Here is a 57,671-nt window from a genome sequence, read left to right on the forward strand (position 1 = left end):
AACAACTTCTTAGGAGAAGTATTCTATCCAAAACTTACAACAGTTAGTCAACCAAGCTATGATATGGGTTCTGTAGCTATGAGAATATTAATAAAACTTCTTAATAAACAAGAATTAGAGCAAGCACACTATGTTTTACCACATGGAATAGTAGAGAGAAATAGTGTAAAATAATTTAGAAATTTTAAGCTACCCTTAATTTATAAGGGTAGCTTAATTTTTTATTTATGATATTATTATATTTATAAAAATTTAAAGGAGGTTAGATAGTGAAAAAAAAATATATAGTTATTTTAATTATGATTATTGTTATTATAGCTGTAACATCAAGTACTCTTATTTTAATTAATAAAAATAAAAAAGATAAATACGATGCTATAAAATATGGTAAAGCTGAATTTGTAACTAGCATGAAGGATATAAATAAAGATTTACCAACAATAATATTATTTAAAAGTGCTATGGTTAAAAAGAGTTTTTATGCAGAAAGAAATTTAAAATTTTTGCATGATGATTATGGTAATCAATTTAATATAGTCCATGCTAATTCAGATAGTTTAGATAATCAAGAGGCAATAGATCTTGCTAAAAAATATGATGTAGTTGGGGTTCCTACATTAGTTGCATTAGATAGGAATGGAAAACTAATTGAAAAGAAAGAAGATGTATTTTCAAAAGAGGGAATAGAAAAAATTTTGAAGGATATGGGAGTTAACTTTAATGAAAAACAATAAGAAAGGGGAATGTATATGGATAAACAAAAGAGGCTTGGAGAAGAAAAAATAACAAAGTTATTATTAACTTTTTCAATACCTGCTATTGTAGGTATGATGGTAAATACTCTGTATAACATAATTGATAGAATGTATATAGGACATATACCAGGAAGTGGACAATTAGCCATAACAGGTGTTGGTATAACAATGCCTATAATGACAATAATATTAGCATTTGGTATGCTAGTTGGAATTGGAACAGCAGCTAGAGTTTCTATAAAACTTGGACAACATGACAAAAAATCAGCAGAAAAACATTTAGGTAATGCATTTACATTAATAATTATAATAAGTTTAATTATAACTATATTTGGACTTATATTTTTAGATCCTATATTATCAATTTTTGGAGCTAGTATAAATACAGAAATATATGCAAGGCAATATATGCAAATTATATTTATAGGAACAATTGTTAATATGTTAAGCTTTGGATTAAATCATTCAATAAGAAGTGATGGAAGTCCTAAGATTGCTATGTTATCTATGCTTATTGGAGCAATAACTAATATAGTATTAGATCCAATATTTATATTTGTTTTAGGAATGGGAGTTAGGGGAGCAGCCATTGCAACAGTAATATCTCAAGTATTAACAACTATATGGATACTTCAATACTTTACAAAAGGAAAGAGTATTATTAAACTTAGAAAAGAAAACTTATTTTTAGAGAGAGTTACAGTTCTTAGTATATTTTCAATAGGAATGAGCCCTTGTAGTATGCAAATAGCAGCAAGTATAGTTCAAGTTCTTGCAAATAACTCTTTAAAAGAATATGGAGGCGACCTTGCAATTGGAGCTATGACTATAATCTCAAGTATTTCTATGATATTTTTAATGCCTATTTTTGGATTAAACCAAGGTTCTCAACCTATAATTGGATATAATTATGGAGCTAAGAAATATCATAGAGTAAAAGAAACGGTTAAATATGGATCTATAATAGCTACAATGATAGTTGTTTTAGGCTGGATTGTTGTACAATTTGCACCAGATATATTAATTAAAATATTTAATAAGGATCCAGAGCTTGTAAAGATTGCTACAAATGGTATTAGAATATATTTATTTATGTTACCTGTTATAGGATTCCAAGTAATAAGTTCAAATTACTTTCAATCAATAGGTAAAGCAAAGATATCAATGTTTTTAAGTTTATTAAGACAAGTTATTCTTTTAATACCATGTCTTTTAATATTACCAAATATTTTTGAACTAAATGGAATATGGCTTTCAGGACCAATAAGTGATGGAATATCATCATTAATCACAGGTATTCTCTTCTATAATTCTGTTAAGAAATTAAAAGAAGTTAAAGAAGATGAATTAGAACAAGTGGAAGCATATTAGAAAATTTATTTTAGACTGCCTTAAGTTATTGGGCAGTCTATATTTTTTATTATAAGTTTTCATAGATATAACTTATTTATTATATTTAGTGAAGCTTATAAGTTTTATAGTAGAGTGATTTTAAGTAAGTATAGCAATATTTTTAATATTTGTAACAATGGTTACTACTTAAATTATAAGGGTAATATATAATATAAATATAGAATTAGCATATGTGAGTTAAATTATGGAGGAGAAATTATGAGTGAAATAATGGGTAAAATGCCTGCTATGGTAAGTGGAACTAACTATGGTAATCTTCAAAAAGTAAGAGATGGCAAAAGAACTTTTGGTATAACACCTCATATTCCAGGAGGTTTTATTACAATAGATACACTAGAAAAGATAACTAAAGTAGCTAAAAAATATAATGGAGTAATTAAAATTACATCAGGACAAAGGTTATTAATAACTAATTTACAAGGAGAAGATTTACCTAAGATATGGGAAGAACTTGATATGGAACCTGGAGTTAAGGCACAAAATTCTGTAAAGAATGTTGAAATGTGTCCAGCTGGATATTGCAAAAGGTCAAAGTTTAATACAATTGGTACAGGTATGAAACTTTTAAATAAATATAAATACATGGAAATGCCTTGTAGAACAAAAATTGGAGTTTCAGGTTGTAGAAATGCTTGCGGTGGAGTTTATTCAAAGGATGTTGGAGTTATTGCTGATAAAACAGGATTTTTAGTTACAGCAGGAGGTTCTGCTGGTTATAATCCTAGAATTGCAGATATAATTATTCAAGATGTAGATGAAAAAGAAGCTTTAAATATTGTAGATAAAATATTTGAAGTTTACAAGTCAGAGGGAATGGCAGGAGAAAAACTTGGAGATTATATAGATAGAATAGGAATAAAAGAATTTAAAGATAAAGTATTATAAAAAAGAATTTAAATATACAATATAAAAAGGAGCCATCAATAAGAAATTTTAAAATTTCTTATTGATGGCTCTTTTATTCATATTATCATTAAATTTTATAATATACCTTCATTTTTTAAGATATCTTCTAATTTTTGAAGTTTATCACTTAAAGATATAAATCTTTGTTTTATATCATCTTTTGATAAGTCATCATTATCAATACTTTGTTCTAAATCTTCTACAGTTTTTAATGCGTCTTCAATGTCTTGTTGGGCTAATTTAAGATTTTCTTCTTTCATGTAAGCTTCTCCTTTAATATATTGAGTTTATTAATGTATATATTAATTATCCTATCACTACTAAAACGCTAGTGCAAGGCATATATTTAAATGTTAACAGTACTTATTTTATGGAGGATAAGATGATTAATTATATTTGGTTTTTAATAATATTTTTTGGAATAGTATTTGCATTGTTTACTGGAAATGCAGATAAAATAACAGAAGCTATAGTAAGTGGTAGTTATGGAACAGTTAATTTTATTATTGAACTTACAGGTATATTATGTTTTTGGTGTGGCGTTATGAAAATCGCTGAAAAAAGTGGACTTACATCTCATATTGCAAAATTACTAAGACCATTTCTAAAAAAACTTTTTAAAAGTGCAGCGAAGGATGAGAAGGCACTTGGGGCTATAGTAATGAATTTAACTGCGAATATGATGGGACTTTCAAATGCAGCAACTCCTTTTGGAATAAAGGCAATGGAAGAAATGGATAGGTTAAATAATGGAAGTAGTGTAGCTTCTAATGATATGGCTTTATTTCTTGTTATGAATGCAGCTTGCATACAATTAGTTCCTACAACTGTTATTTCAATAAGAGCAGCAGCTGGTTCTGTAAACCCAGGGGTAATAATAATTCCTGCGATAATTTCAACTGGTGTTGCAGCAGTTGTTGGAATAGTTTGTTGTAAAATATTACAAAGGTATTTTTAGGAGGAATAAATATGTTTAGTTATATTACAAAAAGTATTATTCCTGTTATTGTAGTTGTAATATTAATTTATGGAATGATAAAGGGTAGAAAAGTATATGAGTGGTTTATAGAAGGGGTAAAGGATGGATTAGGAGTTTGTTTTAGAATATTTCCGTGTCTATTAGCTATGCTAGTAGCAGTACAAATATTTAAAAATGCAAATCTTTTAGATTTAGTAAACAAATTAGTTGCACCATTTTCAGGAGCAATAGGACTGCCGGAGGAGATAGTTCCATTAGTTTTAATAAAGCCTATATCAGGAAGTGGTGCTGTTGGAATGTTTACTGAAATAATTAAAACATATGGAGCAGATACATTTATAGGGCTTTTAGCATCAGTTATTATGGGAACAACAGAAACAATATTTTATACTATAACAGTTTATTTTGGAGCAGCAAAAATAAAAAAGATAAGACATACTTTATGGGCAGCTATAATTGCAGATATAACAGCTATAATAGTTGCAATTATTGTAGTCAACTGGATGTTAATATAATATTATTCAATTTAATGTTTCAATTGAAATACATTAGAATTTTTAAGTTTTTGAGGAAATATATATTTTATAGATTTTAGATAAAGAATACTGTTTGGGAAAATTTTATATAAGTAGTATAATTATACTTAAAGTAATATAAAAAAACATGCAAATTATTATAATTGCATGTTTTTAGTATATTTATTTGAATTTAAATCTATCAACAATTAAAGCAATTGCATTATCACCAGATACATTACAAGCAGTTCCAAAGCTATCTTGAGTTATATATAAAGCTATCATTAAAGCAAGTTGAGCTTCACTAAAACCAAGATTTGCTTGTAAAACTCCAAGGGCAGCCATAACTGCTCCACCAGGAACTCCAGGAGCTGCAATCATAGTTACACCAAGCATTGCAATAAAGCCAGCAAATTGAGGGAATGTAAAAGACATTCCATTTAGTAGCATAACTGCAATAGAACAACAAGTAAGAGTTATTGTACTACCTGATAAATGAATTGTTGCACATAATGGGACTACAAATTCACGAACTCCTTTTGAAACTCCATTTTTTTCTGCAACATTAAGATTTACTGGAATAGTTGCAGCGGAAGATTGAGTTCCAAGTGCTGTTAAATATCCAGCTACTTGATTTTTAAGAAGAACAAATAAGTTTTTCTTGCTAGCAGATGCTGCTAAAGTAAATTGTAATAAGATTATACAGAAATGAAGTAATAATATTATTAAGAAAACTTTCCAAAATACAGAAAATATACTTTGAACTTCTCCTGTATAAGTCATATTTGCAAATATACCTAAAATATGTAGTGGAATTAAAGGTATTATAATAACTTTTATAACCTTTTGAACTATTTCTTGAAATTCAAAAGCTATATTATAAAGAGTACGTCCTTTTATTGCAGATATACCAAGGCCTAATAAGAAAGCTAAAATTAAAGCTGTCATTACTGGCATTAAAGGTGGCATCTCAACAATAAATAGTGGAGATAATAATTTTTTTTCAGGATTATCTGCACTAAATGATATTGCTTTTGTAATAAACATAGGAAATATTTTTGATGATACAAAATAAGCAAAAAAACCTGCAATAAGTGTTGATCCATAAGATAGTAATGTTGTAAGACCAAGCATCTTACCAGCAGAACCTCCAAGATCAGCAATACCGCAAATTACAAAACCTAATATTATAAGTGGTATTACAAATCCAAGGAAGTTACCAAATATTGAATTAAATGTTGCAAGGATTCTAATAAATCCTTCTGGCATAAAGTTTCCAATTATTACTCCTAATATAATTGCGATTATTAATTTAGGAATTAAACCTAATTTTTTCATATGTATTCCTCCTGTGGACAAGTGTATTTTATATGATATTATAAGAATGTGACATAAAAGTCAATTATTTATTGTAAAATATAATTATAAAGAGGAAATAAGTATAAAAAGAAGAATAACAATAATTATATGCAGATTAATAGATAATATGCTTGCAAATAAAAATAATAAGGGAAAATTAAATTTTAACGAAAAACAAATTGTGGGATTTGTTTTTAATTTGTGGGAGAGGTTTTAATATGACTGAAGAAAAATTTTATATAGTTAATGAATCGGTATTACCTACAGTGTTTTATAAAGTTATAGAGGTTAAAGAACTATTAAACACAGGAAAAGTAAAAGATATATCAGAAGGAGTAAAAAAAGTTGGAATAAGTAGGAGCACTTATTACAAATATAAAGATTCTGTTTTTTTTATGGCAGAGGGAGTTAATAGTAAGAAGATAACTATTGTACTTTTATTAGCTCATAAATCTGGAGTTTTATCAAAAGTATTAGATTTTATAGCAACAAGACAATTAAATATATTAACAATAAATCAAGATATACCAATAAATATGACAGCTAACGTAACTATAACATTAGATGTTTCTAAAATTAAGGGGGATGTTAAAAACTTCTTATATAAAATAAGTGAAATAGAAGATGTTATAAAGGTTAGAGTTTTAACTGTTGAATAAAATTTTGGAGGGATTAGTATGAAAAACGATGTATTTAAGTTAAACAGAGAAAGATTAGCTGAGAAGTTAGAAGATAACTCTTTGCTTATTCTTTTTGCTGGAAAAGCACCAAAGAAAACAGCAGATGAACAATATCAATTTACACCAAACAGAAATTTTTATTATGTAACAGGTATAGATGAGGAAGATCATATATTTGTTATGGGAAAATTTGATGGAAAAGTAATAGAAAAAATGTTTATAAAAGAAATTGATCTTGAAATGGAAAAATGGTATGGAAAGACAATAAGAAAAGAAGAAGTTTTTGAAGTAAGTAAAATAGAAGATGTTCAATACTTAGGAGATTTAAAGCCATTCTTAAATAAGATATTAAATGAAAAGGTAGAAATGAATATTTATTTAGATTTAGAAAGAGATGCATTTGAAAGCCTTCCTTCTGTAAGTAGTTCATTTTGTAAAAAACTTAGAAATAAATATCCTCAAGTTACAATAAAGAATGTATTTCAATTATTTGCTCCTTTAAGACTTGTAAAGAGTCCTGAGGAAATAAATGAAATGCAAAAGGCTATAGATATAACAATTAAAGGTGTAGAATCACTTATGAAAAACTCTAAAGCTGGAATGAAAGAATATGAATATGAAGCATATTTTGAATTTGAATGTAAGAAAAATGGAGTAAAGGATTATGCATTTAAAACTATTGCAGCAGCAGGAAAAAATGCAACAATACTTCATTATGTTGATAATGATGCAGAAGCTAAAGATGGAGATTTAATTCTTTTTGATTTAGGTGCACAAGTTAACTATTATAATGGGGACATTTCAAGAACATTCCCTGTAAATGGTAAGTTTACTCAAAGACAAAAGGAAGTTTATGAAGCTGTACTTAGAGTAAATGAAAAAGTAATAGATGCATTAAAACCTGGAGTTAAATTCTTAGAAATTAACAAACAATCAAGAGAGTGGATTGCAGAAGAGTGTGTAAATCTTGGATTAATAGATAATTTAGAAGAAGTATCTAAATATTATTGGCATAGTATAGGTCATAGTTTAGGATTAGATACTCATGACATTGAAAATGTAGGAAGAGATACTATATTAGAACCAGGAATGGTATATACAGTAGAACCAGGAATTTATATAGGAGAAGAAGGAATTGGAGTAAGAATTGAAGATGATGTATTAATAACAGAAAATGGTAATGAAGTTCTTACTAAAGAAATGATTAAAAGTGTTAAAGAAATAGAAGATTTTATGGCGAAATGTTAATAAATTATATACAAAACATTAAAATTATATTGATAGCGATATAATTTTAATGTATAATTACATTAATTAACAAGTGAATAATTAGAAGAGGTAGAGGCGCAATATTTAAAAGTACTATTATTGAGGTAAGCACAATGAAGTAATAGGAAAGGAAATATTGCCGAAGGATGTAATCAATGCTTTAAGATTACAATCCTGGGCTTATGTAAAATATGCATAAGACTGTCACAAAAGATATTTGTGGTGAGCTATCATTCAACGGATTTTTGCACATATAGCATAGAACCTTGAGTGTTATCTCAAGGTTCTTTTTTTTACATTAAAGTAAATGATGGGCCTCTAAATATTCACAAAATTATTTAAGGGGGATTCAATCATGAAAAAAAGAAATTATTTGGTATTTTTTTTAACGTTTATCTTAATGATGAGTATGTCAACAGTTGTTTTTGCAGCAGAGGTAGATCCGGGAACTTTAAATGCAGACAAGTTTGGAATATGGACAATCATTCCACCTTTAGTTGCAATTATATTAGCATTTATAACTAAAAATGTTGTTATTTCTTTATTTATTGGAACATTAGCAGGATGTTTTATGCTTCAAATTTTAGATCATAACGCATTTATATCATTAATACAAGCATTCTTAGACTTTATTCAAAGAGTATTAAGTTCTTTAGCAGATCCATGGAATGCTGGTATTATACTTCAAGTTTTAGCAATAGGTGGAGTTATAAATTTAGTTGCAAAAATGGGAGGGGCAAAGGCTATAGCAGAAGCATTAGCTAAGAGAGCAAAAACTCCAAGAAGTGCCCAACTTGTAACTTGGTTTTTAGGAATTTTAGTATTCTTTGATGACTATGCAAATTCATTAATTGTTGGACCTATAATGAAACCTGTTGCAGACAAATTAAAGGTTTCAAGGGAAAGACTTGCTTTTATAATTGATGCAACAGCAGCACCAATTGCAGGACTTGCAATTATTTCAACATGGATTGGACTTGAAGTTGGACTTATAAATGATTCATTTACTCAAATAGGAGTTAAAGTAGATGCCTTTGGAGTATTTTTAGAAACTATTCCTTATAGGTTTTATAATATATTAATACTTGCCTTTGTTGTTATAACAACAATTATGCTTAGAGATTTTGGTCCTATGAGGAAGGCAGAAATTAGAGCGAGAAAAGGAATAAAGGATAAAAAATCAGAACTTGAAAGTATTAGTGTAAATGAAGAAATGGAAGTAAAAGAGGGGGTAAAATTAAGTATATGGAATGCAATTATTCCAATAGGTACACTTATAATTTCGGCACTTATAAGTTTTTATTATAGTGGATATTCAGCAATAATGGCTGGAAAAGATGTAGCCCTTCAAAAAATATTAACTGAAGCACCATTTTCATTTAATGCAGTGCAGCAATCCTTTAGTGCAGCAGATGCATCAACTGCTCTTTTCCAATCAGCAGTATTTGCTTCAATAGTTGCAATAGCAATGGGAGTTCTTAAAAAGATATTTACGGTGTCAGAGGCAGTAGATGCTTGGATTGATGGAATGAAGGGACTTATAATTACAGGAGTAATACTTTTACTTGCTTGGTCATTAAGTTCAGTAATAAAGGATTTAGGTACAGCAAAATATTTAGTAACATTATTATCTGGCTCAATACCACAGTTTTTACTTCCAAGTATAATATTTGTATTAGGTGCAGTAATATCCTTTGCAACAGGAACTGCCTATGGAACAATGGGAATACTTATGCCACTTGCAATACCTTTAGCTCATTCAATATCACCAGATATGGGATATATTATAGTAAGTACAAGTGCAGTACTTACAGGAGCAATATTTGGAGATCACTGTTCACCAATATCAGATACAACAATTCTTTCATCAATGGGGTCTGGTTGTGATCATATAGAACACGTAAGGACTCAAATGTGGTATGCATTATTTGTTGGAGGAATAACAATTATATTTGGATATATTCCAGTAGGATTAAATATACCAATATATATTGTACTTCCAGTAGCAATAATTATAATTGCAATAGCTGTAAGATTTATTGGAAAACCAGTAGATAATGTAGAGTAAAAAAAGTAATTAATTATATTAACTAAATAAATTTTATTAAAAAGCAAAATAGTAAACTTTTATGGATTTATATAAATTTCATAAGTTTATGGTTTTGCTTTTTTTGTTGTAGTAAATTTTAAGAAAAATATTTATATAATAGATTTAGTCTATTTTAAATAAATGTATCATTAAACAAATTAAAATAATATCTTAATAAAGAGATAGAAATAAGTTCAGGAGAAGTTATGAGAAATAGAAATGTTATGAAAAATAGTGATATGTTTTCTAACATATTTGCTCAAACATTTTCAACCATTATAAATGATACAAACCTTATAGATAATTTATTTAATAGTTTTTTTAGTGAAGATACATTTCAAAATATTAATTTAGGTGAAAATTTAATAAAGGTTAATATAAAAAATGAAAAAGATAAGTATTTAATTGAAGGGGTATTTCCAGGAATAGAAAGAAAAGATATAAGAATTGATTATAAAGATGATTATATATATTTAAATGTTAATAGAAAGCAAGTTTATTCAAATGGATATAATATGTCTATGGTAGTTATGCAGTATGGGGATGGGTTTAGTAAGGAATTTTTTGTACCAAACGGAGATATATCTAAGATGAATGCTTCATTTAAAAATCATAGGTTAAGATTAGAACTTCCTAAATTGAATATAGAATCTTTTGATGATAATTGTAATATTATAGATGTAGTAGATTTTAAAGAAGAATAATTATTTATATATAAATGTATTCTATGATTTTATTATGTCTTATAACTTGATATAAGACACTTGTTGTGGGAAAATATAATAAACAATAGAAAAAGGGGCGAGATCTTATGAAGGTAGCAGATAGGATAAAATCATTGAGAAACTTAATGAGAGAGAAAAAAATAGATTATTATATTATATCTAGTGGAGATGCTCATCAAAGTGAGTATGTTTGTGACCATTATAGAGGTAGAGCTTATATGTCAGGATTTACAGGATCAGCAGGCACATTATTAATAGGATTAGATAAGGGGATTCTTTGGACTGATGGCAGATACTTTATTCAAGCAGAAGATCAACTTAAAGGCTCTGGAATAGAATTATTTAAAATGAGAATACCTGGATGGCCTACTTTAGAAGAGTGGCTTATGGATAATATGAAAGCTGGTGAAACATTAGCTTTTGATGGTAAAACTTTCTCTATAAATAGTTATAAAAATTTTAAAAATATAGAAAATAAAAAGAAAATTAATATAAAGATAGATGAAGATTTATTAGATGAAGTATGGATTGATAGACCAGAATTACCTAATGGAGAAGCTTTTATTCATAATATTAAATATTGTGGTAAGAGTGCAGGAGAAAAAATAAACGAAGTAAGAGAAAAGATGAAAGAATTGGGAGCTGAAAATTATATAATAGCTTCCTTAGATGATATAGCATGGCTTTATAATATTAGAGGAAATGATATACATTGTAATCCTGTTGTTATAAGTTATGCATTAATTAAAGAAACAGAAGCATTTTTATATGTAGATAAAAATAAAATATCTAATGAAATGGAAAAAGACTTAAATAGAAATGGAATAACTGTAAAGGGTTATAATGAATTAATAGATGGAATTAAAGTGTTAAAGGGAACAATTTTAATTGATCCTAATAAGATTAGTGCTTCAATATATGAAAATATAAAGAATAAAGAAAATATAATTGAGCATTTAAATATAACAACATCTTTAAAGGCTATAAAAAATAAGGATGAAATCGAAAACCTAAAAAGATGCCAAGTAAGAGATGGTGTTGCAATGGTTAGATTTATGAAGTGGCTTAAGGAGAATTTAGGTAAAGTAGAAATAAGTGAGATTTCAGCTTCAAATAAATTAGAGGAATTTAGGGCTTTAGGGGAATTGTTTAGAGGAATAAGCTTTGATACAATTGCAGCTCATAAGGAACATGGTGCAATGATGCATTACTTTCCAACTAAAGAAACTGATTATAAACTAGACAAAAAAGGTTTCTTATTAGTAGATTCAGGTGGACAATATTTAGATGGAACTACAGATATAACAAGAACCTTTGTTTTAGGAGATCTTACAGATGAAGAAAAGAGAGATTTTACATTAGTTTTAAAGTCTCACATAAATTTAATGACAACAAGATTTTTAAAGGGAACAACAGGATCAAATGTTGATATAAGAGCTAGAGGGCCACTATGGGATAATGGAATAGACTATAAATGTGGAACAGGACATGGAATAGGCTTTTTCTTAAATGTACATGAAGGACCTCAAAGTATAAGTCCAGTACCAAATAAGATTGCTCTAGAACCTGGAATGATTGTAACTAATGAACCAGGAGTTTATAAAGAAGGAAAGCATGGTATAAGAACAGAAAATGTAATGCTTGTTGTAAATGATATTACATCAGAAGAATTTGGACAGTTCTATAAATTTGAAGTTATATCATTATGTCCTATTGATTTAAATGGAATAGACTCAGATTTATTAAGCAAAGAAGAAAAGAAATGGCTTAATGATTATCATAAAAATGTATTTGATACATTATCACCTTATTTAAGTAATGAAGAAAAAGAATTTTTAAGAAATGAAACTAGAGAAATATAAAAATATTTTTGCTTAAAGACCAAAAAGAAGCTCCCTATGGAGCTTCTTTTTGGTGGTTTTTAATTATATTAGAAAATTTTTTATTATAAAAAATTTTACAAAAATAGATTAATTTTCTATATTATTTTTATTTAAGCTGTCTTTTCTTTTGGGGGATTAAAATATTTATTAATTAATATAGCTACAATAATACCTATTGCAGTATCAATACTTCTTCCAACTGCATAAGCATAAGATTGAGGGCCGCTATAATTTATCATTATACCTATAAGAACTATACATGCTATTGTTACAGAACCAGGCTTATTAAAAAGATTGCATGTATATATAACTGCAACAATACCAAGACCTGTAACAAAGGAGTTATAATCATATAACAAAGGAATTTTAATCATAATAAATATTATAACTATTCCAAATACACCACCAAGAATTGTTCCTATAAGTCTATTTTTACCCATTGCAAAGGAACTTGAAACAGTATCTTTCATACAAATAACTGCTGCTATGCAGGCATAAAATGCATTTTCTCTTCCAATAAAATTAAAAATAACCATACATACAGTAACTGCTAAGGCGGTTTTTATGTTACGTAAACCTACTCTATGTATATTTAGTTTCATATTTAATTTCCTCCTATTTTGATATTTTAATATTATACCATAGGAAATAATATTGTGTTAATTTAATATACCCTAAAATAATTGACATATATTAATATATAGAATATTATATACTTAAAATGTAAATGCTATGATAAGAAGAGTAGTAAAAGTATATTTCTAAAGAGAGCTAACAATTTGCTGAGAGTTAGTGTTATAGACTTTTATGAAGATGGCCTTTGAGCATATCTTTTGAGCTTATAAATTTAAGGTTAGGAAGATACGGGAGCAACCGTTATATTGCATGGTGATGATAGTCACCTAGTGAGTTTCTTATTGTGAGGTAAGAAAGAAATAGAGTGGTACGCGTATATACAACGCCTCTATGCAATATGTGTTGCATAGAGGCTTTTTTAATAGATTTAAAATAATAAACTATATATTAGTATTTTAAGTATAAGGAGGATTTTAATATGTGTAAAAAGCCATATTATATAACTACACCAATATATTATCCATCAACAAAACTTCATATAGGTAATACCTATACAACAGTTGCAGCAGATGCAATAGCAAGATTTAAAAGATTAACTGGATATGATGTAATGTTTTTAACAGGAACAGATGAACATGGTCAAAAAATTCAAAGAATTGCTGAAGAAAAGGGAATAACTCCAATAGAGCATGTTAACGAAATTGTTGCTGGAATAAAGGACCTTTGGAACATGATGGACATAAAATATGATAAGTTTATAAGAACAACTGAAGATTATCATATTGAAGCAGTACAAAAGATATTTAAAAAATTATATGATCAAGGAGATATATATAAAAGCTCATATGAGGGTTTATATTGTACTCCATGTGAATCTTTCTGGACTGAAAGTCAATTAGTAGACGGAAAATGCCCAGACTGTGGAAGACCAGTTGAAACTTCAAAGGAAGAAGCATATTTCTTCAAGATGAGCAAGTATGCTGATAGATTAATAAAATATATAGAGGAACATCCAGATTTTATTCAACCAGAATCAAGAAAGAATGAAATGTTAAATAACTTCTTAAAGCCAGGTCTTCAAGATCTTTGTGTTTCAAGAACTAGCTTTAATTGGGGAGTTCCTGTAACTTTTGATGAAAAGCATGTAGTGTATGTTTGGATAGATGCGTTATCAAACTATATAACTGCTTTAGGATATGGAAGCAACAATACAGAATTATTTGATAAATATTGGCCTGCAGATATTCATTTAATAGGTAAAGATATTTTGAGATTCCATACAATATATTGGCCAATAATGTTAATGGCACTTGATTTACCATTACCAAAGAAAGTATTTGGACATGGATGGTTACTTGTTGATGGCGGAAAGATGAGTAAATCAAAGGGTAATGTAGTAGACCCAGTTGCACTTGTTGAAAATTTTGGAGTTGATGCAGTTAGATATTACTTATTAAGAGAAATACCATTTGGAGCAGATGGATTATTTAATAATGAAATATTTATAAAGAAGATAAATTCAGATCTTTGTAATGACCTTGGAAACTTACTTTCAAGAACAGTTGCAATGGTTGAAAAGTATTTTGATGGAACAATTCCAGCACCTTTAGAAAAGGAAGAAGTTGATGATGATTTAATAAATCTTGCATTAGCTACTCCAAAGAAGGTTGAAGATGCAATAAATGGACTTAAGATTCCAGAAGCTTTAGAACATATATTTGAATTAGTTGGAAGAGCTAATAAATATATTGATGAAACAACACCATGGATATTAGCTAAAGATGAAGATAAAAAAGGTAGACTTGGAACAGTTCTTTATAACTTAGCAGAAAGTTTAAGATTTATATCAGTTCTTATATCACCATTTTTACCAACAACAGCTGAAAAAATAAATGAACAATTAGCAGTAACAGCTAAAGATTGGAATTCATTAGAAGGTTTTGATGGAACAGCACCAGGAACAACAGTTAAAAAGGGAGAAAATTTATTCCCAAGAATAGATGTAGATAAAAAATTAGCTGAACTTGAAGAATTAAGAAAAGCTCAAATGGATGCTGTAAAGGCAAAAGCAGAAGCAAAGGTAGAAGAAGCTAAAGAAATGACACCAATAAAAGAAGAAATAACTATAGATGACTTTGAAAAGTTAGATTTAAGAGTAGTTAAAGTATTAGAATGTGAACCAATAAAAAAAGCAAACAAGTTACTTAAACTAAAAGTAGACCTAGGTGGAGAAGTTAGACAGGTTGTTTCAGGAATTGCTAAGCACTTTAAGCCAGAAGATTTAATAGGAAAAAATGTTGTATTAGTTGCAAATCTTAAACCTGTTAAATTAAGAGGAGAATTATCACAAGGAATGATACTTGCAGCATCAAATGATGATGACAGTGTATTAAATTTAGTAAGTCCAGGAGAATTACCAACTGGAAGTATAGTAAGATAAATATTGTATAACATTTAAGGAAGTCAGCTTAAAAATTAAGTTGACTTCCTTCTTATATATAGGTATAAAAAGTATTATTAAAATTAAATATAATATATTAAGGTTTTTAAATAGTAAAAGGTTATATAAAAGAGGTGAATTATGAAGGTTGTAATAGGAAACGCTTGGCCTTATGCAAATGGTAAGCTTCATTTAGGAAGAATAGCAGTATTTTTACCAGGTGATATTCTTGCAAGGTATCATAGAATGATGGGTGATGATGTAATATTCATATCAGGTAGTGATGCTCATGGCCATTTAGTAAAAAGGAAGGCAGAAGAATTAAAGATTACTCCGAAGGAAACTTTGGATAAATATCACAAAGAGTTTTTAAACTGTTTTAAAAATTTAAATTTTTCATTTGATTTATTTACACATACTGATACAGAATATCATAAAAATATGGTAAAAGAATTTATTGTAAAGTTGTATAAAAATGGATATATATATGAAAAAAATGATTTAGAGGATAATAAAGAAAATAAACATTTATTCTTTGCGCTTTCTAAGGTAGAAAAGGATGTAAAGAGAACATTTATTAAACAAGAATTTTGGAGAAAAAATGCTCAAGATATAACTAAAAGATATATAGATGAAGGATTAAGAGATAGAGCTGTAACTAAAGAAATAGATTGGGGAGTTGATGTACCATTAGAAGGTTTTTCTGATAAAAAGATTTTTGTATGGATTGAGGCGTTAATGGGATATATTACTGCAACTTCTAAATATTTAGAGGGTAAAGAGGATAAACTTTCAGATTATTGGGATGGTGATGATAGTAAGGTATATTTAGTTCATGGAAAGGATAATATACCATTTCATACTATAGTTTTTCCTGGACTTTTAGCATCATTAGGATTTAAAAATACTAAATTAAATATTATTTCTAGTGAACATTTAAAACTTGAAGGTAAAGATTTTTCTACAAATAAAAATTGGGCAATTTGGGTAGATGAAATACTTAAAAAATATGATGTTGATACTTTAAGATACTATTTAATATTAAATGGACCTGAATTTAAAGATACTGATTTTAAATGGAAAAATTTTATCAATTCACATAATTATGATTTAGTTTTAGAATTAAATGAATTATACAAAAAATCAATATTAAATGGAAATATAAAAGAATGTACTTTAGAAGAGAAAAATAAAATATTAAATTTATATTTTAGCGTAGGAGATAAGATAGAATATGGAGAATTTAAAAGTGCATTAAAAGAAATATTTTCTTATATAATAGAAGAAAATAAAAAAACAAAACCTTCTATTAATATAGTAATAAATTTAGCTAATATATTAGAACCATTTTTACCAAAAACAAGTAGAAAGATAAAAGCAAAATTTTGTGTAAATGAGTTTACTTGGAATTTTATAACTATTAAAAAGATGCCAGCAAAATTAGTTTATGAACCAATTTTTGAAAGTATAGATAAGAAAAATATAATAGAAGAAATTAAAAAACTAAAAGAAAATAAATTTTAAAATATAGTAAAATAAAAAACCTAGAATATCTACAATAGGGGGACGAGATACTCTAGGCAAACCAATCAATTAAGATGGTTATAAGGGGTAAATAATAATGCTTTAACTACTTTACAATTACATAATAACCTAGTAATATGTCATTTATGTGTCAAAAAATATAATAAAATATTAAGAGATAATAATTAAAATATTAAAATTTCAATAAAAGTAATTAATTTGAATAAATTTTATCAAAATCTAATATTCTAATAGTTTTTCTGTCGTAGTCTATTATATTTTCATTTTTTAATTTTATTAATTCTCTAGAAAGAGAAGGTCTTTGAACACCAAATGAATCCGCTAAAGCTTGTTTTGTCATAGTTAATATTATTGTATCACTATTTTGTTTTCTAGATTCTTTTAATAAGAAATCATATATCATATCTCTTAAAGATTTAGATGTTACTTGGCGTAATTTTGAACTTAAAAGCATAGCTTTATTTGATAATAATTTTAAAAATAATAATAGAAAATTTTGATTTGATTGAAGGAGGTTTGTAACCTCTTTTTTATTTATATGAAGAACTAAACTTTTATCCTTACTAACAACATCCATAGGGTAAATATTTTTATCTCCAAAGAGAAGATTTTCTCCGAACATATTACCCTTTTGTAATCTAGTTACAACTAGGGTGTTACCGTTAGCATCATTTTGTTGAATTTCAATTTTTCCACTTATTATAATACTTAAATGATCACATTTTTCAGTATGAAAGAAAATGGTTTCTTCTTTTGAATAATCTTTTATATTAACTAAAGGATTTTTTAGTAGTATGCTTAATTCATTTTCACTAAAATTTTTAAACAATAGAGAAGTTTTTAATATAGAAATTATTTCATTATTATTCATGATTTTCACATCCTTTCGATTTTCATATGTTTTGTATAAGTTACTTATAATGTATAATAATATACATATTAAATTATTTAAAGAGGGAGATATAGACTATGGAAAATAAATATAAAATTTTTGATACTCATGCCCATTATGATTCAGAAGATTATGATATAGATAGAGAAAATATACTTGAAGAATTAAAAGAAAATGGTGTTATTGGAATATTAAATTGTGCATCATCATATGATAGTGTTAAATTAACAGATGAACTTACAAAAAAATATGATTTTGTATATGGGGCATTAGGAATACATCCTGAAAATGCAGATGAGTTTACAGAAGAAAGACTTGATATAATAAAAGATATGATAAAAGCAAATGATAAGATAGTTGCAGTTGGAGAAATTGGATTAGATTATTATTGGGACGAAAATCCATCAAGAGAAATTCAAAAAGAAGTTTTGAGAAAGCATATGGAACTTGCAAAGGAATTAAATATGCCTGTAATAATTCATGATAGAGATGCGCATAAAGATACTCTTGACATAATAAAAGAATTTCCAGAAGTTAAAGGGATTATCCATTGTTTTTCAGGAAGTGTTGAGTTTGCAAGAGAATGTATAAAGCTTGGATATTATATAGGATTTACAGGAGTTGTAACATTTAAAAATGCTAAAAAGATTGTTGAAGTTGCAAAAGATATACCTTTAGATAGAATGCTTGTTGAAACTGATGCTCCATTTATGGCACCTGTACCAAACAGAGGAAAGAGAAATAGGTCGGATTATATAAAAGAAATAATAGAAAAATTAGCAGAGATAAGAGATTTAGATCCAATTGAATTAAATATGAAGCTAAATGATAATTTCTATAACTTGATTAAAAAAGAAAAATAGAATATAATTAAATGGAATTAATTGTAATTTTGATTCATACTCTTATGTAGAGGAGACATTTTAACTAATACCATAGACGTAAGGAGACTCCATAAAGAACTGAAAGATATATAGGAATTATACATTTTTTATTATGCAAAATATTGCATTTTTTTATATCAGTTCAAAAAAGCAAGAGGCTTTTAATTTGACAAAATATTAAAAAGTAATATATAATGCAAAAGACACTCTTGCCAAAGGAGGGAAATCAATGGTAGAAAAATTTAAAACTTTTATTAAGAAAAGTTTTTCTAACGGTCCGAAGGCAAAAATAGTGATATTAGCCACGGTCTGTGTTGTGGCAGTAGCAGTAATTACAATTGTTACGATGAGAAAGACAGTAAAATTAAGAATTGACGGAAAAGAAGAAGTATTTATCACATATAAGGGGACTGTTAAAGATGCGTTGCAAGATAAAGGTATAGAAGTATCTAAACATGATAAAGTGCAACCATCCTTAGAATCCAAAATTAATGAGGCTGAAGAGATTACAGTTAAGAAGGCCGTGCCTATCAAGGTTAACTTTGCAAAGAAAGATGTTACAGTTCTTTCAGCAGAAGATAATGTTGAAGATGCCTTAGTAGCTAGTAATGATCAACTTAAAAAAGAAGGAGTAGAGTATGTAAAGGGCGTTGATGAAATTAAGCCTGGACCAAATGCTCCAATAGAAAAAGATATGAATGTTGATGTCATAAAGGTTGAAACTAAAAATATAACAGAACATAAAGAAATACCTTATGACACAGTAACTAAGAATGACTCATCTCTTGAAAAAGGGAAGGAGAAGGTTGAAGCTGTAGGTAAGAATGGAAAACAAGAAGTTACTTACCAAGTGGTTTATAAAGATGGCAAGGCGGCTTCAAAGACAGAAGTAAGTAGCAAAGTTGTTGCAACTCCTATAAACGCAATTGTTGTACAAGGTACTAAAAATCCTGTAAAATATATACCAAATAGAGGAGATTCAGTACAATATAAAAAACATTTAGTTATGGAATCAACAGCATATTCAGGACATAATACTACTGCTACTGGTGTAAAACCAGTGTACAACCCTGGTGGTGTAAGTACAATAGCAGTTGACCCAAGAGTTATACCGTTAGGTAGCTTAGTATATGTAGAAGGATATGGTTATGCAAGAGCCGCAGATACTGGTGGGGCTATTAAAGGAAATATAATAGATGTTTTCTTCAATAGTTCAAGTCAATGTAATTCATGGGGAAGAAAATATGGCGTAGATGTTTATATAGTATCTTATCCAGGAGAATAGTATGATTTTTATAGAGATAACAAAAAAATGTGTTATCTCTTATTTTTTTATATAAATATAATAGTTAGTTATTTGACATACCATTCATATATATGTAAATTATTTATATAGAAAACTGCTAAGGAATAATTAGAATTAGCGAAAGGATGTAAAGTTGTGGAGAAAAAGGTTATAAAAGAAGTTATAGTTGTAGAAGGTAGAGATGATATTGATGCAGTAAAAAAGGCTGTAGATGCAGAACTTATTGCTGTTGGAGGATTTGGAATAAATAGAAAAGTTATAGATAGAATAAAAGAAGCTCAAAAAAGAAAGGGGGTAATAGTTCTTACTGATCCTGATTTTGCAGGAGAAAAGATAAGAAGTATTATTAGAAAAAGAGTAAAGGGAATAAAGCATGCTTATATTGCTCAAGAAGATGGATTAAAAGACGGAGATATTGGAGTAGAGAATGCTTGCCCTGAAGTTATAATAAGAGCTTTAGAAGGAGCTAAGGTTACATTAGAAGAGAAGACAGCTATTTATGGAATGGAAGATATGTTTTTCTTTAAACTTACAGCAGATAGTAAAGCAAAAGAAAGAAGAATGGCCCTTGGAAAAGAACTTGGAATTGGATATGGAAATGCAAAGCAAATGGTATCTAGATTAAATAATTATGGAATAGATAAAGATGAATTTGTAAAAGCTATACAAAAGGTAGATAAGGAAATAGGAGAATAATAATATGGAAATAAAAGATTATAAAACTCAAGAACTTGTAAAAAAGTACAACTTTAAATTTTCAAAGAGTTTAGGACAAAACTTTCTTATAGATGATTCTGTGTTAAATGATATAGTAAGTGGTGCAGATGTAAATGATGAGGATTTAGTAATAGAAATAGGTCCTGGAGTTGGAACACTTACAGCTCATCTTTTAAATAAAGCTAAAAAGGTTGTTTCAATTGAATTAGATAGTGATTTAATACCTATATTAACTGAAGAACTTGGAAGTCATCCAAACTTTTCACTTATACACAAGGATGCACTTAAAGTTGACTTTAATGAGATAATTGGAGATGAAAAAAGTGTAAAGCTGGTAGCTAACCTTCCATACTATGTAACTACTCCAATTATAGTTAAACTTTTAAAGGATGGATATAAGTTTAAGAGCTTAACTATAATGATTCAAAAAGAGGTTGCAGAGAGAATTGATGCAGAGCCAAATTGCAAGGAATATGGATCACTTTCACTATTAGTTCAATATTATTGTAATACTAAAATAATAAGAAAGGTTGCTCCAAGTTCATTTATACCAAGACCTAAAGTTGAGTCTATAGTTATAAGATTAGACAGACTAGATGAGCCAAAGGTTAAAGTTAAAGATGAAACTCTTATGTTTGAAATAATAAGAAGCTCATTTAATATGAGAAGAAAAACTTTATGGAATGGAGTAAAGAATATAGGATTAAATAAAGAAAATTTACAAAAAGCTTTTGAAGAAGCTGGAATAGATCCTAAGAGAAGAGGAGAAACTTTATCCCTTGAAGAGTTTGCAAAGCTTAGTGATAGAATTTATGAATATAAATAAACTAATATTATCATAACAGGAACCTTCACGCATATAATATATTGAATAAATGTATGTGGAGGTAATTTGAGATTGGCACATAATAAGTTATATAGAAATTTTATAATATTACAAGAAGATGAAAATTATAAAAACTCTTCTAAAAATGAAAAGGCTTTATCTGGATATGCAAAAATTGAAGCAAAAGGGGATAAGTGTAAAATAACATTTTATGCTCAGAACTTAAAAAAGGATGACAGTTATGCCATAGTACTTATTTGCAACAAAAAAGATATGAAACAAATTATTGATATGGGACCAATGGATATTAATAATGTTGGTAAAGGTGAAGCTTGTATAGAATATTTTTCTGATGATATAGGAGGACTAGATTTTTCTTACGATAAAATTTCAGGAGCAGCAGTATGTAAGAAGGTAGGAGAAAAACTAGACTTTTTAATGTATGGATTTATTAATGGAGAAAAGTATCAAGATGGATGGAAGAACTTTAAGGTTTTAAGTTGTGATGACAAAGGTAAAAATATAAAGCCAAAAGAATATATTAAAAAATCCTATGATAAAAAAGAAAATGATAATGAAAAGAATAATGAAGAGAAATATAATAAGTATCATGAAGATAAGGATAACTTAAACAATAAATATCACAATGATAAAGATGATTCTAATAAGAAAGATTATGATAAAAAAGATGAACATGACAAATGTGATGATGACAATAAAGAAGATGAAAACAAATATCATAAAGATGTATGTGATCATAAATGTCGTGAAGAAGATCATGATAAAGATGAGAATGATAAAGAACATGAAGAAAAATATGATTATGATGAAAAAAATGATAATTTAAAATGTTCATGTAGTGAAAGAGAACCTGTATTAGAAAAATTTGAGAACTATGAAAGAAACATAGAACAAAGTTTAGATCCATATGACTTTAAGTTAAGAGGTGGGATTGGAGACTTTTTTGAAAATCTAGTTAATGATTTAGAGCAGGTTAAAGGAGAATTTAAGGGATTGCCTTATTGCAAGTGGTATAAAGTGCCTGTTAGAGATATAGAAGATATGTGCAGCATTAATGATTATAATAGATATTCAATAATTTATTATCCTATGTTAAATTACTATCCATATATAAGAAGACATGGATACTTTATGATTGGATATAAGTGTGATTCAAAAGGAAATTTAAAGTACTTAGTTTATGCTATTCCAGGTAAAAAGGATAAGGATGAGCAACCATATGGAGGTAAATCAGGATTTGTTACTTGGTGTAAGAAAAAAGATGATGATATTGGTTTTTGGTTAATGTTTTATGATTATAAAAATTCAACTATTGTTGTGCCTTCAAAGTAATAAAATTGTAATATAACAATAGTTTGCCAATGATAATGTAAAGTATTATAATTTAAATATGATTAGGAGAAGCTTAAGCTTCTCCTAATTACTTATACGAGTTTTGGAGGATATATGAGATTAATATTATTTCAAATAGGAAACTTCAAAGTGTACAGCTATGGATTTATGATAGCTATAGGTATAATAGTAGCCTCAGCTATATTTTTAAAGAAAACAAAAAACGCTGGATACAATGAAGATAAAATGTTAAATTTACTGATATTCACAGTTATAGGTGGTGTTTTAGGCGGTAAAATATTATTTATAATAACTGAACTTAAGAGTATAATTAATGATCCATCAATTCTTTTTGATTTTGGTAATGGGTTTGTTATTTATGGAGCAATAATTTTAGGTGCTTTAGTCCTTTATTTATATTGTAAGAAAAATAAATTTGATTCTTTGAAATTGTTAGATTTTGCAGCTCCATGTGTAGCTTTGGCCCAAGGATTTGGAAGAATAGGGTGTTTCTTAGCAGGATGTTGCTATGGAAAGGAAACTTCACTTCCAATAGGAGTAAAATTTCCAGTAAATTCTTTAGCTCCAAGTGGAATAAACTTAATACCGACCCAAATTTATAGCTCAATATTTGATTTTATCCTAGGAGGAGTATTATTATGGTATAGTAGAAAAAACAAAAGAGAAGGAAGAGTTTTAGCTTTATACATAATAATATATAGTATTGGAAGATTCTTTGTTGAATTTTTAAGAAATGATCCTAGAGGAAATGTAGGAGTATTATCTACATCGCAGTTTATAGCTATTTTCACATTGATTTTTGGATGTATAATATACAATTTGGATAAAATAAAAAGGAGAGATAAACAAGGTGAAAAAAAGTAGAATAACTAAAATACTAATGCTTTGTACTATGCTTATTATTGGAGTAACCATGGTTGGATGTTCTCCATTAAACGATGCAATGGTTAAACTTGGGCTTAGAAATAATGATTTTAATTATATGAAAACAAATAAAGTAGATGAAATTATAATTGAAAGCAGTAGGGATACAGGATTTAGATTTAAGGTTACTGATCCAAAGGCTATTCAAGAAATATATAAAGAATTATCATCTGGAAACCCAGAATCAGAAAGAAGTTCATTGGATCCAGATTATATTTTCAAAATTCATTCAGGAGATCAAGTTAAAACATATAATTATGTTGTTGGTGTTTCTGAAAGTGGAAAAGGTAATTTTTATAATGATACCAATGCATATAAAGTTCCTAAAAATTTAGACCAGACAATAATAAATAATTTATCATTTATAAGAAGACCAAGAGATTTTAATTCAATTTACTATGGAACAATAATGAAGGTACTAGAGATGAATAAAGATCAACTTGGAAATGGAAAGTATAAGGTTGGAATTAATATACTTGGAGATATAGATTGTGTTAAATATGTTTTTTCAGTTGATTTACAAGGCTTCCAAAAGGATGTTCAAAAGATAATTCCTGGAGCTGAAATTATGAAAAAGGATAATTCTCAAGATTTTAATGTAATTGTTAATGTACAAAACAAAGGTTATGATAGTAGCACATTTAGAACACTTATAACAATAGATAATAAGACTGATAATGTATATAGTAAATATTATGTTGTAGGCCATTATGACTTTAAAAAATGGGATATAACAGTAGGAAAGAATGGGCAAAAGCCTGAAAACTGGTAAACTGAGGAGGAAGAGAAATGAATGAATTTTCAACTAAAGGAACACCAATAGGTGAATTTAAAAAGAAACCAAAATACGGGAAAATAAAAAATGTAATTGGAGTTATAAGCGGTAAAGGTGGAGTTGGTAAATCTACTGTAACTGGTATAATGGCAACTATTCTTAGAAAGAAAGGCTACAAGGTTGGAGTTCTTGATGCAGATATAACAGGTCCATCAATGCCAAGATTTTTTGGTATAAATAATAAAAGAGGGCAAATAATATCAATAGATGAACAAAACTTAAAGTTCATCCCAGCTACTACTAATAGTGGAATAAAAGTTATGTCTATGAATCTTTTAACTGATGTAGAAGATGATCCAGTTATATGGAGAGGTCCAGTAATAACTGGAGTATTAAATCAAATGTATTTTGATACTGAATGGGAAGAATTAGATTATTTATTAATTGATATGCCACCTGGAACAGGAGATATAGCTCTTACAGTTATGAATGATTTTAACATAAAAGAACTTATAATAGTTTCAACACCACAAGATATGGTTTCAATGATTGTTAAAAAGGTTGTAAAGATGGCTCAAAAAGTAGGAACACCAATAAGAGGTGTTGTTGAAAATATGTCTTACATAATTTGTGATGGTTGTGACAAGAAATTAAGAGTATTTAGTAAAAAATCAGCAGAAGAACATGCAGAATATCTTGGATTACCACTTTTAGGAGAACTTCCAATAAACTTAGAGCTTACAGAAGCATTAGAAGAGGGAAGAGCTGAGGAGTACGTATTAGATAATCCTCTATACTCATTAATCTTCGAAGGATTATATTAAGATGTACTCTCTATAAAGAGAGGAGAATTTTTATATGAAAGCACATGTAGATAAGGATACTTGTATTGGTTGTGGACTGTGTCCATCAATTTGTCCAGATGTATTTACAATGGATGATGATGGAAAAGCAATAGCTTTTAATAGTGATGTACCACAAGAACATGAAGATGGTGCTAGTGAAGCAGCAGAAAACTGTCCAGTTGATGCTATTGAAACAGAATAATTAAATAATAAAAATAGCAGATCTAAAATTTTAGATCTGCTATTTTTATTAGAAAATGTTGTTTGTATATTTACAAAAATAATGATTAGATGGAGAATTTGAAAGAGTATCTGTTAGGTATATATAGTTACCAATAGAAGAGCTATTAGTTTTATAAGATGGTATTGAAATTAATCTTCCATCTTCTAATTTTATAAAAGCCTCTATATCATTAATATCAATAATTTGTCCACGCAAGATATAAACCTCCTTAATAGTAATTTCATAGTATGCATTTATCTTGTAGTTATTACAATTGTTTTTTAATATTAATATTGTTATCATCATATACAATATCTATACAAAAAAAGATGCTAATAATTAGCATCTTTTAATAAATATCGTTATATATAATTTTAAAAACATCTAAAGCTTCTTCTATTTTAGGCTTTAATAAATATTTCTTTTTTAAGTATTCTTTTTTACCAGCTGGAGTAATAGAATATATTTTTCTGAATTTTTTTTTAGGATTATCCCAAGTTCCAACAATTAAGCCCTCTTTTTCAAAACTTTTTAATAATGGATATATTCCTCCTGTGCTAGGAATCCAATTCCCTTTTGTACGGACTCCTATTTCATGAGATATATAATTTCCTGTTGTAGGACCTAAAGTTAGTATATGAAGAACGTAAATCGGTAAAAGTCCCTTTGTAAAAACCTGACCAACCGCTTCTTTTTCTTTTTTTACTTTTTTTAGTTCGTTAATTTTCTTTTTATATTCCTCATAAAGACGTTTTTCCTCAGATTCTATATCCTTTAAATCAGAAAAATTTGTTTTTTTCATTAGTTATTACACCTCTTGAAATACTAATCCTAATAAACCAGGTCCTGTATGAACTCCTAATGCTGGTCCAATTGTAGCAGGAGCTATTGATTCTATATTGTGTAACTTAGAAACTGCTTCAAAAAATGGATTAAATTCTTCAGAAGAAGATCCACCATTTAAAACCCATACTTTACATTTACATTTATCAAGGTGTTCCTTTGCTATCTTTAAAAGTCTATTTATTGATTGTTTTCTTCCACGTACTTTTGCAAAAGTATAGTATACTCCTTCATCATCAACAGAAATAATAGGTTTTAAATTTAATATTTCACCGATTGTTCCAGCAACTTTTCCTATTCTTCCGCCTTTTCTTAAATATTCTAATGTGTTTATAGTAAAGTAACCATAAGTTTTTTTACGAAGTTTTGGTAGTTCATCAATTATTTCTTCAAATGTTTTTCCTTCTTTAACTAATTCTGCTGCATTTAATACTAAAGCTCCTTCAGCCATACTAAGTATCTTAGTATCAAAAACATGAGATATTAATTTAGGATGATCTTCAAGAGCTAATCTTATTGCATTGCTAGTTCCTGAAAGCCCGCTTGAAATTGTAACTGCGATTACATGAGTATATCCTTCTTCTTCTAATTTATTTAATATATTTTCAATTCTAGCTGTACTAGGTAATGAAGTAGTTGGTATTTCTTTATCTAAATCAGCATAAACTTTTTCGGGGCTTAAATCTATTTTATCTTCGAATTCACCAGTTGAGTATATAACCTTAAATGGTGCAAATTCTATGTTATTCTTCTTTAATTCATCTAAAGTTAAATCTGATCCACTATCAGTTAAAACAGCAATTTTTTGCATGAATGATTCCTCCTAATTTTTAGATTATAATAAAATCTTTATCACTACTGATAATATAAACTATAGCATTACTGATAATGTTTAGCAAGAAAAAAGAAATTATTTACAAAAATAATTTCTTTTTAGATTTAGTAAGTTATTTTAGAGTCGGAATTTACTATATTCCATATAGTATTACCTGGTGTTAAAGAGACATCATTTCCTTCCAAATCATAGAGTCTAGTATCTCCAAATTCTGAATCTTTATTCCACTTTATTTCCATTACTTTTCCATTAGAAAATAAAAGTCCATCTCCAGTATTAACTAAATCTATATCTAAATGAGAATTGTCAGCTTGTAAAGTTATATCAGTTTTTTGTATGACTATATTAGTAAATGTTAGTGGCTTATTTGTTAGAGCATCTACTGCAATTTCTCCATCCATATGTTTGGTATACAAACCATCTTTAAAAGTATAAGAGGTTTTATATACATTATTAGGTTCAACTATTATATTAGTACTTGATTTTAAAGCTTCGTTTTTGAAAGTTTCTTTATCAAATTTCAAAGGAGATTCTGCTTTTAAATTATATTTTTTATCTTCTATAGCTTTCAATATTTTAGTACTTGATGTATATAAATTGTGAGGAGCTTTTCTTTCATCATCTCTATAGTAATATTTACCGTTATACATTTCGTTTAGACTCATAATTGCAGTATCTTCTTTTACCTCATTAAGGGCTTCTTTAGATCCACCACAATGAGCTATAGGAAGGGAGTATTCTTTTGATATAGTTAAAAAATATGGACGAATACTTCTTATAGGGCCTATTTTTTTAGCATTATTACTATGATATATAGCAATAAATCTAGGAATTCCCCCTTCAGCTGAAGTTTCGTATACTATGTCAGCAAATGATAGTCCACTTTGTGGTCTTGAAGCTTTAGAATTTTCAACAACTGCCATATATGGAGTTTTGGCTTCAGGATTTTCTTTTGATTCAATACCTGTAAATGGATAATTATATATTTTTTCAGTTTTTATACTTTCTATATTATTTTGAGATGTAGGAATAGATTTGCTAGAATTGCAAGATACTAATGATGAAATCATAAATATTGGAATAAGATATAATAATAATTTTTTTCTCATATTTTCCTCCTAAAATAAAAAGCTAATTACTTAATATATATTAAGGTTATGCCTTAATTAATTCATTATTCAATAAGAAATTTTTCTGTCAAGATTGAAAAAAGAGAGGGAGGAAGATTTAAACAGATTTAACTAAGTAAGAATAGAATATATATCGAATAATTAAAAAAAAAATGTAATTGCACTTAAATATTTTTTGAAGTATAATAATACAAGCATTTAAAAAATATACTATATATTGTGTGAACGGGGGTAGTTTATGTGCTATATGTTGTTAAAAGAGACGGCAGGGAAGTTGAATTCAATTCAGATAAGATAGCAAGTGCTATAAAGCGTGCAGCTGAGGAAATAAATATAAATTTAAAAACAAGTAAGACTTTAGAGATAGTTCAAAAGGTTATTAGCTATATAGAATTAAGCGGTGAAAATAAAATATCTGTAGAAGAAGTTCAAAATCTTGTAGAAAAAGCTTTAATGGAATTAGATTTAAACGAAGTATTAAGTGCATACAGAAATTATAGAAAAGACAGAACAACTGTTAGAGAAATAAAATCAGATCTTATGAGAGCTATTAGCAAGATAGGTGTAGAAACTGATAGAGATAATGCAAATGTAGGTAATAATTTTAGTTCTAAATTATTAAGAATAGCATCTGAATCAAACAAATGGTATAATTTAGCATCAATGCCAAAGCATTTAGCTAAAGCTCATGAAATTGGTGATTTATATTACCATGATTTAGATAGTTATAACTTAACAACTAATTGTCTTCATATACCAACTAGAGAGGTTTTAGAAAGAGGATTCAATACAGGATACGGAACTATAAATAAGCCAAAAAGAATAGAAACAGCAGCAGAATTATCATGTATATTATTACAATCAACTCAAAATGATATGTTTGGAGGTCAATCACATCCAAACTTTGATAATGACATGGGTATTTTTGTAGAACCAACAAGACAAGAAATTATATCTGAATTAAAAGAACTTGGAATTTCAGAAGAAAAGATATATGAACTTGCAGAAGATAAATTAAGAAAAAGAGTTCATCAAGCAATGCAAGGAGTTGTGTATAATTTAAATACAATGCACTCAAGAGCAGGTTCACAAGTTCCATTTAGTTCAATGAATATTGGGATACCAGAATCTAAGGATGCGGCACTTGTTTGTGAAATTTTCTTATTAGAATATGAAAAAGGATTAGGAAAGGGAGAGCAACCAATATTCCCTAATATAATCTTTAGAGTTAAAGATGGAGTTAATAGAGAAGAAAGTGATCCATATTTTTATTTATATAAATTAGCATGTAGAGTTGCAGCTAAGAGAATGAATCCTACATTTATGAATATAGATGCTGATTTTAATAAAAAATATTACGATATGGGAATCATTCCAGCAACAATGGGATGTAGAACATACCTTATGAGTAATGTAAATGGAGAACCAGGAGTTAATGGAAGAGGAAATATAGCACCAACTACTATAAACTTACCTAGAATAGGAATACAAGCACAAGGAAATATAGATAAGTTCTTTGAAATATTTGATACAAGACTTAATCTTGCAAAAGAAGCTTTAATGCATAGATATGGAGTTCTTAAAAAACTAAGAGTTAAAGATTTACCATTTGTAGCAGGTCAACACTTAATGAAAGGTTCAGAAGGACTTTCACCAGATGATTCAATTGAACCAATTTTAAAACAAGGAACTTGGGGAATTGGATTTATAGGACTTGCAGAAACACTTGTTGCATTAGTTGGAAAACATCATGGAGAAGATGAAAAAGCAAGAGAACTTGGATTAAAAATAATTGAACATTTAAGATCTTATTGTGATAAATTAACTTTAGAAACAAAGCTTAACTGGAGTGCATATGCAACACCTGCAGAAGGATTATCAGGAAAATTCATAAAGCAAGACCAAAAAGTTTTTGGAATAATTAAAGGTGTAACTGATAAAGAATATTATACTAATAGTTATCATGTTCCAGTTGGATGTTCTATTTCAATAAAAGATAAAATAGATATAGAAGCTCCATACCATAAGCTTTGTAATGGAGGACATATAAGCTACTTAGAAGTTGATGATTCTCCATCAGGTGAAGATATAATGGATATATTAAATTATGCATATAGAAATACTAATATAAGTTACTTAGGAATAAACTTCCATATAAGATATTGTAAAAATTGTGGAACTTATTTACAAAGTAATGAAAAGAAGTGTAATAATTGTGGTAGCACAGACATACAAGGTGTTTCAAGAGTTACTGGATACTTAAGCTTAGACGAAAGATTTGGACCAGGTAAATATCATGAAAGACAAGATAGAATAACTCATACAGGAACAGGAACAAATTGTTATCAAAGTTGTTAGACTATTTATAAGCTTTTATAATAGAGAAAACTCTCTGTTATAAAAGCTTTTTTAAAATTATAGAGTTTTTAATAATTAATTTTATTACTTTTTATATTATATAAATATTAATAAAATTAATTAAGTAATAAATATTTTTAATTATATATGATAAATGTTATCAAAATGATATAATGTAAATTAACTAAGGAGTGAGTTTATGGGAAAAAAGATTAGACTTGCAGGAATAGCTTATGAAAGTTTAGTAAATGGGCCTGGTATGAGAAGAGTGTTTTTTTCACAAGGTTGCAGACATAATTGTAAAGGATGTTTTAATCCAGATACTCATGATTTTCAAGGTGGAGAAGAAAGAGATATGGATGAACTTATAAAAGATGTTTTAGATAATCCTATTCTTAAAGGAGTAACTTTTAGTGGTGGAGATCCTTTAGAGAGAGCAGAAGAATTTTCTTATATGGCAAAAAAATTTAAAGAAAATGGATTAAGTGTTTGGTCTTTTACAGGATATACTTTTGAGTATATTTTAGATCATTTAGATGATAGAAAAGGCTGGAGAGAATTTATAAACAATATAGATGTGCTTATAGATGGAAAATTTGATGAAAATAAAATGGAAGATGGTATAAAGTTTAGAGGTTCAAGTAATCAAAGAATAATAGATGTACCAAAAAGTTTAGAACAAAAAGAAATAGTTTTAGTACATAAATATATGAACTAATTATTTACATATAAATATGAAGGGAGAGACAGATATGAAGATAAGTGCAAAAGGTAAAAAGTGTACAGAAGTTCAAGGATTAATCATTTCTTTATTTGAGGAAAGGTTAGAATCAAAAACTACTGAAATAAATAATATGATAGAATATTTAAAGTCTAAGGAAAAGTTTAGTGGAAAAGAAGGAGAAACTTACACTTTTACTTATAATAATGAAGGAAATATCCAAGATATAGTTTTATTAGGACTTGGAAAAGAAAAGGATGTAACCTTAGAAAAAATTAAAGAGAATATATCAAAAGCTTATAAACAAATGAAAAGCTTAAAAAATTATGATATAGTTGTTAAAATACCAGACACTGAAGATATAAGCGAAGCTGAAATAGCAAAAGCTATGACAATATCATTAATGCTTTCAGATTATGAATTTAATAAGTATAAAAGTGATAAAGAAAATGTAGAAGTAGCTGTATCAATTTTAGGAGATAACATTAAAGGTGTTATGGTTGATTTAGTAGAAGAGTTTATTAAAGAAGGAATAGACATTTCAAAGGGAATAATAATTGCTAGAGATTTAGTTAATGAACCTGCAAATGAAATGTATCCAGATATTTTAGCTGATGCAGTTAAAGTTTTAGGAAAAGAAAATGGATTTGATGTTAAAGTTTATGGAGAAGAAAAGATTGAAGAATTTGGTATGGAAGCATTTGTATCTGTTGCTAAAGGATCATCTAAAGAACCAAAACTTATAGTTATGAAATATTTTGGAGATAAGCATAACAAAGATGATGTATTAGGACTTGTTGGTAAGGGATTAACTTATGATTCAGGTGGTTATTCAATAAAACCAACTTCAAGCATGGATACAATGAAATCAGATATGGGTGGAGCAGCCGCTGTAATTGGTGCAATATCAACAATTGCAAAGAGAAAATTAAAGATGAATGTAATTGGTGTAATTGCTGCTTGTGAAAATATGATATCAGGTAATGCTTATAAGCCAGGAGATATAATTGGAAGTATGTCAGGTAAAACAATTGAGGTTTTAAATACAGATGCAGAAGGTAGATTAACTTTAGCAGATGCAGTAACATATATAACTAAAAAAGAAAATGTAAATGAAGTTATAGAAATGGCTACACTTACAGGTGCAGCACTTGTTGCCCTTGGTGAAACAACTACAGCTGTTATAACTAATGATGATGAGTTATATAATGAATTAGAATCTGTATCAAAATATACAGGAGAAAAGGTTTGGAAGTTACCAACATTCCCTGAATATAGAGAGCTTTTAAAATCAGATATAGCTGATATTAAAAATATTGGTGGAAGAAATGCAGGAACAATAACTGCTGGATTATTTATAGAAGAGTTTATTGATGATGGTGTATCATTCTTACATTTAGATATTGCTGGAACTGCATGGACAGATTCAGAAAAACCTTATAAGGGAAAAGGTGGTACAGGAGTTCCTGTTAATACAATTTATGAATTAGCAAAGAGAAGAGAAAATAATTAATTTTAAAAGGTGGCTTTTAGCCACCTTTTTTATTTTAAATATTATTAATAAATACAATAGTTTATTTTAAGAAAATAAATTAAAAAATTAATTACTTAAAGGATGAAAATATTTTAAAAAAACTTTACAATTAGTATATAGAAAACTTAAAGGAGGAAAATAATGAACGTTACAGTTACGGTGTTAGGTTCAATAGTAGCATTAATTATAGCAATAATATTAATTGTAAAGAGAGTACATCCAGCTTATGGATTAATTATTGGAGCTATTGTAGGTGGCTTAGTTGGAGGTGCAGGACTTACTGGAACAGTTTCATTAATGATAGATGGAGCTAAAGGAATGATTCCTGCAATAATTAGAATATTGACAGCAGGTGTGTTAGCAGGAGTTTTAATTGAATCAGGAGCAGCTGCAAAAATTGCAGAAACAATTGTTGAAAAATTAGGAGAATCAAGAGCTCTTATGGCATTAACAATTGCAACAACAGTACTTACAATGGTTGGAGTATTTGTAGATGTAGCTGTAATAACAGTTTCACCTATAGCTCTTGCTATGGCTCAAAAATCAAATTTAACTAAAACTTCTATATTAATAGCTATGGTTGGAGGGGGAAAGGCTGGAAACATAATGTCCCCAAATCCTAATACTATTGCAGCTGCAGATAATCTCGGAGTTCCATTAACTTCAGTAATGCTTGCAGGTGTTATACCAGCTATTTTCGGAATTATATTAACATGTATTATATCAAAGAAATTAAAGAAAAAGGGAAGCTTTGTAAGTGAAGAAGAAAAATTAAAAAGCTTTGAAGATATGCCAAGTTTCTTTTCATCAATTTTAGGACCTTTAGTTGCAATAGTATTATTAATGTTAAGACCAATTGCAGGAATAGCAATAGATCCATTAATAGCACTTCCAGTTGGAGGAATATGCGGAATAATAGCAATGGGAAAAATAAGATATTTAAATAGATATGCAACCTTTGGATTAGCTAAGATGACAGGAGTAGCTATTCTTTTAATAGGAACTGGAACTCTTGCTGGAATAATAGCAAATTCAGGACTTAAAGATGTAATAATACATGGTGTTAATTCATTAGGATTACCAAGCTTTGCATTAGCACCTATATCAGGTATTTTAATGTCAGCTGCAACAGCATCAACTACATCAGGAACAGCAGTTGCAACATCAGTTTTTGGACCAACAATTGTAAGTCTTGGAGTAACACCTTTAGCAACAGCTGCAATGATACATGTTGGAGCAACAGTATTAGATCATCTTCCACATGGAAGTTTCTTTCATGCAACAGGTGGAAGTGTATCAATGGATATGAATGAGAGGTTAAAACTTATACCATATGAATCATTAGTTGGACTTTCAATGACAATTGTATCAACTATAATATTTGGATTTATATTATAAAATTTGAAGGGAGAAAATTACCATGAAATTTGTATTAGCACCAGATTCATTTAAAGAGAGTATGACTTCAAAGGAAGCATGTAATGCGATGGAGAGAGGAATAAAAAAAGTAATAAAAGATGCAGAATGTATTAAAGTACCTATGGGAGATGGTGGAGAAGGCACAGTTGGGGCGTTAGTTGAAGCAACAAATGGTTCTATTTTAAATATTGTGGTAAAAGATCCATTAGGAAATGATATAAAAGCTAAGTTTGGAATGTTAGGTAATTCAAAAACAGCTATTATTGAAATGGCAGAAGCTAGTGGAATTGCACTTATAGATAGAGAAAAGAGAAATCCAATGATTACAACTACTTATGGAACTGGTGAAATTATAAAACATGCACTAGATCTAGGTGTAGAAAGAATTGTAATTGGAATTGGTGGAAGTGCTACAAATGATGGTGGCATTGGAATGGTTCAAGCTTTAGGTGGAAAATTTTTAGATGAAAATGGGAAGGAACTTCCCTTTGGTGGAGGAGAATTAAATAGACTTCACAAAATAGATATAAGTGGATTAGATAAAAGATTAAAGGATATAGAAATAGAAGTTGCCTGTGATGTTACAAATCCTTTATGCGGACCTAAGGGAGCGTCTCATGTTTTTGGACCTCAAAAGGGTGCAACAGAAGAAATGATATTAAAACTTGATAGCAATTTAAACCATTATTCAAAAAAGATAAAAGAATGTTTAGGTAAAGATATAAAAGATATAGAAGGAGCAGGAGCGGCAGGAGGACTTGGAGCTGCATTAGTAGCCTTTTTAGATGGTAAACTAAAAAGAGGAATTGAATTAGTAATAAAGCATACAGCTTTAGAAGAAAAATTAGAAAATGCAGATTTTTTATTTACAGGTGAAGGTAGTATTGATTCTCAAACTATATGTGGAAAGACACCAATGGGAGTTGCGTTAGTTACAAAGAAAAAGGGAATTAAAACAATAGCCTTTGGAGGAAGAATATTAGAAGGAGCAGAAAATCTTTATTCAATAGGAGTAACTTCTATATTTGGAATTACACCAGGTGCTATAAGTTTAGACAAAGCTTTAAAGGATGGAGAAAAAAATCTAGAAAGAACAACAGAAAATGTTGTAAGGCTTTTAAAAAATTAAAGTAATCCAAAAAGTTATTCACAGATTTGTGGAAAAGAAAAAGCAAAACTTAAAAATTGTGGATAAAATTTAAGCACCTTGTTTATTATGTCAGAAAAAATAATAAACAAGATGCCTTTTTATTTATTTAAAGAATTACTTCTATAAGATGCTGGAGAAATTCCCTTATATTTTGTAAATATTCTTGAAAAATAAGAGGGACTATTAAATCCAGTTAAATATGATATTTCATTAATAGAAGAAATATTTTCTTTTAGAAGATTACAAGCCTTATTTAATCTATAATTTATAAGATATTGCTGAGGGCTTATAGTCATATTTAATTTAAAAAGTTTAAATAAGTGGCTTCTATTAATATTTATTTCAGATGCAATATCTGATATTGATATATCTTTATTATAATTTTTGTGAATAAAATCTAATGCCATTGTTACATAATTATTTTCATTACTTACATTATAATCACTTTTATTATTGTCATATTCTCTTATAAGAGTACCTAAAAATAAATAAAGATATCCAATAGATGAAAATAAATCCCCATTATTGGAACATTCAAATATATTATCAAAGTAATTATTAATACAATTATCTTTAATATATTTAAAGGAATAATTATGTTTTGAAAAACCACATAAATTAAGTAATCTTTTACATTCTGTTCCGTTAAAGCCTATCCATTTATATTTCCATGGATTTTCTTTACAAGGAAAATATTTATTTGTAGCCTTTGGTGGAATTAAAAATCCATCACCTTTTTTTAAATTATATTTAACTCCATTTATAATTGCAGTACCTTGTCCTTCAATAATATAATGGATTAAATAATAATCTATCGGGGCATATTCAAAAGGTTTATTAGCTTCACAGTTTTCATAACCACATTCGTATATAAATAATTCTTTACTAAGAATGTCATTAGTCTTAAATATTCCAAAAAAATTATCCATAATAAAACCTCCAAAAACATGCAACAAAAGTTAATTTTGAAACAACAAATATTTATAGTAAATGTAAATTAAAAACTATAGAATATAGCTATAGTAAAGATAAAGTTTATGTAATTTTACCATTTTATGATTAATATTACAAATGAATATAAAATATTTAATATTTATTTGATTATAGTCATGCACTTCATGTAAAGGTTTACCAAAAAATGAATGATAGAAATTATTAAACTTTAAAATTAAAATTTATTAATAAAATGAGGGGGATTAAAATGGAGGATTCAAGAAGACGAATGAGTTCTAAAGCGTTAATGCTTATGACATTTACTGCGGTATTCTCATTCAACAGTATAATTAACAACAGTATTAATATAGGACTTGCATCTATACCATCATATGTATTTGCAACTATAGTTTACTTTTTCCCATTTGCACTTATGATTGGGGAATTTTCATCAGCAAACCAAGATTCAGAATCAGGGGTTTATAGTTGGATAAAAACAGCTTTAGGAGAAAAATGGGCATTTTTAGGATCTTGGGCATACTTTTTTGTAAACTTATTCTTTTTCACATCATTATTACCACAAACTTTAATTTATGCATCATATACATTCTTAGGAAGAAATATATTCCAAGGAGAAAATATGACAGTTATTATATCAGTAGTATCAATAGTATTATTCTGGCTTGCAACTTATGTTTCTACAAAGGGAGTAGATTGGATATCAAAGGTAACTAATATTTCAGGTGTTGCAAGAATATTAATAGGTATTTTATTTATAATTTTAGCTTTTGGAGTAACTTTTGTTTTAGGAAAAGCTCCAGCACAAGAATTTACAGCAAGTACAGTAACACCAAAATTTAATTGGGGATTCTTTATGACATTAGCTTGGATACTTCAAGCAGTTGGGGGAGCTGAGAGTATAGGTGTTTATGTTAAAGATGTAAAAGGTGGTACAAAGGCCTTCGTAAAAACAATGTTAATTTCTACAGCAATTATTGGATTAATTTATAGTTTAGGTTGTGTAGCTGTTGGGTTAGTAGTTCCACAAGAAACGCTTAAAGGAAATTTTTCAAATGGATTATTTGATTCCTTTGTTATACTAGGAAAATATTATGGAATAGGAAACTTCATAACTAATATAGTTGGTTTAATAATGCTTTTAGGTAGCATAGGTTCATTAGTTATATGGACAGCAGCGCCTGCTAAAATACTTTTCTCAGAAATTCCAGAAGGAATATTTGGAAAGTGGATTGCAAAAACAGATAAGCAAGGAACACCAGTAAATGCATTATATACACAAGCTATAATAGTAACTATTCTTTTAATCATACCAGCATTAGGAATAGGATCAATAGATAGCTTTTTAGAAACTTTAATAAATATGACTGCTGCTACATCATTAATACCAGTATTATTCTTATTAATCTCTTATGTTGTTTTAAGATATAAAAAGGATTATATAAAGAGAGATTTCAGACTTGGAAATAGAAATGTTGGTATTGCAGTAGGAATAATGTTATTAGGATTATTTACACTTTCATTTGTAATTTCAACAATTCCAGAACCAAAAGTTATAATGGATTATCTAAATGGAGTTCCTTTAGCTGAGGGAGTAGCAAATCCAATGTTTGTACTTTTATATAACATTTTAGGAATAGTTATCTTTATGGGATTTGCATTAATTTGTTGGAATAGATATCAAAAGAGATTGGCTTCAGGTTATTTTGGAAATGAAGTAATTGAAAATCTAGCTTCATCAGAAATGGCAATTACAGAAGAAGTAAATAGTAAAGAGATTAATAAAAAAAGATAAACGATAGTTAACTTAAAATAAATTGTTAGGGAGATTATAAGTCTCCCTATATAAATAGGAGGATATTTATGAAATTATGGGAAAACATTAATATTGATGGAATTGGTAGATTAGATGCAAGAAGTTATTTTAGAAGTTTTGAATCAAAGGAAAAGGCTAAATTAACTGATAATAGATATACACATAAATTCAAAAACCTAAATGGTACATGGAAATTCTTATTTTTAGATGCACCTGAATATTCACCAGTTGGTTTTTATAATAAAGATTTTTCAGTAGAAAACTGGGACAATATAGAAGTACCTGGAAATTGGCAACTTCAAGGATATGGTAAAATGCATTACTCAGACTTATGGTATAACTTCCCAATAAATCCACCATATGTGCCAACAGAAAATCCAACAGGAATTTATAGAAGAAACTTTTCTATTGATGAAAGTTTTGAAGGAAAGCGAATAATTTTAAGATTTAATGGAGTAGATTCAGCTTTTAATCTTTGGATAAATGGTAAGGAAGTAGGATATAGCAAAGGAGCTAGACTATTAAGTGAATTCGATATAACAGATTATGTAGAAATTGGAGAAAACCAATGTACAGTTAGAGTATATCAATGGTCAGATGGAACATATATAGAAGACCAAGATATGTGGTGGTTAAGTGGAATATTTAGAGATGTTGAATTAATTGGAGAACCTAAAGATGGTGTTGAAGACATATATGTAGTTACTGATTTAGATAAAAATTATATTAATGCTAACTTAAAAGTTAACTTAAAGCTTAAAAATACAAATTGTGATAGTGTATCTTTTGAATTAGTAGATAAAAATGAAAATTTAGTTTTTGAAGAAAGTGTTTCAATAGAAGGAAAAGAAATATCCTTTAATAAAGAAGTTATTTCTCCATTAAAATGGACTGCTGAAGAACCAAATTTATATACTTTATATATAACAGTTATAAAAGATGGTAATGTAGTAGAAGTTATTCCACAAAGAGTTGGATTTAGAAAAATAGAAGTTAAAGGTGAAACTTTTACTGTAAATGGAGTAGCTATAAAGTTTAAGGGTGTTAATAGACATGATTATAATCCTAAAACAGGAAGAGTTGTTACTAGAGAAGAAATAGAAAAAGATATTATTTTAATGAAAGAGCATAACATTAATGCTATAAGAACAGCTCACTATCCTAACCAATATTATTTATATGAATTATGTGATGAATATGGAATGTATTTAATTGCAGAAACAGATTTAGAGTGTCATGGATTTGAATTAACAGGAAACTATAAGTGGATAACAGATGATCCAGCTTGGGAACTTGCATATGTTAAGAGAATGGAAAGAATGGTTGAAATGTATAAAAACCATCCATCAATAATTATGTGGTCATTAGGAAATGAATCTGAATTTGGACATAACTTTAAAGCTATGGCAAATAAAACAAGAGAAATAGATCCAACTAGATTAGTTCATTATGAAGGAGATTTTGAAGCTGAAATAACAGATGTATACAGCACAATGTATACTTGGCTTGAGCATAAAGATGAAAACAAACTTCTTATGAGCAAAATAATTAAAAATAGCAAAAAGCCTCATATATTATGTGAATATTGTCATGCTATGGGTAATGGTCCAGGAAATCTTAAGGAGTATCAAGACTTATTTTATGCCCATGATAAACTTCAAGGTGGTTTTGTTTGGGAATGGTTTGACCATGGTATAGAAACAATAACTGAAGATGGACAAGTTTATTATAGATATGGTGGAGATTTTGGAGATGATCCAAGTAATATTAATTTCTGTATAGATGGATTAATAATGCCAGATAGAGTACCATCACCAGGATTACTTGAATATAAAAAGGTTATTGAGCCAGTTGAAACTAAGGTAGTAGATTTAGAAAAGGGAATATTTAATTTAATAAATCGATATGATTTTGCAGATTTAAATAGATTAGAGTTAGTTTGTACTATTGTAGAAGACGATAAGATATTACAAAGTATAAGAGTTGAACTTCCAAGTATTAAGGCAAGAACTGAAAAAGAAATACAAATCCCATATTCTTTAGATTTTGATAAAGTAAAGGGTGCAGATTATTATATTAATTTCTCATATGTATTAAAAAATGATACTATGTGGGCAAAGGCTGGACATGAACTTGCTACAGCACAATTTATATTACCTGTAAAAGAGGAAAGAAATATAGTAAAGGCAGAAGGTAAATTAGAAGTTATAAAAGATAACTACAAGTTATTTGCTAAGGGAGAAGACTTTGAAGTAGAATTTGATTTAGTACGAGGAAATATTGTAAATGTAATTAGAGATGGATACAAATTAGTAGAGGAAGGTCCTAGACTAAACTTCTGGAGAGCTCCTATTGATAATGATATGTATGTAGTTGAAGATTATAAGAAAAAATATTTTATGCACTTAATGCATGAAGTTGTAAGAGAAGTTACTTATAAAGTAGAAGAAAATACTTTAGAAGTAAATGTAAAGACTGTAAATGGAACAACAAATAGTGCATGGTACTATGAATCAAGCTATCAATATATAGTTTATCCAAATGGATATATAGTAGTTAATGTAGAGGGAACTCCAGCTGGTATGATTGAAAATGCACCTGATATGCTTCCAAGAATAGGAGTTAAACTTAAGGTAAACAGAGAATGCAGTAATGTAAAATGGAAAGGACGAGGCCCAGGAGAATCTTATGCAGATACTAAAGAATATAATCTTTTTGGAGTATTTAGTAAAACTGTTGATGAGATGTTTACAAATTATGTTAAACCACAGGAAAATGGAAATCGTTCAGATTGTAAGTGGGTAAGCTTAACTAATAACAAGGGGTTAGGACTAATTGCAATAGCAGACAATAAATTTGATTTTAGTGCTTCTTATTATGAAGATGTTGACTTAGAATATGCTAAGCATACAATAGACCTTAATAAGAGAGATTATATAGTTTTAAATATAGATTATAAGCAAAATGGAGTAGGAACAAATTCTTGTGGACAAAGTCAATTAGAAAAATACAGATGTAAGTTTGAGCCATTTAAATTATCTTTTGAACTTACACCATATAATAATACAGAAGTTTCAGCTGTTAAATTAGGAAGAGAAACTATAAAATAAATATTTAGAATTTAATAAAATAAAGCCAGCAGATTAAAAAATTCTGCTGGCTTATTTTTATTAAATTTAAAAATCTTAAAACTCTGATTGACCAGTTGTTCTTGGGAATGGTATTACGTCTCTTATGTTTGTCATACCAGTTATATACATGATTAATCTTTCAAATCCAAGACCGTATCCTGCATGCTTAGTTTCTCCGTATTTTCTAAGCTCTAAATACCACCAGTAATCTTCTTCATTTAAGTTAAGTTCAGCCATTCTTTTCTTTAGAAGGTCTAATCTTTCCTCTCTTTGGCTACCACCTATTATTTCTCCTATTCCTGGAACTAGAAGGTCCATAGCAGCAACTGTTTTATTATCATCATTCATTCTCATATAGAATGCTTTTATATCCTTTGGATAATCAGTTACAAATAAAGGTCTCTTAAAGTGTTCTTCAGTTAAATATCTTTCATGTTCTGTTTGAAGGTCTATACCCCATTCAACTGGATATTCAAATTCTTTTCCGCATTTTTCTAATATTTCAATTGCCTCTGTATAAGTAACTCTTGCAAAATCTGAGTTTGCAACATGGTTTAATCTTTCAACTAATCCTTTATCAATGAATTTGTTGAAGAATTCTATTTCTTCAGGACATTCTTTCATAACATATTTAATTACATAAGTAAGCATTTCTTCTGCTAATTGCATGTCATCTTCTAAATCAGCAAAAGATATTTCAGGTTCAACCATCCAAAATTCTGCAGCGTGTCTTGCTGTATTTGAATTTTCAGCTCTAAATGTTGGACCAAATGTATAAACATCTCTAAATGCTAAAGCAAAAGTTTCCGCATTTAATTGACCTGAAACTGTAAGGTTAGTTTCTTTTCCAAAGAAGTCTTTGCTGTAATCAACACATCCATCTTCAGTTTTTGGAGTATCATTTAAATCAAGAGTTGTTACTCTAAACATTTCTCCTGCACCTTCACAGTCACTTCCAGTAAGAATAGGAGTGTTAGTATAAACAAAACCTTTATCTTGGAAGAACTTGTGTATAGCATAAGCTGCAACTGATCTTACTCTAAATACAGCAGAAAAAGCATTACTTCTAGGTCTTAAGTGTGCTATTGTTCTTAAGTATTCAAAAGTATGTCTTTTCTTTTGAAGTGGATAATCTGAATCAGACATTCCTTCAATCACAATTTCTTTTGCTTGAATTTCAAAAGGTTGCTTTGCATTTGGAGTTTCAACTAATGTACCAATTACCTTTAATGATGAACTTATTGGAAGTTTTGATATTTCCTTAAAGTTAGATAGTTTATTATCGAAAACTACTTGAATATTCTTGAAGAAAGAACCGTCATTAATTTCAATGAATCCAAAAGCGTTTGAAGCTCTTAATGTTCTTATCCAACCAGTTATAGATATTTCTTTGTTTAAATAATCTGAAGTATTTCTGTAAAGTGATTTAACTAAAATATTTTTATCCATTATATTACCTCCTGTAATTTATAAATTTTAAATTTAAAAATAAAAAAACCTTTCATCCCACAAATAATGGGACGAAAGGATACTATCGCGGTACCACCCAAATTGCTATAAAAAATAGCCAACTCAAATATAAGCACATAAATTTATGCTCTTCTAGAAAATAACGGTCTAGAATATCCGTCTAAGTCTACTAACAATTAAAGCTTTCGGTTAGAAACTCAGAGATGTTCTTCAAAATAGGTTTCGTATAAGGCTTACACCATCCCTTATTCGCTAAGACTACATCCTAAATTTACTCTTCTCGTCATAGTCATTCTGTAACAATATTATATTAAATTGATTTTACAATACTTTTCTAACAAATGCAATAATGTTATCATATATTACTTATAGATTAATAAATTAGGAGAGATTTTATGCTACTTGAAAGACTTATATTAAAAAAAAATAAGGAGATAAATGAACTTAAGAATAGTTTATATTTAAGAGGCGAAGAAGATAGAGATAATATTTTAGATAATCTTAAGAATGCTGTAGATGACTTAACTATAATATTAGAGGAAGAAAAGAAATTAGTTTATAAGGGAAGAGTAAGAGAATTCACTTTAAGCGAGTTAAGTAAGTATGATGGAAAAGATGGTCGTTTAGCATATATAGCAGTGAATGGAACAGTGTATGATGTAACAGGTATTATGGGATTTGAAGATGGAAATCATTTTGGAGTTAAATCAGGAACAGATTCTACAGAAGCTTTTAATAATTGTCATAAAGGAGATAATAATGTACTTAGAAATTTAAGAATTGTTGGGGTTTTAAAGCAATAATTTATAAATAATGAAATTTAAATATAGGAAGATTTTTTAAGATTATATAAATTTATAAAAAAAGCACAATAATAAACATGAAGATTTTTTGTAATTTATTATTGTGCTTTTATAAAAATTTATTATTCTATTCCAGTTTCGAATGATCTAATTAAGCTTTCAGGGAATTTAAGCATTGTCATATCTTTTATTATTCCTTTAGTATCATAAGTAATTTCCTTAATTTCAGCTTTTATAGGCTTATTTCTTTCAATTTCTAATAAGCAATAAGTTGGATTTGGTCTTCCTATTTTAGGTTTACCAATACTTCCATCATTTATAAAAAGCTTGTCTCCGAAAGATTTAACTGAAGGTATGTGAGTATGTGCACATACTAAGGCATCTTCTTTTAAATTTTTCATAATCTCAGAAGTATTAGCTCCATCTTCTAACATATATTCATTTATTTTATTTGGACTTCCATGAACAAATAATATTTTTCTTCCCTCAAATTCTAATGTAATGGAAGTTGGAAGAGAATTTAAATAAAATCTATTAGCTGCTCTAAGCTCATCTACAGCCCAAGGAAGAGAAAAAGAGTTTATAGTATTTTCTCTTATGTAAGTGTAGCTACCGTCTACAACAGAAGCATCATAATTTCCTTTTAAACAAATAATATTTCTTCTTTTTATCATTGCTACTACTTCATTTGGGTGAGGACCATATCCTACTAAATCACCTAAACAAATTATAGTATCTACTTTTTGATCTTCAATATCTTCTAATGCTTTCATTAAAGCATAAAGATTACCATGTATATCTGAGATTACTGCTATTTTCATATGTCTAGCCTCCTAAGTATTTATTAATAATATTATATCACTTGTATATGTTTAAAGTTATTAAATAATGCTTAACTTGTTATACTTTGTAATTTATCAATATTAGTATATTATAATAAGTAATAGAAAATCTTAATAATTTGGAAGTAATATTAATGAAAAACAGTAGAATAAATAAAGCTATAAATGAAATGAAGAAAAATAATTTATCACAAATGATAGTATCATCACCAGCATCACTTTTTTATTTAACAGGAAAATGGTTTAGTCCTGGAGAAAGAATGATAGCTCTACTTATTAAAACAAATGGTGATCATAAACTTATAATAAATAAGTTATTCCCAGTAGAAGAAGACTTAGGAGTAGATTTAGTTTGGCATACAGATACGGAAAATGCAGTTGAAATATTATCAAAGTATATTGACAAGAATGAAACATTAGGAATAGATAAAACATGGCCATCTCATTTCTTATTAGGATTAATGAAATTAAATGCAGCAAAGGATTATGAAAATGGATCATTAATAATAGATAAATTAAGAATGATTAAGGATGAAGAAGAAATTGAAATTATGAAGGAATCTTCAAAGAGAAATGATGAAACAATGTTAGCTTTATGGGAAAATCTAAAAGAAGGCAAAACTGAATTAGAACTTGTAGAAATATTAAAAAATTTATATGCTAAAAATGGAGTTAATAAATTCTCATTTTCACCTATAATTGCTATTTCACCAAATGGTGCAGATCCACATCATTCAACTGATGCATCTGTACTTAAAAAGGGTCACAGCATAGTAATTGATATGGGAGGAATTTATAAAGATTATTGCTCTGATATGACAAGAACAGTATTTTTTAATGAAGAACCTTCAGAAGAACATAAAAAGATTTATAATATAGTAAAAGAAGCTAATGAAAGAGCAATTGCTATGATAAAACCAGGAGTTAAATTTTCTGATATAGATAAGGCAGCAAGAGATTATATTGAAGAAAAAGGTTATGGAGAATACTTTACTCATAGAACTGGTCACTGTATAGGAATTGAGTGTCATGATTTTGGTGATGTAAGTGCAGTTAATTACAATGAAGTAGAACCTGGAATGATATTTTCAATAGAACCTGGAATATATTTAAAAGATGATATTGGAGTTAGAATAGAAGATTTAGTATTAGTTACTGAAGATGGATGCGAAAGATTAAATAAAGTAACTAAGGAGTTAACAGTAATAAAATAATAATTAAATTTTATTTAAAATAAAAAAAGTGCTTGAAATTTTTCAAGCACTTTTAAAATTCTTATAATTAGATTGAGAATAATACACCAGCAATTGTTCCTGTTAAACAAGTTGCAAGAGCACCACCTAATAATGCTTTAAAACCTAATTTAGCAATTAAACCTTTCTTTTCTGGAGCTAGTGCACCAATACCACCAATTTGAATTGCAACTGAACTAATATTAGCAAATCCACATAATGCATAAGTTAATATCATTACAGTCTTAGGTTGAAGTGTATTTGAAATTCTTGCAAGTTCTGAATATGCAACAAACTCATTTAACATAACTTTTTGACCAAGTAAACTACCGGCAGTTGTAATATCAGCACTTGGAATACCCATTGCAAATGTTAATGGAGAGAATATTTTTCCTAAAATCCATTGGAAGCTAAGTTCTGGGAATCCAACAAAACCACCTAATTTAGCTAATATGTAATTAAGTAACGCAATAAGTGCAACAAAAGCTAAAAGCATAGCAGCAACATTTAATGCAAGTCCTAATCCTTCACTTGCTCCATTTGCAGCAGCTTCAACAACATTTGATGCAGTTTGCTCTACTGAAATGTCTGTAGTATTTTTAGTTTTTGGTTCTTCAGTTTCAGGTACAAGTATTTTTGCAAGCATAAGACCAGCAGGAGCAGCCATTATACTACCTGCAAGTAAATCACCAGCATTAATACCCATAGCTACATATCCTGCCATAACTCCACCTGCAACAGTTGCCATACCACCTACCATAATTGCCATAAGTTCTGACTTAGTCATATCTTTTATAAATGGTTTAACAAGTAAAGGGGCTTCTGTTTGACCCAAGAAAATATTACCAACAGCACTAAGTGTTTCAGCACCTGATGTTCCAAGTAATTTTGAAATTCCTTTTGCAATGATTTTAACGATAAATTGCATAATTCCTAAATAATAAAGTATTCCCATTAAAGCTGAGAAGAATATAATTGTTGGAAGAACTTGAAGTGCAAATATCATTCCAAAAGTTTTTTGGTCCATTAAGTTACCAAATAAGAATTTAGAACCTTCTAAAGTAAAGTCTAGAAGCTTAGTTATTGCTTTACTACAAAACTCAAAGAAAGCTCTACCAGCTGGAACTTTTAAAATTACTAGGGCAAAAGCTACTTGTAATCCTAATGCCATTCCAACTAAACGCCAATTAATTTTTTTTCTGTTTTCTGAGAATATTACTGCTATTAATATAATGGCAGCAATACCTATTAATCCTATAAATCTACTCAATTTGATTTCTCCTTTGTATATAAAATTTGAGCTATACTATAATTTTTTAATTATTTCTCTAGTTAATTTCATGAAGCTATTTTTAACCTTATTTGAGGTTTCCACAACTTCTTCATGATTAAGTGGCTGTTTTAAAATTCCAGCAGCCATATTTGTTATACATGATATTCCTAAAACATCAATATCAGAATGATTAGCAATAATTACTTCAGGTACAGTAGACATTCCAACAGCATCTCCACCTAAAACTCGAACCATTCTAATTTCAGCAGGAGTTTCATAAGTTGGTCCGCTAAACATAGTATAAACACCATCTTTAACCTCTATTCCTAAATCCTTTGCTGTATTTTTAGCAATTTCTCTAAGATAAGGTTTATAAGCAGTTGACATGTCTGGGAATCTTGGACCAAAATCGTTTAAATTTTTTCCTATTAGTGGATTTGCACCAGAAAAATTAATTTGATCATTAATAATCATTAAATCTCCAGGCTTAAATTCTGTATTAACAGCTCCAGCAGCGTTGGTAACGATTAACTTAGTTACGCCAATAAGCTTCATCACTCTAACTGGAAAGGTTACTTCCTGCATAGAATATCCTTCATAGTAATGAAATCTTCCTTGCATAGCTACAACAACTTTTCCTTCTAATTTACCTATAACTAGACGACCTATGTGGCCTTCTACAGTTGAAACAGGGAAATTAGGTAGTTCTTCATATGGATAGAATTCAGGTTCTTCAATTAAATCTGCAAGAGAACCTAAACCAGATCCTAGAATAAGACCGATTTCAGGTTTGTATTTACTCTTTGAAAGTATATATTCTGAAGTGGTCTTTATTGTGTTTGATAAATCCATTTAATCACTCCTATTAATAGTTTGGTTAAATATTAAAATTTTGATTTAAAAATATATAAATTATGCTTTATCATATTAAATTATATGATAAATTTAATTAAATTTAAATATAAAAATTAAAAATTAATCAAATAAATAAGATTTTTATAAATATCACAAAAAATATATCTAAAAGAATATAATAAAATATAGTGTTTTATTGGTGGTGGATTAAAATAATTATTTTAAGTTTTTTAATTTTAATAATATTAAATATTGTTATTACCTCAAGAAAATTTAATGGTAAGAAAAGTGATGTAATAATAATATTAGGTTGTAATTTAAGAAGTTATTATATAGACAAGAGGATAGAAAGGGGAGTTAATCTATATAAGGATAAAATGGCAACTAATATAATTGTTACTGGATTAGGTAGCGGAAAAATTAGTGAAGCTTTAGGCATGAAGAGAAAATTAATAAAGCTAGGAATTCCAGAAGAGCATATATTGCTTGAAGAAAAAGCAAAAAATACTTATGAGAATTTAACATTTTCTAAGGAAATAATGAATTTAAAAAACTTTAAAACTGCAATTATTGTTTCAGATAGATATCATTTAGCTAGAATTAAGATGATATGTAAAAATATAAAATTAAAAGCAACCTTTGAAAGTTATATTTATAAATATAATAAAAGAAGTTATATTTTATTGATTTTAAGAGAAGTTATAGCTTTTATTAAGGATTTTTTTATTAGCAAATTAAACAAAAAATAAACTGATACCTAAAAGTCAAATATCAAAATTAAAATTTACTATTAGGTATCAGTTTACAAAATCATATATTATTTATTTTGTAAGAATTTTTCGCCTACTATAACTACATCACCAGCACCAACTGTAAGTAGAATATCACCATTTTTAACATGAGATTTAACATATTCTACAGCTTCATCGTGAGAATGAACATTTGTACATTTAACACCAGTTTTTCTAATTGCATCTCCAAGTTCATCAGAAGAAACAAGTCCAGTATCCTTTTCTCTAGCTGCGTATATATCCATTAATATTAGTTCATCTACATCATTAAATGCAGTAGCAAATTCATCAAATAAGGCTTTTGTTCTAGTGTATGTGTGTGGTTGAAATACACAGAATGTTCTTTTATGAGGAATTTTCTTTGCTGTATTTAATGTAGCTTTTATCTCTGTTGGATGATGTGCATAATCATCTATTACAGTAATGCCATCTCTTTCACCTTTATACTCAAATCTTTTGTGGGCTCCTTTGCATTCGATTAGTCCCATTTTTATATCTTCGTATGGAAGATTAAATATTAAACCAACACAAATACTTGATAGTGCATTTAGTATATTATGAGTTCCAGGCATATTTAACTGAAGATCAAATAATTCTTTGTTATCTCTACAAACTGTAAAAGAAGCACAACCTCTATTATCATATTTAATATTTGTTGCAGTTACATTTGCATTCTCAAAGCCATAACTTAAAGTATTACATTTAGATTCTTTTAAAATATTAGCTACATTTTCATCTCCATTATATCCTACAAGATATCCGTCTTCAGGAATTAATTTTGAGAACTTTTTGAATGTTTCCTTTATATGATTTAAATCTTTGTAGTAATCAAGGTGGTCAGCATCTATATTTAATATTATTCCTATGTAAGGGAAGAATTTTAAAAATGATTCTTTGTATTCACAAGCTTCAGTTACAAAATAATCACTACTTCCTATTCTATAATTACCACCAATTACATCAAGGTCACCACCTATAAGTATTGTTGGATCCAAATTACTTTTTAAAGTAATATTTGTAACCATTGAAGTGCAGGTAGTTTTACCATGAGTACCAGCTATAGCTACATTATATTTATGACCTTTCATTATAAGTCCTAAGAATTCAGCTCTATCCATAAGATGAATCCCTTTATTTTTAGCTTCGACTATTTCAGGATTATCAGATGGAATAGCAGCTGTATAAACAACTAAGTCAACATCTTTTATATTTTCTTTTCTATGACCTATATATATTTCTGCTCCTTTTTCTTTTAAGTTATTAGTTGTTTTTGATTCTTTAAAGTCAGAACCAGAAACTTTAAATCCCTTATTTAAAAGCACAGCGGCAAGACCACTCATGCTTACACCGCCAATTCCTATAAAGTGAACTTTTTTATTAGTATCTTTTAAAAAATCAAATGACATGAAATCAACCCCTTTTTATTAGTTCATTTATAATTATATACATTTTTAATTAATTGAACACAACAAAACAATTAATTATTAAAAATATTTTAGAAAAATAATCCATATTTAAAAATAATTCTAAAATATTTAACACTTAAGTGAAGAAAATATATTGCGAAAGTATAAAATTTAGAATAAAATATGAATATTAAGACCTTAAAGAGTTAAAATAATTCGTATATTTTCGTACAATAATTTAAAAATGTAGGTGGTTATAATGGAAAAATTAAGCAGAAATAGTAGAGTTGTTGTAATAACAAAAATACTTATTGAAAATCCAAATAAAATTATTGGATTAAATAGATTTTCGGAATTATTAAATGCAGCTAAATCAACTATAAGTGAAGATATAGTTATAGTAAGAGAGATTTTAGAAAAATTAGAAATGGGAAAAGTTGAAACCATTGCAGGAGCTGCAGGGGGGATAAGATATATTCCTGAAATGAGTATTTCAAAAGGAAAAGAATTTGCTCTTAAATTATGTGAACTTTTAAAGGATGATGGAAGAGTAATACCTGGAAACATAATATATATGACAGATTTAATGTATAATCCAGAAATAATAAGTAGAGCTGGAACAATACTTTCATCATGGTTTGAAAAAATGAATATAGATTATGTTATAACAGTTGAGACAAAAGGAATACCATTAGCTTATGAGGTTGCTAGAAACTTAGGAGTTCAACTTGTAATTGCAAGAAGAGATAATCAATTTACAGAAGGTACAACTATGACAATAAATTATGTATCAGGTACAAGTGGAAGACTTCAACAAATGTCTCTTTCAAAGAAAGCAATGAAAAGTAATTCAAAATGCGTATTTATAGATGACTTTATGAAGGGTGGAGGAACAGCTCTTGGAATTAAAGATCTTTTAAAAGAATTTGATAGTGAACTTGTTGGTATTGGAGTTTTAGTTGATAGCAAGGAAGCAAAGAAAAAACTTATAGATGAATATGTTTCAATAGTTGAGTTAAATTCTGTAAATGAGTCATCAATAGTTGATGTTACTCCATCAAAAATATTTGAATAATTATATCGATTACACCAAAAGTAAAAAATTCGCGAAATTTTTAAAATATTTCCAAATAAAAAGAGGAATTTACCAATCCTTTGGAGAATTAAATATTATCAAGGCAACTGGAGGTGTAGTCAATGCAAATTACAGACGTTAGAATTAGAAAGATAGCTACGGATGGAAAGATGAAAGCGATAGTATCTGTCACTTTTGATGATCAATTTGTTGTTCATGACATTAAAGTTATCGAGGGGCAAAATGGATTATTTATCGCTATGCCAAGTAGAAAGACACCAGATGGAGAGTTTAAGGATATAGCACATCCTATAAACACAGACGCAAGAGAAACAATACAAACAGCAATTCTTCAGGCGTATGACAAAGCTTTGTTAGAAGAATCAAATGTTAACTAATTAAATAATAAAAATAAAGGGGAGAAATCCCTTTTATTTTTTTGCTATAAACAAACTATTTAAGAATAATATAATGTGTATATAAAGATAATATTAATGATTAGTATTTTTAAAGTTTTACAAAGGTTGAAAAGGAAGATACGTTGAAATATAATTATATAGGTATAGTTTGATTTATAAATTATGAATTAAAAACAATTATTAATAAAAAAGTATCATAATAGAGGTGGTAAAATGTATAAATGTGCATTAATACTTGCAGCAGGCCAAGGAAAGAGAATAAAATCAGATATTCCTAAAGTATTACATAAGGTTTGCGGTAAGGAAATGGTTAATCATGTTATAGACAACATGAGAAAAGCAAACATAGAAGATGTAAATGTAATTATAGGAAAAGGTGCTGAGTTAGTTAAAGAAGGCACTAAAGAAAGAAATGTTTCATATTCTCTACAAGAAGAACAATTAGGTACTGGACATGCTGTTAAATGCGCTACAGATTTCTTAAAGGGAAAAAAGGGAACTGTTATAGTTTTTGCAGGAGATGCACCATTAACAAAGGAATCCACTATAGAAAACTTAATAAAAGAACATGAAGAAAACAAAAATTCAGCAACATTATTAAGTGCAATGGTTGAAGATCCAACTGGATATGGAAGAATTATTAGAGATTCTAATGGAGATGTTTTAAAAATAGTAGAACATAAAGATTGTAATGAGGAAGAGCTTCTTGTTAATGAAATGAATGCAGCAATGTATTGTTTTGATATAGAAGAATTATTAAATTCATTAGAAAAACTTTCAAATAATAATAATCAAGGAGAATACTACTTAACAGACGTAATAGGTATTCTTAAAGATGAAGGCAAAAAGATTGGAGCTGTTGTAACTGATTATGAAGATACAATAGGAGTAAATTCAAGAGTTCAACTTGCAGAAGCTGAAGAGATTTTAAGAAATAGAATTAATAATATCCATCTTAATAATGGGGTAACATTAATAGATCCAAAAGCAACTTATATAGGTGTTGATGTTAAAATAGGAAAAGATACAATTATATATCCAGGAACAATAATAGAAGGAAACACTGTTATAGGATCAGATTGTTTAATAATGCAAAATTGCAGAATAAAAGATAGCAAAATTAATGATGGTGCAACAATTGAATCATCAGTAATATTAGATAGTGAAATTGGTAAGAATACTACAGTTGGACCATTTGCTTATATAAGACCTGAAAGTAAAATTGGTGAAAAAGCAAGAATTGGAGATTTCGTAGAAATTAAGAAATCAACTATAGGAAATGGAACAAAGGTTTCACATTTAACTTATATAGGAGATGCTGAAGTTGGAGATGGATGCAACTTTGGATGTGGAACAGTAGTTGTTAATTATGATGGAAAAGTAAAGAATAAGACAATAATAGGAAATCATAGTTTCATAGGATGTAATACTAATTTAGTTTCTCCAGTAAGAGTTTATGATAACACTTATATTGCAGCAGGTTCTACAATTACTAATGATGTTGAAGAAGGTGACCTTGCAGTAGCTAGAGCAAAACAAAGAAACATCAAAGGATGGGTAGAAAAGAAAGGTCTAATGAAGTAAATATTTGAATTTTATATAAAAATAGCTAAAGTTTGAGGAGGTCTTCGTTAATTATGTTAAGTCATGGAAAGAATATAAAAATATTCACAGGGAATTCGCATCCTGAATTAGCACAAGAAATTGCTAAAATTTTAGGATTAAAAGTAGGAGAAGGTACTGTAGGAACTTTTAGTGATGGAGAGATATCAGTAAATATTGGTGAAACTGTAAGAGGAGCTGATGTATTTATAGTACAATCAACTTGTTCACCAGTTAATAATAATTTAATGGAACTATTAATTATGATAGATGCGTTTAAAAGAGCATCAGCAGGTAGAATTATAGCTGTTATCCCATACTATGGTTATGCAAGACAAGATAGAAAAGCTAAGTCAAGAGATCCAATAACTGCAAAGTTAGTAGCTGATCTTTTAACAACAGCTGGAGCAGATAGAGTATTAACAATGGATTTACATGCAGCACAAATTCAAGGATACTTTAATATTCCAGTTGATCATTTAGTTGGATCACCAATACTTGCAAATTACTTTATTGAAAAAGGACTACAAGATAGAGATGATGTTGTAGTTGTATCACCAGATCTTGGTAGTGTAACAAGAGCTAGAAAGTTTGCAGATAGATTACATGCACCAATAGCAATTATTGATAAGAGAAGACCTAAAGCTAATGTATCTGAAATAATGAATATAATTGGAGATGTTGAAGGCAAGAAGTGTATATTGATAGATGATATGATAGATACTGCTGGAACAATTGCAAATGCTGCAAATGCATTAAAAGATTTAGGAGCTGAAAATGTATATGCTTGCTGTACTCATGGAGTATTATCAGGACCAGCTTTTGAAAGAATAAACAGTTCAGCAATAGAAGAATTAGTTATGCTAGATACTATTAAATTACCAGAAGGAATTAATAACAGTAAATTTAAATCAATATCAGTAGCTCCAATATTTGCAGAAGCTATAAAAAGAATTTATGATGATGAACCTATAAGCAAGCTATTTGAAGTGTAGTACATAATTGTTTATCAAATGTTTGTTAAAAATAAAAACCTCTAGATTTTGAACTAGAGGTTTTGAATTTAACTAAAATAGTTACGTATAGTTAATAATTTGTAACTTTTAGATAAAAATATACTAAAGTGTACTAAAAAATGATAAATTTATAATTAATAATGTTAAAGTTAATAATATAAAATATGGAGGTGCCACATATGGAAGGCGTTTTAGGAAAAGTACTAGTAGTTGATGATGATGAAAATATTTGTGAAGTCATAAACATGTATGTTAAAAGTGCTGGTTATGATACAAGAGTAGCTCATAATGGAAAAGAAGCAGAGGAGTTATTTTTAGATTATAAACCAGATATAGTATTATTAGATGTTATGATACCTAATATAGATGGAATAGATGTATTAAAATGGATAAGAAAAGAAGGAACAACTCCTGTAATAATGCTTACTGCAAAGGGAGATACATTTGATAAAGTTTTAGCTTTAGAACTTGGAGCAGACGATTACATAGTTAAACCATTTGAACCAAAAGAATTACTTGCAAGAGTTAAAGCTGTAATGAGAAGATATACAGCAGATAATACAAATAAAGAAGTAATTCAATACAATGATTTAACAATTGATGCTAATTCATATAGAGTAGTATACAAAAATAATGAAGTTAAGATGCCACCTAAAGAATTTGAACTATTATATTACCTAGCATGTAATAAAAATAGAGTATTTACAAGAGAACAGTTATTATGTGAAGTTTGGGGATATGATTATCCAGGAGATTCAAGAACAGTTGATGTTCATGTTAAAAGACTTAGAGAAAAACTTCATTCAGGAGATACATGGCAAATAGAAACTGTTTGGGGGGTTGGCTACAAATTCGAGGTGAAATAGATGAAAAAAAATAGCTTATCATATAAGCTTATAATAACCTTTACTTTAATTTTGGCCACTGCACTTGTAGTAGTTGCTGGAGTTTTATCAATTTGGTTTAAACAATACTATTTTGATCAAAAAAAAGAGCAACTTAACAAAGAAAGTACAATTATAGAAAGTGCAGCTATCTCTTATTTAACTTTAGATAAGAGTTCCAATCTAACTACTTTGAAAAACGTAATGGACTTTGTTAGTAAAACAGTAGATGCAGAAATATTGATAACTGATAATTTAGGGTATACATATGCAGTTTCTAGTAGTGCTCATGAAAATTATAAATTTTCTTCGTTAGGAATTCCAAAAGAGGATATGGATGCATTAAAAAAAGGTAAATCAATAGAATATGGCAGTATAAAAACTTCAACTAAGAATGATTACGTATATTTAAAACCTATTTTTAACAAAAACTATTTTAGTGGCGTTATAGTTATGGTTATTCCTATAGATCGTATGCTTAATCCAATAATAAAGGTTAATGAAGTTATTTGGATTACAGCTATCATTGCTATAATTATTGGTGCGATTGTAGTTTTCTTATATAGTAAGAAACTTTTAATTGACCCTATAGATAAAATTACTACAGCAGCTAGGAGATTATCTAAAGGTGGAGTAGAAGAAAGAGTTGATATAAAATCAAACAATGAAATTGGTGAGCTTGCAGAGTCATTTAATATTATGGCTGAGTCTCTTCAACAAGTTGATGATAATAGAAGGGCTTTTATATCAAATGTTTCTCATGAATTAAGATCGCCAATAACATCAATAAAAGGATTTATATCAGGAATATTAGATGGAGTAATTCCAAGAGATAAAGAAGGATATTATTTAAATATCGTATATGAAGAAACTGATAGATTATCAAGACTTATAAATGATTTATTAGATATATCAACTTTAGAATCAGGAAAGATGAAGCTTAATAAGCAAGAGATAGATATAAGCAATTTAATAAAACACACTATAGCAAAATTTGAAGGTGCTATAAACAACAAAGGTTTAACTGTTGATGTAGTATTAGAACAAGAACATCAGTATGTTATAGGAGATAACGATAAGATAACTCAAGTTGTTACAAACTTAATAGATAATGCAATGAAATACAGCTATGAAAATGGTGAAGTAAAAATTAATACTAAGTCAAAAGGTGATAAGGTATTTGTAAGTATATATAACGATGGAGAAACATTATCTAAGGAACAATTAGTTAAAATTTGGGATAGATTTTATAAAGTAGATGTATCTAGAACAAATAAGGTAAGTACAGGCCTTGGATTGCCAATAGTAAGATTAATTCTCACAGAACATGGGGAAGATATTTGGGTTGAAAACTATAAAGATACTGGAGTTATATTTACATTTACTTTAACTAAAAAATAAGTTTTGGTGATGTATATGAATAATAAAAAAGGAAATGGAAAAATAAATATAAAAAGTAAGAATAGCATTATTACTCGAAAAAATGTATTAATAGTAATAGCAGCATTATTATTAGCTATAATATCAAGCGTTGTATCTATAAAGTATGTTTTTTTCAAAATTAGTCATAAAGAATTAAAAGAGCTAAATAATCCAAGTGGAATTAATGTTGAAGTTGTAGCTGAGAAACATATAAAGAATATAATAAGCGAAGTAGGACCTTCTTTAGTTAGTGTTGGAAGCAACCTAGAAGATTTAGAATCTCATAAGTTACCAAGTAATAACTCCACTGGAGTAATACTTACTAAAGATGGGTTAATAATGATACCATATAGTAGTATAAAAGATTACAAAAAAATATATGTTAAATTACCTGCTAAAGGAGTTAAGCCTAAAAAAGCTACATTATTAGGATATAATAAGGAAACAGATACAGCTTTAATAAAAGTTCAATGTAATGATTTAGTACCTATAAAGATTTCAAATGACACTTCAATAAGAGAAGGTAGTATTGTTTATGCTGTTGGAAATTCAATTGGAGCTAATTATATTGGATTAATAACACCAGGTATAGTAACATCAACAAGTCATAGAGTTAAAGTTTATAATGAGGATTATAAAATTATACAAACAAACGCTGCTATGAATAATGAAAATTATGGTGGAGTTTTGTGTAATGTTTATGGAGAACTTATAGGAATAAACAGCAAATATCTAACTAAGAAATATGATGAGGATAATTTATTCTTTGCTATAAGTAGTGATGCTATAAAAG

Annotated in this window: 51 protein-coding genes, 2 pseudogenes, 1 riboswitch and 2 other annotated features (2 of these 56 running past the window's edge); of the genes and pseudogenes, 39 read left to right on the top strand and 14 right to left on the bottom strand. The window is 28.2% G+C overall.

Annotated elements, in window-relative coordinates; translation table 11 throughout:
* The 4 genes from J2Z53_RS09015 to J2Z53_RS09030 all read left to right on the top strand — a co-directional run.
* Positions 1-174, top strand: the final stretch of a protein-coding gene (locus J2Z53_RS09015) for a LacI family DNA-binding transcriptional regulator (RefSeq protein WP_209797165.1). 825 nt of this gene lie to the left of the window's left edge; the window shows 174 of its 999 coding nt (coding positions 826-999); the start codon falls outside the window, past its left edge; its stop codon occupies positions 172-174.
* A 95-nt stretch (positions 175-269) separates the two neighbouring features.
* Entirely contained in the window at positions 270-734 is a 465-nt protein-coding gene (locus J2Z53_RS09020; RefSeq protein WP_209797166.1) for a YbbN family protein, read from the top strand.
* A 15-nt stretch (positions 735-749) separates the two neighbouring features.
* Positions 750-2,126, top strand: coding sequence for an MATE family efflux transporter (locus tag J2Z53_RS09025; protein ID WP_209797167.1), 1,377 nt, complete (start codon positions 750-752; stop codon positions 2,124-2,126).
* A 240-nt stretch (positions 2,127-2,366) separates the two neighbouring features.
* Positions 2,367-3,053 carry a nitrite/sulfite reductase domain-containing protein gene (locus tag J2Z53_RS09030; protein ID WP_234925820.1) on the top strand — a complete coding sequence of 229 codons (687 nt, stop codon included), beginning with the start codon at positions 2,367-2,369 and terminating at the stop codon, positions 3,051-3,053.
* 95 nt (positions 3,054-3,148) lie between these two features.
* On the opposite strand, the gene J2Z53_RS09035 is transcribed toward J2Z53_RS09030, so the two are convergent.
* Positions 3,149-3,334 carry a hypothetical protein gene (locus tag J2Z53_RS09035; protein ID WP_209797168.1) on the bottom strand — a complete coding sequence of 62 codons (186 nt, stop codon included), beginning with the start codon at positions 3,332-3,334 and terminating at the stop codon, positions 3,149-3,151.
* 122 nt (positions 3,335-3,456) lie between these two features.
* On the opposite strand from J2Z53_RS09035, the gene J2Z53_RS09040 reads away from it, so the two are divergent.
* The gene (locus J2Z53_RS09040) at positions 3,457-4,032 is read left to right on the top strand and encodes a nucleoside recognition domain-containing protein (RefSeq protein ID WP_209797169.1); all 576 of its coding nucleotides are present in this window, start codon (positions 3,457-3,459) and stop codon (positions 4,030-4,032) included.
* Between the two features lie 11 nt (positions 4,033-4,043).
* Positions 4,044-4,568 carry a spore maturation protein gene (locus tag J2Z53_RS09045; protein WP_209797170.1) on the top strand — a complete coding sequence of 175 codons (525 nt, stop codon included), beginning with the start codon at positions 4,044-4,046 and terminating at the stop codon, positions 4,566-4,568.
* 183 nt (positions 4,569-4,751) lie between these two features.
* Here the strand turns inward: J2Z53_RS09045 and J2Z53_RS09050 are convergent, their stop codons facing one another.
* On the bottom strand, positions 4,752-5,906 hold the full coding sequence (locus J2Z53_RS09050; RefSeq protein WP_209797171.1) for a dicarboxylate/amino acid:cation symporter: 1,155 nt from the start codon (positions 5,904-5,906) through the stop codon (positions 4,752-4,754).
* A gap of 239 nt (positions 5,907-6,145) precedes the next feature.
* On the opposite strand from J2Z53_RS09050, the gene J2Z53_RS09055 reads away from it, so the two are divergent.
* The 5 genes from J2Z53_RS09055 (at position 6,146) to J2Z53_RS09075 (ending at position 12,552) form a co-directional block, all read left to right on the top strand.
* Positions 6,146-6,586, top strand: a complete 441-nt coding sequence (locus J2Z53_RS09055) for an ACT domain-containing protein (protein WP_209797172.1) — start codon at positions 6,146-6,148, stop codon at positions 6,584-6,586.
* 18 nt (positions 6,587-6,604) lie between these two features.
* Positions 6,605-7,855, top strand: coding sequence for an aminopeptidase P family protein (locus J2Z53_RS09060; protein ID WP_209797173.1), 1,251 nt, complete (start codon positions 6,605-6,607; stop codon positions 7,853-7,855).
* 83 nt (positions 7,856-7,938) lie between these two features.
* Positions 7,939-8,114, top strand: a riboswitch (Lysine riboswitch).
* 117 nt (positions 8,115-8,231) lie between these two features.
* Entirely contained in the window at positions 8,232-9,944 is a 1,713-nt protein-coding gene (locus tag J2Z53_RS09065; protein WP_209797174.1) for a Na+/H+ antiporter NhaC family protein, read from the top strand.
* Positions 9,945-10,171: 227 nt separating this feature from the next.
* Complete coding sequence (locus J2Z53_RS09070) at positions 10,172-10,669, top strand: Hsp20 family protein (protein ID WP_209797175.1); 498 nt, start codon at positions 10,172-10,174, stop codon at positions 10,667-10,669.
* Positions 10,670-10,776: 107 nt separating this feature from the next.
* Positions 10,777-12,552, top strand: a complete 1,776-nt coding sequence (locus J2Z53_RS09075; protein WP_209797176.1) for an aminopeptidase P family protein — start codon at positions 10,777-10,779, stop codon at positions 12,550-12,552.
* A gap of 131 nt (positions 12,553-12,683) precedes the next feature.
* Here the strand turns inward: J2Z53_RS09075 and J2Z53_RS09080 are convergent, their stop codons facing one another.
* On the bottom strand, positions 12,684-13,175 hold the full coding sequence (locus J2Z53_RS09080) for an FUSC family protein (RefSeq protein WP_209797177.1): 492 nt from the start codon (positions 13,173-13,175) through the stop codon (positions 12,684-12,686).
* A 121-nt stretch (positions 13,176-13,296) separates the two neighbouring features.
* Positions 13,297-13,542: a binding site (T-box leader), on the top strand.
* Between the two features lie 73 nt (positions 13,543-13,615).
* Between J2Z53_RS09080 and metG the strand changes: the two are divergent.
* Together metG and J2Z53_RS09090 are read left to right on the top strand one after the other, a co-directional pair.
* Positions 13,616-15,589 (top strand): annotated as a pseudogene (gene metG / locus J2Z53_RS09085) (methionine--tRNA ligase); the annotation flags it as partial.
* 141 nt (positions 15,590-15,730) lie between these two features.
* Positions 15,731-17,113 carry a methionine--tRNA ligase gene (locus J2Z53_RS09090; protein ID WP_209797179.1) on the top strand — a complete coding sequence of 461 codons (1,383 nt, stop codon included), beginning with the start codon at positions 15,731-15,733 and terminating at the stop codon, positions 17,111-17,113.
* A gap of 214 nt (positions 17,114-17,327) precedes the next feature.
* On the opposite strand, the gene J2Z53_RS09095 is transcribed toward J2Z53_RS09090, so the two are convergent.
* Positions 17,328-18,005 (bottom strand): Crp/Fnr family transcriptional regulator, encoded by a 678-nt coding sequence (locus J2Z53_RS09095; RefSeq protein WP_209797180.1) that lies wholly within the window; start codon positions 18,003-18,005, stop codon positions 17,328-17,330.
* A gap of 98 nt (positions 18,006-18,103) precedes the next feature.
* On the opposite strand from J2Z53_RS09095, the gene J2Z53_RS09100 reads away from it, so the two are divergent.
* From J2Z53_RS09100 to J2Z53_RS09140, 9 genes and pseudogenes are all read left to right on the top strand, one after another.
* Positions 18,104-18,889, top strand: a complete 786-nt coding sequence (locus J2Z53_RS09100) for a TatD family hydrolase (protein WP_209797181.1) — start codon at positions 18,104-18,106, stop codon at positions 18,887-18,889.
* A 250-nt stretch (positions 18,890-19,139) separates the two neighbouring features.
* The gene (locus J2Z53_RS09105; RefSeq protein WP_209797182.1) at positions 19,140-20,195 is read left to right on the top strand and encodes a 3D domain-containing protein; all 1,056 of its coding nucleotides are present in this window, start codon (positions 19,140-19,142) and stop codon (positions 20,193-20,195) included.
* A gap of 156 nt (positions 20,196-20,351) precedes the next feature.
* On the top strand, positions 20,352-20,912 hold the full coding sequence (gene rnmV / locus J2Z53_RS09110; protein ID WP_209797183.1) for a ribonuclease M5: 561 nt from the start codon (positions 20,352-20,354) through the stop codon (positions 20,910-20,912).
* 4 nt (positions 20,913-20,916) lie between these two features.
* Positions 20,917-21,759 carry a 16S rRNA (adenine(1518)-N(6)/adenine(1519)-N(6))-dimethyltransferase RsmA gene (gene rsmA / locus J2Z53_RS09115; protein ID WP_209797184.1) on the top strand — a complete coding sequence of 281 codons (843 nt, stop codon included), beginning with the start codon at positions 20,917-20,919 and terminating at the stop codon, positions 21,757-21,759.
* A 72-nt stretch (positions 21,760-21,831) separates the two neighbouring features.
* The gene (locus J2Z53_RS09120; RefSeq protein WP_234925821.1) at positions 21,832-23,112 is read left to right on the top strand and encodes a hypothetical protein; all 1,281 of its coding nucleotides are present in this window, start codon (positions 21,832-21,834) and stop codon (positions 23,110-23,112) included.
* A 114-nt stretch (positions 23,113-23,226) separates the two neighbouring features.
* Positions 23,227-23,997 (top strand): prolipoprotein diacylglyceryl transferase, encoded by a 771-nt coding sequence (locus J2Z53_RS09125; RefSeq protein WP_209797186.1) that lies wholly within the window; start codon positions 23,227-23,229, stop codon positions 23,995-23,997.
* Entirely contained in the window at positions 23,984-24,829 is an 846-nt protein-coding gene (locus J2Z53_RS09130) for a hypothetical protein (RefSeq protein WP_327786710.1), read from the top strand. The genes J2Z53_RS09125 and J2Z53_RS09130 overlap by 14 nt, the downstream gene beginning before the upstream one ends.
* 74 nt (positions 24,830-24,903) lie before the next feature.
* Positions 24,904-25,656: pseudogene (locus J2Z53_RS09135) on the top strand (Mrp/NBP35 family ATP-binding protein); the annotation flags it as partial.
* A gap of 34 nt (positions 25,657-25,690) precedes the next feature.
* Positions 25,691-25,879 (top strand): ferredoxin, encoded by a 189-nt coding sequence (locus tag J2Z53_RS09140; protein WP_209797188.1) that lies wholly within the window; start codon positions 25,691-25,693, stop codon positions 25,877-25,879.
* Between the two features lie 48 nt (positions 25,880-25,927).
* Here J2Z53_RS09140 and J2Z53_RS09145 read toward each other — a convergent pair whose 3' ends face one another.
* From J2Z53_RS09145 to J2Z53_RS09160, 4 genes are all read right to left on the bottom strand, one after another.
* A complete protein-coding gene (locus tag J2Z53_RS09145; RefSeq protein ID WP_209797189.1) occupies positions 25,928-26,116 on the bottom strand; it encodes a hypothetical protein in 189 nt (62 codons plus the stop codon).
* A gap of 133 nt (positions 26,117-26,249) precedes the next feature.
* On the bottom strand, positions 26,250-26,702 hold the full coding sequence (locus J2Z53_RS09150; protein ID WP_209797190.1) for a PadR family transcriptional regulator: 453 nt from the start codon (positions 26,700-26,702) through the stop codon (positions 26,250-26,252).
* A 6-nt stretch (positions 26,703-26,708) separates the two neighbouring features.
* Positions 26,709-27,554, bottom strand: a complete 846-nt coding sequence (locus tag J2Z53_RS09155; protein ID WP_209797191.1) for a DegV family protein — start codon at positions 27,552-27,554, stop codon at positions 26,709-26,711.
* 128 nt (positions 27,555-27,682) lie between these two features.
* Positions 27,683-28,687, bottom strand: a complete 1,005-nt coding sequence (locus tag J2Z53_RS09160; RefSeq protein ID WP_209797192.1) for a DUF3048 domain-containing protein — start codon at positions 28,685-28,687, stop codon at positions 27,683-27,685.
* A gap of 261 nt (positions 28,688-28,948) precedes the next feature.
* Between J2Z53_RS09160 and J2Z53_RS09165 the strand changes: the two genes are divergently transcribed.
* The 5 genes from J2Z53_RS09165 to J2Z53_RS09185 all read left to right on the top strand — a co-directional run bounded on the left by J2Z53_RS09165 (position 28,949) and on the right by J2Z53_RS09185 (position 35,869).
* Positions 28,949-31,066, top strand: a complete 2,118-nt coding sequence (locus J2Z53_RS09165) for an anaerobic ribonucleoside triphosphate reductase (RefSeq protein ID WP_209797193.1) — start codon at positions 28,949-28,951, stop codon at positions 31,064-31,066.
* A 199-nt stretch (positions 31,067-31,265) separates the two neighbouring features.
* Positions 31,266-31,784: an anaerobic ribonucleoside-triphosphate reductase activating protein gene (gene nrdG / locus J2Z53_RS09170; RefSeq protein ID WP_209797194.1), complete on the top strand. Its 519-nt coding sequence runs from the start codon at positions 31,266-31,268 to the stop codon at positions 31,782-31,784.
* 34 nt (positions 31,785-31,818) lie between these two features.
* The gene (locus tag J2Z53_RS09175; protein ID WP_209797195.1) at positions 31,819-33,300 is read left to right on the top strand and encodes a leucyl aminopeptidase; all 1,482 of its coding nucleotides are present in this window, start codon (positions 31,819-31,821) and stop codon (positions 33,298-33,300) included.
* Positions 33,301-33,462: 162 nt separating this feature from the next.
* On the top strand, positions 33,463-34,719 hold the full coding sequence (locus J2Z53_RS09180; protein WP_209797196.1) for a GntP family permease: 1,257 nt from the start codon (positions 33,463-33,465) through the stop codon (positions 34,717-34,719).
* Between the two features lie 22 nt (positions 34,720-34,741).
* Positions 34,742-35,869, top strand: coding sequence for a glycerate kinase family protein (locus tag J2Z53_RS09185; RefSeq protein WP_209797197.1), 1,128 nt, complete (start codon positions 34,742-34,744; stop codon positions 35,867-35,869).
* A 119-nt stretch (positions 35,870-35,988) separates the two neighbouring features.
* Here the strand turns inward: J2Z53_RS09185 and J2Z53_RS09190 are convergent, their stop codons facing one another.
* Positions 35,989-36,819, bottom strand: coding sequence for an AraC family transcriptional regulator (locus J2Z53_RS09190; protein WP_209797198.1), 831 nt, complete (start codon positions 36,817-36,819; stop codon positions 35,989-35,991).
* A 272-nt stretch (positions 36,820-37,091) separates the two neighbouring features.
* On the opposite strand from J2Z53_RS09190, the gene J2Z53_RS09195 reads away from it, so the two are divergent.
* Both J2Z53_RS09195 and ebgA read left to right on the top strand, forming a co-directional pair.
* Positions 37,092-38,636: an amino acid permease gene (locus J2Z53_RS09195; RefSeq protein ID WP_209797199.1), complete on the top strand. Its 1,545-nt coding sequence runs from the start codon at positions 37,092-37,094 to the stop codon at positions 38,634-38,636.
* Between the two features lie 68 nt (positions 38,637-38,704).
* Complete coding sequence (gene ebgA, locus J2Z53_RS09200) at positions 38,705-41,767, top strand: beta-galactosidase subunit alpha (RefSeq protein WP_209797200.1); 3,063 nt, start codon at positions 38,705-38,707, stop codon at positions 41,765-41,767.
* A 75-nt stretch (positions 41,768-41,842) separates the two neighbouring features.
* Here the strand turns inward: ebgA and asnS are convergent, their stop codons facing one another.
* Positions 41,843-43,237 carry an asparagine--tRNA ligase gene (gene asnS / locus J2Z53_RS09205; protein ID WP_209797201.1) on the bottom strand — a complete coding sequence of 465 codons (1,395 nt, stop codon included), beginning with the start codon at positions 43,235-43,237 and terminating at the stop codon, positions 41,843-41,845.
* Between the two features lie 64 nt (positions 43,238-43,301).
* Positions 43,302-43,554: a binding site (T-box leader), on the bottom strand.
* Between the two features lie 99 nt (positions 43,555-43,653).
* On the opposite strand from asnS, the gene J2Z53_RS09210 reads away from it, so the two are divergent.
* On the top strand, positions 43,654-44,061 hold the full coding sequence (locus J2Z53_RS09210) for a cytochrome b5 domain-containing protein (RefSeq protein ID WP_209797202.1): 408 nt from the start codon (positions 43,654-43,656) through the stop codon (positions 44,059-44,061).
* 122 nt (positions 44,062-44,183) lie between these two features.
* On the opposite strand, the gene J2Z53_RS09215 is transcribed toward J2Z53_RS09210, so the two are convergent.
* Positions 44,184-44,882, bottom strand: coding sequence for a metallophosphoesterase family protein (locus J2Z53_RS09215; protein WP_209797203.1), 699 nt, complete (start codon positions 44,880-44,882; stop codon positions 44,184-44,186).
* Positions 44,883-45,037: 155 nt separating this feature from the next.
* Between J2Z53_RS09215 and J2Z53_RS09220 the strand changes: the two genes are divergently transcribed.
* Positions 45,038-46,117, top strand: coding sequence for a M24 family metallopeptidase (locus J2Z53_RS09220; RefSeq protein ID WP_209797204.1), 1,080 nt, complete (start codon positions 45,038-45,040; stop codon positions 46,115-46,117).
* A 67-nt stretch (positions 46,118-46,184) separates the two neighbouring features.
* Here J2Z53_RS09220 and J2Z53_RS09225 read toward each other — a convergent pair whose 3' ends face one another.
* On the bottom strand, positions 46,185-47,405 hold the full coding sequence (locus J2Z53_RS09225; RefSeq protein WP_209797205.1) for a NupC/NupG family nucleoside CNT transporter: 1,221 nt from the start codon (positions 47,403-47,405) through the stop codon (positions 46,185-46,187).
* 36 nt (positions 47,406-47,441) lie between these two features.
* Positions 47,442-48,260: a purine-nucleoside phosphorylase gene (locus tag J2Z53_RS09230; protein WP_209797206.1), complete on the bottom strand. Its 819-nt coding sequence runs from the start codon at positions 48,258-48,260 to the stop codon at positions 47,442-47,444.
* A 191-nt stretch (positions 48,261-48,451) separates the two neighbouring features.
* Between J2Z53_RS09230 and J2Z53_RS09235 the strand changes: the two genes are divergently transcribed.
* A complete protein-coding gene (locus J2Z53_RS09235) occupies positions 48,452-49,012 on the top strand; it encodes a YdcF family protein (protein WP_209797207.1) in 561 nt (186 codons plus the stop codon).
* 68 nt (positions 49,013-49,080) lie between these two features.
* Here the strand turns inward: J2Z53_RS09235 and murC are convergent, their stop codons facing one another.
* A complete protein-coding gene (gene murC, locus J2Z53_RS09240; protein WP_209797208.1) occupies positions 49,081-50,460 on the bottom strand; it encodes a UDP-N-acetylmuramate--L-alanine ligase in 1,380 nt (459 codons plus the stop codon).
* 259 nt (positions 50,461-50,719) lie between these two features.
* Between murC and purR the strand changes: the two genes are divergently transcribed.
* From purR to J2Z53_RS09275, 7 genes are all read left to right on the top strand, one after another.
* Positions 50,720-51,535 carry a pur operon repressor gene (gene purR / locus J2Z53_RS09245; RefSeq protein WP_209797209.1) on the top strand — a complete coding sequence of 272 codons (816 nt, stop codon included), beginning with the start codon at positions 50,720-50,722 and terminating at the stop codon, positions 51,533-51,535.
* Between the two features lie 122 nt (positions 51,536-51,657).
* Positions 51,658-51,933, top strand: a complete 276-nt coding sequence (spoVG, locus tag J2Z53_RS09250) for a septation regulator SpoVG (RefSeq protein WP_209797210.1) — start codon at positions 51,658-51,660, stop codon at positions 51,931-51,933.
* Positions 51,934-52,167: 234 nt separating this feature from the next.
* Positions 52,168-53,538 carry a bifunctional UDP-N-acetylglucosamine diphosphorylase/glucosamine-1-phosphate N-acetyltransferase GlmU gene (gene glmU, locus J2Z53_RS09255; RefSeq protein ID WP_209797211.1) on the top strand — a complete coding sequence of 457 codons (1,371 nt, stop codon included), beginning with the start codon at positions 52,168-52,170 and terminating at the stop codon, positions 53,536-53,538.
* 53 nt (positions 53,539-53,591) lie between these two features.
* Complete coding sequence (locus tag J2Z53_RS09260; protein ID WP_209797212.1) at positions 53,592-54,551, top strand: ribose-phosphate diphosphokinase; 960 nt, start codon at positions 53,592-53,594, stop codon at positions 54,549-54,551.
* Between the two features lie 200 nt (positions 54,552-54,751).
* Positions 54,752-55,438, top strand: coding sequence for a response regulator transcription factor (locus J2Z53_RS09265; protein ID WP_209797213.1), 687 nt, complete (start codon positions 54,752-54,754; stop codon positions 55,436-55,438).
* Positions 55,439-56,857 carry a HAMP domain-containing sensor histidine kinase gene (locus J2Z53_RS09270; protein WP_209797214.1) on the top strand — a complete coding sequence of 473 codons (1,419 nt, stop codon included), beginning with the start codon at positions 55,439-55,441 and terminating at the stop codon, positions 56,855-56,857.
* A 15-nt stretch (positions 56,858-56,872) separates the two neighbouring features.
* A protein-coding gene (locus J2Z53_RS09275; RefSeq protein ID WP_209797215.1) for a S1C family serine protease crosses the window boundary here: on the top strand, positions 56,873-57,671 show its 5' portion. Its footprint extends 290 nt past the window's final position; the window shows 799 of its 1,089 coding nt (coding positions 1-799); the start codon lies at positions 56,873-56,875; the stop codon falls past the right edge of the window.

Origin of the sequence: Clostridium moniliforme (assembly GCF_017873235.1) — a bacterium.
Taxonomy (GTDB): domain Bacteria; phylum Bacillota; class Clostridia; order Clostridiales; family Clostridiaceae; genus Clostridium; species Clostridium moniliforme.

Coding starts and splice junctions, on each gene's coding strand:
- J2Z53_RS09025 (WP_209797167.1), top strand. CDS start 750: ATGGATAAACAAAAGAGGCTTGGAGAAGAAAAAATAACAAAGTTATTA.
- J2Z53_RS09030 (WP_234925820.1), top strand. CDS start 2,367: ATGAGTGAAATAATGGGTAAAATGCCTGCTATGGTAAGTGGAACTAAC.
- J2Z53_RS09035 (WP_209797168.1), bottom strand. CDS start 3,334: ATGAAAGAAGAAAATCTTAAATTAGCCCAACAAGACATTGAAGACGCA.
- J2Z53_RS09040 (WP_209797169.1), top strand. CDS start 3,457: ATGATTAATTATATTTGGTTTTTAATAATATTTTTTGGAATAGTATTT.
- J2Z53_RS09045 (WP_209797170.1), top strand. CDS start 4,044: ATGTTTAGTTATATTACAAAAAGTATTATTCCTGTTATTGTAGTTGTA.
- J2Z53_RS09050 (WP_209797171.1), bottom strand. CDS start 5,906: ATGAAAAAATTAGGTTTAATTCCTAAATTAATAATCGCAATTATATTA.
- J2Z53_RS09055 (WP_209797172.1), top strand. CDS start 6,146: ATGACTGAAGAAAAATTTTATATAGTTAATGAATCGGTATTACCTACA.
- J2Z53_RS09060 (WP_209797173.1), top strand. CDS start 6,605: ATGAAAAACGATGTATTTAAGTTAAACAGAGAAAGATTAGCTGAGAAG.
- J2Z53_RS09065 (WP_209797174.1), top strand. CDS start 8,232: ATGAAAAAAAGAAATTATTTGGTATTTTTTTTAACGTTTATCTTAATG.
- J2Z53_RS09070 (WP_209797175.1), top strand. CDS start 10,172: ATGAGAAATAGAAATGTTATGAAAAATAGTGATATGTTTTCTAACATA.
- J2Z53_RS09075 (WP_209797176.1), top strand. CDS start 10,777: ATGAAGGTAGCAGATAGGATAAAATCATTGAGAAACTTAATGAGAGAG.
- J2Z53_RS09080 (WP_209797177.1), bottom strand. CDS start 13,175: ATGAAACTAAATATACATAGAGTAGGTTTACGTAACATAAAAACCGCC.
- J2Z53_RS09090 (WP_209797179.1), top strand. CDS start 15,731: ATGAAGGTTGTAATAGGAAACGCTTGGCCTTATGCAAATGGTAAGCTT.
- J2Z53_RS09095 (WP_209797180.1), bottom strand. CDS start 18,005: ATGAATAATAATGAAATAATTTCTATATTAAAAACTTCTCTATTGTTT.
- J2Z53_RS09100 (WP_209797181.1), top strand. CDS start 18,104: ATGGAAAATAAATATAAAATTTTTGATACTCATGCCCATTATGATTCA.
- J2Z53_RS09105 (WP_209797182.1), top strand. CDS start 19,140: ATGGTAGAAAAATTTAAAACTTTTATTAAGAAAAGTTTTTCTAACGGT.
- rsmA (WP_209797184.1), top strand. CDS start 20,917: ATGGAAATAAAAGATTATAAAACTCAAGAACTTGTAAAAAAGTACAAC.
- J2Z53_RS09125 (WP_209797186.1), top strand. CDS start 23,227: ATGAGATTAATATTATTTCAAATAGGAAACTTCAAAGTGTACAGCTAT.
- J2Z53_RS09140 (WP_209797188.1), top strand. CDS start 25,691: ATGAAAGCACATGTAGATAAGGATACTTGTATTGGTTGTGGACTGTGT.
- J2Z53_RS09150 (WP_209797190.1), bottom strand. CDS start 26,702: ATGAAAAAAACAAATTTTTCTGATTTAAAGGATATAGAATCTGAGGAA.
- J2Z53_RS09155 (WP_209797191.1), bottom strand. CDS start 27,554: ATGCAAAAAATTGCTGTTTTAACTGATAGTGGATCAGATTTAACTTTA.
- J2Z53_RS09160 (WP_209797192.1), bottom strand. CDS start 28,687: ATGAGAAAAAAATTATTATTATATCTTATTCCAATATTTATGATTTCA.
- nrdG (WP_209797194.1), top strand. CDS start 31,266: ATGGGAAAAAAGATTAGACTTGCAGGAATAGCTTATGAAAGTTTAGTA.
- J2Z53_RS09175 (WP_209797195.1), top strand. CDS start 31,819: ATGAAGATAAGTGCAAAAGGTAAAAAGTGTACAGAAGTTCAAGGATTA.
- J2Z53_RS09180 (WP_209797196.1), top strand. CDS start 33,463: ATGAACGTTACAGTTACGGTGTTAGGTTCAATAGTAGCATTAATTATA.
- J2Z53_RS09185 (WP_209797197.1), top strand. CDS start 34,742: ATGAAATTTGTATTAGCACCAGATTCATTTAAAGAGAGTATGACTTCA.
- J2Z53_RS09190 (WP_209797198.1), bottom strand. CDS start 36,819: ATGGATAATTTTTTTGGAATATTTAAGACTAATGACATTCTTAGTAAA.
- J2Z53_RS09195 (WP_209797199.1), top strand. CDS start 37,092: ATGGAGGATTCAAGAAGACGAATGAGTTCTAAAGCGTTAATGCTTATG.
- ebgA (WP_209797200.1), top strand. CDS start 38,705: ATGAAATTATGGGAAAACATTAATATTGATGGAATTGGTAGATTAGAT.
- asnS (WP_209797201.1), bottom strand. CDS start 43,237: ATGGATAAAAATATTTTAGTTAAATCACTTTACAGAAATACTTCAGAT.
- J2Z53_RS09210 (WP_209797202.1), top strand. CDS start 43,654: ATGCTACTTGAAAGACTTATATTAAAAAAAAATAAGGAGATAAATGAA.
- J2Z53_RS09215 (WP_209797203.1), bottom strand. CDS start 44,882: ATGAAAATAGCAGTAATCTCAGATATACATGGTAATCTTTATGCTTTA.
- J2Z53_RS09220 (WP_209797204.1), top strand. CDS start 45,038: ATGAAAAACAGTAGAATAAATAAAGCTATAAATGAAATGAAGAAAAAT.
- J2Z53_RS09230 (WP_209797206.1), bottom strand. CDS start 48,260: ATGGATTTATCAAACACAATAAAGACCACTTCAGAATATATACTTTCA.
- murC (WP_209797208.1), bottom strand. CDS start 50,460: ATGTCATTTGATTTTTTAAAAGATACTAATAAAAAAGTTCACTTTATA.
- purR (WP_209797209.1), top strand. CDS start 50,720: ATGGAAAAATTAAGCAGAAATAGTAGAGTTGTTGTAATAACAAAAATA.
- spoVG (WP_209797210.1), top strand. CDS start 51,658: ATGCAAATTACAGACGTTAGAATTAGAAAGATAGCTACGGATGGAAAG.
- glmU (WP_209797211.1), top strand. CDS start 52,168: ATGTATAAATGTGCATTAATACTTGCAGCAGGCCAAGGAAAGAGAATA.
- J2Z53_RS09260 (WP_209797212.1), top strand. CDS start 53,592: ATGTTAAGTCATGGAAAGAATATAAAAATATTCACAGGGAATTCGCAT.
- J2Z53_RS09265 (WP_209797213.1), top strand. CDS start 54,752: ATGGAAGGCGTTTTAGGAAAAGTACTAGTAGTTGATGATGATGAAAAT.
- J2Z53_RS09270 (WP_209797214.1), top strand. CDS start 55,439: ATGAAAAAAAATAGCTTATCATATAAGCTTATAATAACCTTTACTTTA.